Source organism: Microbacterium sp. RD1 (genome assembly GCF_052220165.1).
In the GTDB taxonomy this organism is placed as follows: domain Bacteria; phylum Actinomycetota; class Actinomycetes; order Actinomycetales; family Microbacteriaceae; genus Microbacterium.
Window position 1 is genome coordinate 1,234,274 of sequence record NZ_JBQPOL010000001.1, and the last position, 55,932, is coordinate 1,290,205.

Annotated in this window: 57 protein-coding genes (2 of these 57 only partly in view); 48 read left to right on the top strand and 9 right to left on the bottom strand. The window is 70.1% G+C overall.

Annotated features, from left to right (window positions below; translation table 11 throughout):
- The 12 genes from ACTU3I_RS05940 to ACTU3I_RS05995 form a co-directional block, all read left to right on the top strand.
- Positions 1–983, top strand: the 3' portion of a protein-coding gene (locus ACTU3I_RS05940; RefSeq protein ID WP_442924735.1) for a thiolase family protein. 208 nt of this gene lie to the left of the window's left edge; the window shows 983 of its 1,191 coding nt (coding positions 209–1,191); the start codon falls outside the window, past its left edge; it ends in the stop codon at positions 981–983.
- The gene (locus ACTU3I_RS05945; RefSeq protein WP_442924736.1) at positions 976–1,716 is read left to right on the top strand and encodes an enoyl-CoA hydratase/isomerase family protein; all 741 of its coding nucleotides are present in this window, start codon (positions 976–978) and stop codon (positions 1,714–1,716) included. The genes ACTU3I_RS05940 and ACTU3I_RS05945 overlap by 8 nt, the downstream gene beginning before the upstream one ends.
- Before the next feature lie 44 nt (positions 1,717–1,760).
- The gene (locus tag ACTU3I_RS05950; protein WP_442925305.1) at positions 1,761–2,573 is read left to right on the top strand and encodes a 3-hydroxyacyl-CoA dehydrogenase family protein; all 813 of its coding nucleotides are present in this window, start codon (positions 1,761–1,763) and stop codon (positions 2,571–2,573) included.
- Positions 2,570–4,663, top strand: coding sequence for a phenylacetic acid degradation bifunctional protein PaaZ (paaZ, locus tag ACTU3I_RS05955; protein ID WP_442924737.1), 2,094 nt, complete (start codon positions 2,570–2,572; stop codon positions 4,661–4,663). Before ACTU3I_RS05950 ends, paaZ begins: the two co-directional genes overlap by 4 nt.
- Positions 4,660–5,061, top strand: a complete 402-nt coding sequence (gene paaI / locus ACTU3I_RS05960) for a hydroxyphenylacetyl-CoA thioesterase PaaI (RefSeq protein WP_442924738.1) — start codon at positions 4,660–4,662, stop codon at positions 5,059–5,061. Before paaZ ends, paaI begins: the two co-directional genes overlap by 4 nt.
- A gap of 23 nt (positions 5,062–5,084) precedes the next feature.
- Positions 5,085–6,392 carry a phenylacetate--CoA ligase PaaK gene (gene paaK / locus ACTU3I_RS05965; protein WP_442924739.1) on the top strand — a complete coding sequence of 436 codons (1,308 nt, stop codon included), beginning with the start codon at positions 5,085–5,087 and terminating at the stop codon, positions 6,390–6,392.
- Between the two features lie 288 nt (positions 6,393–6,680).
- Positions 6,681–7,682 (top strand): 1,2-phenylacetyl-CoA epoxidase subunit PaaA, encoded by a 1,002-nt coding sequence (gene paaA, locus ACTU3I_RS05970; RefSeq protein ID WP_442924740.1) that lies wholly within the window; start codon positions 6,681–6,683, stop codon positions 7,680–7,682.
- Positions 7,682–7,987 (top strand): 1,2-phenylacetyl-CoA epoxidase subunit PaaB, encoded by a 306-nt coding sequence (gene paaB, locus ACTU3I_RS05975; protein ID WP_442924741.1) that lies wholly within the window; start codon positions 7,682–7,684, stop codon positions 7,985–7,987. The genes paaA and paaB overlap by 1 nt, the downstream gene beginning before the upstream one ends.
- Positions 7,984–8,817, top strand: a complete 834-nt coding sequence (gene paaC, locus ACTU3I_RS05980) for a 1,2-phenylacetyl-CoA epoxidase subunit PaaC (protein WP_442924742.1) — start codon at positions 7,984–7,986, stop codon at positions 8,815–8,817. Before paaB ends, paaC begins: the two co-directional genes overlap by 4 nt.
- Positions 8,811–9,302 carry a 1,2-phenylacetyl-CoA epoxidase subunit PaaD gene (gene paaD / locus ACTU3I_RS05985; RefSeq protein WP_442924743.1) on the top strand — a complete coding sequence of 164 codons (492 nt, stop codon included), beginning with the start codon at positions 8,811–8,813 and terminating at the stop codon, positions 9,300–9,302. Before paaC ends, paaD begins: the two co-directional genes overlap by 7 nt.
- Positions 9,302–10,477, top strand: a complete 1,176-nt coding sequence (gene paaE, locus ACTU3I_RS05990; RefSeq protein ID WP_442924744.1) for a 1,2-phenylacetyl-CoA epoxidase subunit PaaE — start codon at positions 9,302–9,304, stop codon at positions 10,475–10,477. The genes paaD and paaE overlap by 1 nt, the downstream gene beginning before the upstream one ends.
- A 6-nt stretch (positions 10,478–10,483) precedes the next feature.
- Entirely contained in the window at positions 10,484–11,254 is a 771-nt protein-coding gene (locus ACTU3I_RS05995; protein ID WP_442924745.1) for an enoyl-CoA hydratase/isomerase family protein, read from the top strand.
- A gap of 31 nt (positions 11,255–11,285) precedes the next feature.
- Here ACTU3I_RS05995 and treS read toward each other — a convergent pair whose 3' ends face one another.
- From treS to ACTU3I_RS06015, 4 genes are all read right to left on the bottom strand, one after another.
- On the bottom strand, positions 11,286–13,571 hold the full coding sequence (gene treS / locus ACTU3I_RS06000; RefSeq protein WP_442924746.1) for a maltose alpha-D-glucosyltransferase: 2,286 nt from the start codon (positions 13,569–13,571) through the stop codon (positions 11,286–11,288).
- Between the two features lie 122 nt (positions 13,572–13,693).
- A complete protein-coding gene (locus ACTU3I_RS06005) occupies positions 13,694–14,098 on the bottom strand; it encodes a hypothetical protein (protein WP_442924747.1) in 405 nt (134 codons plus the stop codon).
- Positions 14,095–14,835 (bottom strand): carboxymuconolactone decarboxylase family protein, encoded by a 741-nt coding sequence (locus tag ACTU3I_RS06010; protein ID WP_442924748.1) that lies wholly within the window; start codon positions 14,833–14,835, stop codon positions 14,095–14,097. The genes ACTU3I_RS06005 and ACTU3I_RS06010 overlap by 4 nt, the downstream gene beginning before the upstream one ends.
- 8 nt (positions 14,836–14,843) lie before the next feature.
- On the bottom strand, positions 14,844–15,629 hold the full coding sequence (locus tag ACTU3I_RS06015; protein ID WP_442924749.1) for an N-acyl homoserine lactonase family protein: 786 nt from the start codon (positions 15,627–15,629) through the stop codon (positions 14,844–14,846).
- Positions 15,630–15,884: 255 nt separating this feature from the next.
- Between ACTU3I_RS06015 and ACTU3I_RS06020 the strand changes: the two genes are divergently transcribed.
- The 34 genes from ACTU3I_RS06020 (at position 15,885) to ACTU3I_RS06185 (ending at position 48,009) form a co-directional block, all read left to right on the top strand.
- Positions 15,885–16,865, top strand: coding sequence for a sugar ABC transporter substrate-binding protein (locus ACTU3I_RS06020; RefSeq protein WP_442924750.1), 981 nt, complete (start codon positions 15,885–15,887; stop codon positions 16,863–16,865).
- 37 nt (positions 16,866–16,902) lie between these two features.
- Positions 16,903–18,444, top strand: coding sequence for a sugar ABC transporter ATP-binding protein (locus ACTU3I_RS06025; protein ID WP_442924751.1), 1,542 nt, complete (start codon positions 16,903–16,905; stop codon positions 18,442–18,444).
- Positions 18,441–19,466, top strand: a complete 1,026-nt coding sequence (locus ACTU3I_RS06030; RefSeq protein ID WP_442924752.1) for an ABC transporter permease — start codon at positions 18,441–18,443, stop codon at positions 19,464–19,466. The genes ACTU3I_RS06025 and ACTU3I_RS06030 overlap by 4 nt, the downstream gene beginning before the upstream one ends.
- Before the next feature lie 68 nt (positions 19,467–19,534).
- A complete protein-coding gene (locus tag ACTU3I_RS06035; RefSeq protein ID WP_442924753.1) occupies positions 19,535–20,263 on the top strand; it encodes an SDR family NAD(P)-dependent oxidoreductase in 729 nt (242 codons plus the stop codon).
- A gap of 36 nt (positions 20,264–20,299) precedes the next feature.
- Positions 20,300–21,496, top strand: coding sequence for an ABC transporter substrate-binding protein (locus ACTU3I_RS06040; protein ID WP_442924754.1), 1,197 nt, complete (start codon positions 20,300–20,302; stop codon positions 21,494–21,496).
- A gap of 73 nt (positions 21,497–21,569) precedes the next feature.
- The gene (locus ACTU3I_RS06045; protein ID WP_442924755.1) at positions 21,570–22,478 is read left to right on the top strand and encodes a branched-chain amino acid ABC transporter permease; all 909 of its coding nucleotides are present in this window, start codon (positions 21,570–21,572) and stop codon (positions 22,476–22,478) included.
- Positions 22,475–24,298, top strand: coding sequence for a branched-chain amino acid ABC transporter ATP-binding protein/permease (locus ACTU3I_RS06050; protein ID WP_442924756.1), 1,824 nt, complete (start codon positions 22,475–22,477; stop codon positions 24,296–24,298). The genes ACTU3I_RS06045 and ACTU3I_RS06050 overlap by 4 nt, the downstream gene beginning before the upstream one ends.
- Positions 24,295–25,032, top strand: coding sequence for an ABC transporter ATP-binding protein (locus ACTU3I_RS06055; protein WP_442924757.1), 738 nt, complete (start codon positions 24,295–24,297; stop codon positions 25,030–25,032). The genes ACTU3I_RS06050 and ACTU3I_RS06055 overlap by 4 nt, the downstream gene beginning before the upstream one ends.
- 9 nt (positions 25,033–25,041) lie before the next feature.
- Positions 25,042–25,866, top strand: a complete 825-nt coding sequence (locus ACTU3I_RS06060; protein WP_442924758.1) for an N-acyl homoserine lactonase family protein — start codon at positions 25,042–25,044, stop codon at positions 25,864–25,866.
- Positions 25,863–26,720 (top strand): SDR family NAD(P)-dependent oxidoreductase, encoded by an 858-nt coding sequence (locus tag ACTU3I_RS06065; protein WP_442924759.1) that lies wholly within the window; start codon positions 25,863–25,865, stop codon positions 26,718–26,720. The genes ACTU3I_RS06060 and ACTU3I_RS06065 overlap by 4 nt, the downstream gene beginning before the upstream one ends.
- Positions 26,717–27,631, top strand: a complete 915-nt coding sequence (locus ACTU3I_RS06070) for an NAD(P)-dependent oxidoreductase (protein ID WP_442924760.1) — start codon at positions 26,717–26,719, stop codon at positions 27,629–27,631. Before ACTU3I_RS06065 ends, ACTU3I_RS06070 begins: the two co-directional genes overlap by 4 nt.
- Positions 27,628–28,032: a cupin domain-containing protein gene (locus tag ACTU3I_RS06075; RefSeq protein WP_442924761.1), complete on the top strand. Its 405-nt coding sequence runs from the start codon at positions 27,628–27,630 to the stop codon at positions 28,030–28,032. Before ACTU3I_RS06070 ends, ACTU3I_RS06075 begins: the two co-directional genes overlap by 4 nt.
- Positions 28,029–28,424 carry a 4-carboxymuconolactone decarboxylase gene (gene pcaC / locus ACTU3I_RS06080; RefSeq protein ID WP_442924762.1) on the top strand — a complete coding sequence of 132 codons (396 nt, stop codon included), beginning with the start codon at positions 28,029–28,031 and terminating at the stop codon, positions 28,422–28,424. Before ACTU3I_RS06075 ends, pcaC begins: the two co-directional genes overlap by 4 nt.
- A complete protein-coding gene (locus tag ACTU3I_RS06085; RefSeq protein ID WP_442924763.1) occupies positions 28,421–29,308 on the top strand; it encodes an NAD(P)-dependent oxidoreductase in 888 nt (295 codons plus the stop codon). Before pcaC ends, ACTU3I_RS06085 begins: the two co-directional genes overlap by 4 nt.
- Positions 29,309–29,350: 42 nt before the next feature.
- Positions 29,351–30,052, top strand: a complete 702-nt coding sequence (locus tag ACTU3I_RS06090; RefSeq protein ID WP_442924764.1) for a GntR family transcriptional regulator — start codon at positions 29,351–29,353, stop codon at positions 30,050–30,052.
- A 17-nt stretch (positions 30,053–30,069) separates the two neighbouring features.
- On the top strand, positions 30,070–30,837 hold the full coding sequence (locus ACTU3I_RS06095; protein WP_442924765.1) for a carboxymuconolactone decarboxylase family protein: 768 nt from the start codon (positions 30,070–30,072) through the stop codon (positions 30,835–30,837).
- A 174-nt stretch (positions 30,838–31,011) separates the two neighbouring features.
- A complete protein-coding gene (locus ACTU3I_RS06100) occupies positions 31,012–31,806 on the top strand; it encodes an alpha/beta fold hydrolase (RefSeq protein WP_442924766.1) in 795 nt (264 codons plus the stop codon).
- Entirely contained in the window at positions 31,803–32,471 is a 669-nt protein-coding gene (locus ACTU3I_RS06105; protein ID WP_442924767.1) for an esterase/lipase family protein, read from the top strand. Before ACTU3I_RS06100 ends, ACTU3I_RS06105 begins: the two co-directional genes overlap by 4 nt.
- Positions 32,472–32,592: 121 nt before the next feature.
- Entirely contained in the window at positions 32,593–34,092 is a 1,500-nt protein-coding gene (locus ACTU3I_RS06110) for an MFS transporter (RefSeq protein WP_442924768.1), read from the top strand.
- 9 nt (positions 34,093–34,101) lie between these two features.
- A complete protein-coding gene (locus ACTU3I_RS06115) occupies positions 34,102–34,617 on the top strand; it encodes a gluconokinase (protein ID WP_442924769.1) in 516 nt (171 codons plus the stop codon).
- Positions 34,614–35,108, top strand: coding sequence for a metallophosphoesterase family protein (locus ACTU3I_RS06120; RefSeq protein ID WP_442924770.1), 495 nt, complete (start codon positions 34,614–34,616; stop codon positions 35,106–35,108). Before ACTU3I_RS06115 ends, ACTU3I_RS06120 begins: the two co-directional genes overlap by 4 nt.
- Positions 35,109–35,283: 175 nt before the next feature.
- Entirely contained in the window at positions 35,284–36,177 is an 894-nt protein-coding gene (locus ACTU3I_RS06125) for a cupin domain-containing protein (RefSeq protein ID WP_442924771.1), read from the top strand.
- Positions 36,178–36,262: 85 nt separating this feature from the next.
- A complete protein-coding gene (locus ACTU3I_RS06130; protein ID WP_442924772.1) occupies positions 36,263–37,378 on the top strand; it encodes an MFS transporter in 1,116 nt (371 codons plus the stop codon).
- Between the two features lie 122 nt (positions 37,379–37,500).
- Complete coding sequence (locus tag ACTU3I_RS06135; protein ID WP_442924773.1) at positions 37,501–38,367, top strand: branched-chain amino acid ABC transporter permease; 867 nt, start codon at positions 37,501–37,503, stop codon at positions 38,365–38,367.
- Positions 38,367–39,434, top strand: coding sequence for a branched-chain amino acid ABC transporter permease (locus ACTU3I_RS06140; protein ID WP_442924774.1), 1,068 nt, complete (start codon positions 38,367–38,369; stop codon positions 39,432–39,434). Before ACTU3I_RS06135 ends, ACTU3I_RS06140 begins: the two co-directional genes overlap by 1 nt.
- 17 nt (positions 39,435–39,451) lie before the next feature.
- On the top strand, positions 39,452–40,753 hold the full coding sequence (locus ACTU3I_RS06145; RefSeq protein WP_442924775.1) for an ABC transporter substrate-binding protein: 1,302 nt from the start codon (positions 39,452–39,454) through the stop codon (positions 40,751–40,753).
- On the top strand, positions 40,753–41,556 hold the full coding sequence (locus ACTU3I_RS06150) for an ABC transporter ATP-binding protein (RefSeq protein ID WP_442924776.1): 804 nt from the start codon (positions 40,753–40,755) through the stop codon (positions 41,554–41,556). The genes ACTU3I_RS06145 and ACTU3I_RS06150 overlap by 1 nt, the downstream gene beginning before the upstream one ends.
- Positions 41,553–42,266, top strand: coding sequence for an ABC transporter ATP-binding protein (locus ACTU3I_RS06155; protein WP_442924777.1), 714 nt, complete (start codon positions 41,553–41,555; stop codon positions 42,264–42,266). Before ACTU3I_RS06150 ends, ACTU3I_RS06155 begins: the two co-directional genes overlap by 4 nt.
- A gap of 10 nt (positions 42,267–42,276) precedes the next feature.
- The gene (locus ACTU3I_RS06160; protein ID WP_442924778.1) at positions 42,277–43,908 is read left to right on the top strand and encodes an amidohydrolase; all 1,632 of its coding nucleotides are present in this window, start codon (positions 42,277–42,279) and stop codon (positions 43,906–43,908) included.
- Positions 43,905–44,363: a RidA family protein gene (locus ACTU3I_RS06165; protein WP_442924779.1), complete on the top strand. Its 459-nt coding sequence runs from the start codon at positions 43,905–43,907 to the stop codon at positions 44,361–44,363. Before ACTU3I_RS06160 ends, ACTU3I_RS06165 begins: the two co-directional genes overlap by 4 nt.
- Before the next feature lie 47 nt (positions 44,364–44,410).
- Positions 44,411–45,346 carry an NAD(P)-dependent oxidoreductase gene (locus ACTU3I_RS06170; RefSeq protein ID WP_442924780.1) on the top strand — a complete coding sequence of 312 codons (936 nt, stop codon included), beginning with the start codon at positions 44,411–44,413 and terminating at the stop codon, positions 45,344–45,346.
- Positions 45,346–46,650 carry a M24 family metallopeptidase gene (locus ACTU3I_RS06175; protein ID WP_442924781.1) on the top strand — a complete coding sequence of 435 codons (1,305 nt, stop codon included), beginning with the start codon at positions 45,346–45,348 and terminating at the stop codon, positions 46,648–46,650. The genes ACTU3I_RS06170 and ACTU3I_RS06175 overlap by 1 nt, the downstream gene beginning before the upstream one ends.
- A 63-nt stretch (positions 46,651–46,713) precedes the next feature.
- The gene (locus ACTU3I_RS06180) at positions 46,714–47,376 is read left to right on the top strand and encodes a cupin domain-containing protein (RefSeq protein ID WP_442924782.1); all 663 of its coding nucleotides are present in this window, start codon (positions 46,714–46,716) and stop codon (positions 47,374–47,376) included.
- 6 nt (positions 47,377–47,382) lie between these two features.
- On the top strand, positions 47,383–48,009 hold the full coding sequence (locus ACTU3I_RS06185; RefSeq protein ID WP_442924783.1) for a helix-turn-helix domain-containing protein: 627 nt from the start codon (positions 47,383–47,385) through the stop codon (positions 48,007–48,009).
- Positions 48,010–48,078: 69 nt separating this feature from the next.
- On the opposite strand, the gene ACTU3I_RS06190 is transcribed toward ACTU3I_RS06185, so the two are convergent.
- The 4 genes from ACTU3I_RS06190 to ACTU3I_RS06205 form a co-directional block, all read right to left on the bottom strand.
- Positions 48,079–48,954, bottom strand: a complete 876-nt coding sequence (locus tag ACTU3I_RS06190) for an endonuclease domain-containing protein (protein WP_442924784.1) — start codon at positions 48,952–48,954, stop codon at positions 48,079–48,081.
- Positions 48,955–49,125: 171 nt separating this feature from the next.
- Positions 49,126–50,505: an aldehyde dehydrogenase family protein gene (locus tag ACTU3I_RS06195; protein WP_442924785.1), complete on the bottom strand. Its 1,380-nt coding sequence runs from the start codon at positions 50,503–50,505 to the stop codon at positions 49,126–49,128.
- Between the two features lie 82 nt (positions 50,506–50,587).
- The gene (locus ACTU3I_RS06200; RefSeq protein WP_442924786.1) at positions 50,588–51,988 is read right to left on the bottom strand and encodes a dihydrolipoamide acetyltransferase family protein; all 1,401 of its coding nucleotides are present in this window, start codon (positions 51,986–51,988) and stop codon (positions 50,588–50,590) included.
- A 2-nt stretch (positions 51,989–51,990) separates the two neighbouring features.
- The gene (locus ACTU3I_RS06205; RefSeq protein ID WP_442924787.1) at positions 51,991–54,168 is read right to left on the bottom strand and encodes an alpha-ketoacid dehydrogenase subunit alpha/beta; all 2,178 of its coding nucleotides are present in this window, start codon (positions 54,166–54,168) and stop codon (positions 51,991–51,993) included.
- A gap of 159 nt (positions 54,169–54,327) precedes the next feature.
- On the opposite strand from ACTU3I_RS06205, the gene ACTU3I_RS06210 reads away from it, so the two are divergent.
- Together ACTU3I_RS06210 and ACTU3I_RS06215 are read left to right on the top strand one after the other, a co-directional pair.
- Positions 54,328–54,870 carry a VOC family protein gene (locus ACTU3I_RS06210; RefSeq protein ID WP_442924788.1) on the top strand — a complete coding sequence of 181 codons (543 nt, stop codon included), beginning with the start codon at positions 54,328–54,330 and terminating at the stop codon, positions 54,868–54,870.
- A gap of 19 nt (positions 54,871–54,889) precedes the next feature.
- A complete protein-coding gene (locus ACTU3I_RS06215) occupies positions 54,890–55,624 on the top strand; it encodes a GntR family transcriptional regulator (protein WP_442924789.1) in 735 nt (244 codons plus the stop codon).
- Between the two features lie 8 nt (positions 55,625–55,632).
- Here the strand turns inward: ACTU3I_RS06215 and ACTU3I_RS06220 are convergent, their stop codons facing one another.
- On the bottom strand, positions 55,633–55,932 hold the 3' end of the coding sequence (locus ACTU3I_RS06220) for an acetyl-CoA C-acetyltransferase (RefSeq protein ID WP_442924790.1). The gene runs 885 nt beyond the window's last position; the window shows 300 of its 1,185 coding nt (coding positions 886–1,185); its start codon lies off the right edge, out of view; it ends in the stop codon at positions 55,633–55,635.

Consider the following 55,932-nt stretch of genomic DNA (forward strand, 5'->3'; position numbering starts at 1 on the left):
CTGCGCTCCTGGCGGGGCTGCCCGACACCGTCCCCGGCATCACGGTGAACCGCCTGTGCGCCTCGGGTATGTCGGCCATCTCGATGGCGGCCCAGGCGATCCGAGCCGGCGATGCCGACCTCTTCATCGCCGGCGGCGTCGAGTCGATGACGCGGGCCCCGTGGGTGCAGGCCAAGCCCGAGCGCCCCTGGGCGAAACCGGGCGACGCCTACGACACCTCGATCGGCTGGCGCTTCCCCAACCCGCAGCTGCTCGCGCGCGACAAGGCCACCTTCTCGATGCCCGAGACCGCCGAGGAGGTCGCCCGCCTGGACGGCGTCACGCGGGAAGACGCGGATGCGTTCGCCCTCCGCAGCCACGAGCGCGCGCTCGCCGCGATCGAGGCGGGCCGCTTCGCGCCGGAGATCGTCGCCGTGCCCACGCGCCGCGGCGACGTCGACACCGACGAGGGCCCCCGCCGCGACACCTCCCTCGAGGTGCTCGCGGGCCTGCGACCGGTCGTCCCGGGAGGAAGCGTCGTGACCGCGGGCAACTCCAGTTCGCTCAACGACGGCGCCTCGGCGATCCTCGTCGCCAGCGCCGCGGCGGTGGAGCGATACGGCCTCACGCCCCGCGCGCGGATCATCGCATCGGCATCCGCGGCGCTGGCCCCCGAGATCATGGGCCTCGGCCCCGTGCCGGCCACCGAGAAGGCGCTCGCGAAGGCGGGCCTCACCGTCGCCGACCTCGACGCCGTCGAACTCAACGAGGCCTTCGCCAGCCAGTCGCTCGCCTCGATGCGCCGCCTCGGACTCGATCCCGACATCGTCAACCCCGACGGCGGTGCGATCGCGCTCGGCCACCCCCTCGGCTCCAGCGGATGCCGCATCGTCGTGACGCTTCTCGGACGCCTCGAGCGCGAGGGTGGCCGGCGGGGCCTGGCGACCATGTGCGTCGGGGTGGGCCAGGGAACGGCCCTGATCGTGGAGCGCGTGGATGGCTGATCCCCTCCGCATCGATCGATACGACGACCGCGTCGTCGCGACCCTGGACCGCCCCGCCGTGCGGAACGCGATCGATCAGGCCACGATCGACGCCCTCCACGCGCTGTGCGCGGAGCTCGAGGAGACCCCCCGCACCCTCATCCTCACCGGTGCCGGCGGAGTGTTCGCCTCGGGTGCCGATATCGCGCAGCTGCGGGAGCGCCGCGCCGCCGACGCACGCGCCGGCATCAACACGCACGCCTTCCGCCGCGTGCGCGAGCTGCCGATGCCCGTGATCGCCGCGATCGACGGGTACGCCCTCGGCGGCGGCGCCGAGCTCGCCTACGCCGCCGACATCCGCATCGCCACCTCGTCGATCCAGATCGGCAATCCGGAGACCGGGCTCGGCATTCTGGCCGCCGCCGGCGCGACGTGGCGTCTGCCCCAGATCGTGGGCGAGGCCCGAGCGGCCGAACTGCTGCTGACCGGCCGCATCCTCGGCGCCGAGGAGGCCCTGGAATGGGGACTTGTCAGCGCCGTGCACCCGGCCGACGAGCTGCTCGCTGCCGCCGGGGCGATCGCCGATCGCATCGCCGCCAACGACCCGCTCGCGACCCGCTCCACCAAGCGAGCACTGCTCGCTCCGCCCGATGCGCATCCCCGGATCGAGCTCGAGCTGCAGGCCGAGCTGTTCGAGAGCCCCGAGAAGGTCCGCCGGATGACGGCGTTCCTGGAGCGGAGGAAGAAGAAGTGACCTCTACCACCCCTCTCTCCGTGGGCGTCCTCGGCGGCGGGCGCATGGGCGCGGGGATCGCGCACGCGTTCCTGCTCGCCGGATCCCGCGTGGCGATCGTCGAGCGCGACGGCGCCGCGGCGGATGCCGCGATCGAACGCGTGCGCGAGAGCCTCCGCCGTTCGGTCGAGCGCGGGGCGACCGAACGCCCCCTCGACTCCCTCGACGCATCACTGTCGGCCGGTACCGACATCGCCGTGTTCGCCGAGGCGGGCCTGGCCGTGGAGGCGGTGCCCGAGGATCGCGGGCTCAAGGTCGATGCGCTTCGCCGCGCCGAGGCCGCGCTTCCCGCGGGCGCGGTGCTCGCCTCCAACACCTCGTCGATCTCGATCGACGACCTCGCCGCCTCCCTCGAGCGTCCGGAACGATTCCTCGGGCTGCACTTCTTCAACCCCGTCCCGGCGTCGGCGCTGGTCGAGGTCGTGATCGGGTCGGCCACCGACCCGGCGGTCCAGGCGGATGCGGCGGCGTGGGTCGACGCCCTGGGGAAACGCGCCGTGGTGGTCCGCGACTCGCCCGGCTTCGCCTCGAGCCGCCTCGGCGTCGCGCTCGCCCTCGAGGCGATCCGGATGCTCGAGGAGGGCGTCGCATCGGCGGCCGACATCGACGCGGCGATGGAGCTGGGCTACCGGCATCCCGTGGGCCCGCTCCGCACCACCGATCTCGTCGGGCTCGACGTTCGCCTCGGAATCGCCGAGGAGCTCTCCGCCACGCTCGGCGAACGATTCTCCCCGCCCCGGATGCTCCGCGACCTCGTGGCCGAGGGGCATCTCGGCCGCAAGAGCGGCCGCGGCTTCTACGAATGGAATGAGCAATGACCTCTCTTCTTCCCAGCTACCTGCAGGGCTCGTGGTGGACGCCGACGGACGACACCGACGCCGCCCTGGTGCGTGACGCCTCGACGGGTGAACCCGTCACGCTGGTCAGCACGCGCGGCATCGACCTCGCCGGTGCTCTGGACTACGCGCGCACGGCGGGTCAGCGGAGCCTCGGTGCGCTGACCTTCCACCAGCGTGCGGTGCTGCTGAAGCAGTTCGCGGTGGCTCTCGCCGCGCACAAGGAGGAGCTATACGAGCTCTCCAAGCGCAGCGGCTCGACCGTGCGCGACTCGCTCAGCGATGTCGACGGAGGGATCGGCGTGCTCTTCACGTACTCGTCGAAGGGGCGACGTGAGCTGCCCAACTCGCAGGTCTTCCTCGACGGACCCGTCGAGCCGCTGTCGAAGGACGGATCCTTCCTCGGCCGCCACGTCTACACGCGCCTCCCCGGCGTCGCGGTGCAGATCAACGCCTTCAACTTCCCGATGTGGGGGGCACTGGAGAAGTTCGCCCCCGCCTTCCTCGCGGGCGTGCCCTCGATCGTGAAGCCCGCCACACCCACGGCCTACATCGCCGAGGCGTGGGTGCGCATCCTCGTGGATTCGGGCCTCCTGCCGGACGGCTCGCTGCAGCTGGTCAGCGGCAGCGTGCCGGGCCTGTTCGACGAACTGCGCCTGGGCGATCTCGTCGGCTTCACCGGAAGCGCCTCCACCGCCGACCGCCTCCGCCGCCACGACAGCGTGCAGTCCGGCGCCGTGCGCTTCACGAGCGAGACCGACTCCATCAACGCCTCGATTCTCGGTCCCGACGCGACCGCGGGCACGGCGGAGTTCGATGCGTACGTCAAGCAGCTCCTCGTGGAGCTCACCACCAAGGCCGGGCAGAAGTGCACCGCCATCCGCCGCGCGATCGTGCCGGCGGCATCCGTCGACGACGTGGTGTCGGCCTTGCAAGCCAAGCTCGACGAGCGCGTCGTCGTCGGCGACCCGCACGCCGAGGGCGTGACGATGGGCCCCGTGGTCTCGCGCGAGCAGCGCGACGAAGTGCTGCGGCAGGTCGAGCGCCTTCTCGACGCGGGCGGGCAGCTGCGCATCGGCTCGACGGATGCTCCGGCGGTCGTCCGCGCGGACGGTACCGTCGGTGCGGCGCCCGAGGGTGCGTTCCTCGCCCCTCTGGTGATCGGCTTCGCCGACTCCTCCGCTCCCGCCGTCCACGAGATCGAGGCGTTCGGCCCGGTCGCCAGCATCCTGGCGTACGACTCCGTCGCCGAGGCCGCCGACCTGGTGGCGCGTGGCGGCGGATCGCTCGTCACGAGCGTCGCGACCAACGACCCCGGCGTCGCCGTCGATCTGATGTCGCGCATCGGCGCGTACAACGGACGCGTCCTCTTCCTCAACCGCGACAACGCGCGAACCTCGACCGGGCACGGCTCACCCGTGCCGCACCTCGTGCACGGCGGGCCGGGTCGTGCGGGCGGCAGTGAGGAGCTCGGCGGCATCCGTGCCGTGCTGCACCACATGCAGCGCACGGCCGTACAGGGGTCGCCGGAGTTCCTCACCGCGCTCACCGGCGTGTGGCACGAGGGCGCTCCGGCCGCGGCCGAGGGACGTCACCCGTTCCGCAAGTCGCTCGAAGAGCTGCACGTCGGCGACCAGATCGCCTCGGCGTCGAGAACTGTCACGCTCGAGGACATCGAGACGTTCGCGCACTTCACCGGCGACACCTTCTACGCCCACATGGACGAGGAGTCCGCCGCGGCCAACCCGTTCTTCCCGGGCCGGGTGGCCCACGGCTACCTTCTCGTCTCGTGGGCGGCCGGGCTCTTCGTCGACCCCGAGCCGGGTCCGGTCCTCGCGAACTACGGCCTCGAGAACCTCCGGTTCGTCACACCCGTCTCGCCCGGCGATGAGATCCGCGTCACCCTCACCGCGAAGCAGATCACCCCGCGCGAGACGGACGAGTACGGCGAGGTGCGCTGGGACGCGGTCATCCGCAACCAGCGCGACGAACTGGTCGCCTCGTACGATGTGCTCACGCTCGTGGCCAAGGATGCCGCGACCGAGACGCGCGAGGAGGTGGCGACGCGATGACCGACACCACTGTCCGGCCCATGATGCAGAAGGACCGCGCCTCCGCCGCGCTGGGCCTGTCGGTCCAGCGTGACGAGCCCGGGCACGCCGTCGTGTCGATGGTCGTCCGCGAGGACATGACGAACGGGTTCGAGATCACGCACGGCGGCTTCGTGTTCGCCCTCGCCGATACGGCGTTCGCCATCGCCTGCAATGAGGACGAGCGCGTCACCGTCGCGGCGGGGGCGGACATCACGTTCCTGAAATCGACGCGGGCCGGCCAGACGCTCACCGCCACGGCCGCCCGCCGCACTGTGAGCGGCCGCAGTGGCATCTACGACGTCACCGTGACCGACGAGAGCGGCGACGTCGTCGCCGAGTTCCGCGGTCGATCCTTCACCACGAACCGCCCCGCCTGATTCCCCACTCCCAGGGAGCCCCCATGTCGAAGACGACGACCGCGACCCGACCGGCCGACGAGGCCAGCCCCGACGCGCTCACCCGCGATGAACTCCAGCGCCTCCAGCTGGAGCGTCTGCAATGGACCGTGCGCCACGCGTACGACAACGTCGAACTGTACCGGCGCAAGTTCGATGAGGCCGCCGTGGCACCCGGCGACATCCACACGCTCGCCGACATCCAGCGGCTGCCGTTCACGACGAAGGCCGACCTGCGCGAGACCTATCCGTTCGGCATGTTCGCGGTGCCGATGGCGGATGTCCGCCGCATCCACGCGTCGTCGGGGACGACGGGGCGGCCCACCGTCGTCGGATACACCGACGGCGACCTCGACCGCTGGGCCACGCTCATCGCGCGCTCGCTGTCGGCAGCGGGCGTCCGTGCGGGGTGGAAGGTGCACAACGCGTACGGATACGGCCTGTTCACCGGCGGCCTCGGCGCGCACGGCGGAATCGAGCGGCTCGGGGCGACGGTCATCCCGATGTCGGGCGGGCAGACAGCACGGCAGGTGCAGCTCATCCGCGATTTCGAACCCGACGCCATCATGTGCACGCCGAGCTACCTGCTGACCATCGCCGATGCGATGGAGGAGGCCGGCATCGACCCGACGTCGACGTCGCTCAAGGTGGGAATCCTCGGCGCCGAGCCGTGGACGAACGAGATGCGCGCCGAGATCCAGCGGCGCCTCCACATCGACGCCGTCGACATCTACGGGCTCAGCGAGGTCATGGGTCCGGGGGTGGCGAGCGAGAGCGTCCTGACGAAGGATGGGCCGCACATCTGGGAGGACCACTTCTTCCCCGAGACGATCGACGGAGAGACCGGTGCGCAGCTCCCCGACGGCGAGCTCGGCGAGCTCGTCTTCACGTCGCTGACGAAGGAGGCCTTCCCCGTCATCCGCTACCGCACGCGCGACCTCACCCGCCTCCTCCCCGGGACGGCGTATCCCGCGATGCGCCGGATGGAGAAGATCACCGGCCGCAACGACGACATGATCATCCTCCGCGGCGTGAACCTCTTCCCCACCCAGATCGAGGAGCTCGTGATGGGGATCGAGACGCTCACGCCCCACTTCATCCTCGAGCTGCGCAGGGAGGGTCGCATGGACAGCATGGCGGTGCGCATCGAGCGCTCGCCCCACCTCGACCGCGAGACATGCGAGGCCGCGGTGGCGGTGCTGCAGGAGCGCATCAAGGTGCACATCGGCACGTCGGTGGACGTCGTCGTGGAGGAGCCGAACACGCTCCCGCGCAGCGAAGGCAAGTACAAGCGCGTCTACGACTACCGCTGATCCCGTCCGTCACTGGTCGGCGCCCCAGAGCACGGTCCGACCCATCGCGCCATCTCCGACGAGCGAGCGGATGCGGCGGGCGCGACGCGCGGGACTCGCCAGGAGGGGAGGACATTTGGCGAGCGGAGGGCCGAATGCGGTGCATCGGACCTCCGCCCGCGAAATGCCCTCCCCTCGCGACCGGATGACTCGGGTGCCGACCGTAACGACATCCGCTGACGTCGTGGTTGTGCACTCCGCTGCGCGCAGCTAGACTTACTGAACGATCGGTCTGTAAAGGAGTCGAGGATGACCACAGCGTCCGTACTGACCGCCGACGAGGCGGACGAACAGGCGAGGTTCGACGATCTCATCGCCGCAGACTCCCGGGTCGAGCCCCGCGACTGGATGCCCGAGGCCTACCGCAAGACGCTCATCCGGCAGATCTCCCAGCACGCGCACTCCGAGATCATCGGGATGCAGCCGGAGGGCAACTGGATCACGCGCGCGCCGAGCCTCAAGCGCAAGGCGATCCTGCTCGCGAAGGTGCAGGACGAGGCCGGTCATGGGCTGTACCTCTACTCCGCCGCGCAGACCCTCGGCATCACGCGCGACGAGATGACCGAGCAGCTCATCGAGGGTCGGGCGAAATACTCGTCGATCTTCAACTACCCCACCCCGACCTGGGCCGACATGGGGGCCATCGGATGGCTCGTCGACGGCGCCGCGATCTGCAACCAGGTGCCGCTGTGCCGAGCCTCGTATGGCCCCTACGGCCGTGCGATGGTGCGCATCTGCAAGGAGGAGTCCTTCCACCAGCGGCAGGGCTTCGAGATCCTCCTCACCCTGATGCAGGGCACCGACGCACAGCGCGAGATGGCCCAGGACGCGGTCAACCGCTGGTACTGGCCGAGCCTGATGATGTTCGGACCCCCCGACGACGAGTCGCCGAACTCGGCGCAGTCGATGGCATGGAAGATCAAGCGCTTCTCCAACGACGAGCTGCGTCAGCGCTTTCTCGGGATGCTCGTGCCGCAGGCCGAGGCGCTCGGCGTGATCCTTCCCGACCCCGAGCTGCGCTGGGACGACGAGGCGCAGCGCTGGCACACGAGCGAGATCGACTGGACCGAGTTCTCCGAGGTGCTCGCCGGGCGCGGACCCATGAACGCGGTGCGCTTGCAGAACCGCCGCGACGCTCATGAGGACGGCGCGTGGGTCCGCGACGCTGCCGCCGAGTACGCCCGCAAGCAGGCCGAGCGCGCCAACCGGACGCTGAGCGAGCGCAGCGAGACGAAGCGGCAGGTGGCCTGATGCCGACCCCCGGTGCCTCCCCGACCGAGCAGTGGCCGCTGTGGGAGGTGTTCGTCCGCGCGAAGCGGGGTCTGTCGCACGTGCATGTCGGCTCCCTCCACGCCCCCGATGCCGAGCTCGCACTGCGCAACGCCCGCGACCTCTACACGCGCCGCAATGAGGGCGTGTCGCTGTGGGTCGTCCCCGCCGACGCGATCACGACGAGCGACCCCGACTCCAAGGGCGCGTTCTTCGAGAGCCCGGCCGGCAAGAACTACCGCCACGCGGTGTACTACACCGCGTCCGAGGGGGTGCCGCACCTGTGACCGCCCCCGATCTGGACGACCTGCACGGCGACGTCACGGTCGACGAGCTGCAGCTCTCCACCGAGCTGATGGGCGAGGGCGGTCGCGCCGCATCCGCAGAGCTCGCCGAGTACGCGCTGTGGCTCGGCGATGACGCCCTCATCCTCTCTCAGCAGCTGGGCGGATGGGTCGCCCGGGCGCCCGAGCTGGAGGAGGACGTCGCCCTGGCGAACATCGCCCTCGATCTGCTCGGTCACGCTCGATCGCTGCTGCGCTACGCCGGCACCTTCGACGGGCGGAGCGAGGACGACCTCGCCTACTTCCGCGATGAGCCGCAGTTTCGAAGCGCATGGATCTTCGAGCAGCCCAATGGCGATTTCGCGCACACGATCGCCCGCCAGCTCGTCGCTTCGGTATACCTGTTCGAGCTGTACACGGCGCTGTCGGACTCGACGGACACGACCCTCGCCGCCATCGCCGCCAAGTCGGTGAAAGAGGTGGAGTACCACCGCGATCACGCTGTGCAGTGGACGCTGCGCCTGGCAGGAGGCACGGAGGAGTCGCGCCGCCGGATGGTGCGCGGCCTGCGAGATGTCTGGCCGTACGTCGACGAGCTGTTCCGCGACGAGCCGCTGATCGATCACCTCGACGGCGTCGCCGTGCGGCCGTCGAGCCTGCGGACGGGCTTCGAGGCAGTCATCGGCGCGGTCTTCGCCGAGGCCGAGCTCGAGATCCCCGCCGTCCGGCCTTCCTCCGCCGGCGGACGCAGCGGCGACCACTTCGCTCAGCTCGGGTACATCCTCGCCGAGATGCAGGTGCTCGCCCGCCAGCACCCGGGGGCGACGTGGTAGCCGCGACGCGGACACGGGCGTGGGAGGTCGCGGCGACCGTGTACGACCCCGAGGTCCCCGTCCTCACGATCGAAGACCTCGGAATCCTGCGCGACGTCGAGGAGGCGGAGGGCGGCCGCGTCGTGGTCACGATCACGCCGACGTACTCCGGATGCCCCGCCATGGACACCATCCGACAGGACCTGGAGCTCGCCTACGAGGCGGCCGGGTACGGCGACGTCGAGGTGCGTCTCGTGCTGGCGCCGGCGTGGACGACCGACTGGATGAGCGACGAGGGCAAGCGCAAGCTGTCCGAGTACGGCATCGCTCCGCCGAGCGGGCGCGCCGCCGCCGCTGGTCCGATCCGCGTGCAGCTGGGCGTGAAGTGCCCACGCTGCGGATCACTGAACACCCGCGAAGTGACCCGCTTCGGCTCCACGTCGTGCAAGGCGCTGTACGAGTGCCGCGCGTGCCTGGAGCCCTTCGACTTCTTCAAGGTGCACTGATGTCAGACACTCCCACGCGGGAGCGCGCCGAGTCCGTCGCCGATGCGCTGCTGCACAGCGCCGTCGGCGGCTCCGCCGCATCCGGCCCGCGCAAGCGCGCGCGCTTCCACGCCCTGAGCGTTGCCGAGGTGCGCCCGCTCACCGCCGACGCCATCGAGGTGACCTTCGCCGTCCCCGAGAACCTCGCCGAGGAGTACGACTTCCTGCCGGGGCAGTACGTCGCGCTCCGCACACACCTGGACGGGCACGAGGTGCGCCGCTCCTATTCGCTGTGCCGGCCGCCTGCGCGGGGGTCGGTGAGCGTCGCGATCAAGCGCAACCGCGGCGGACGGTTCTCGGAATGGGCGCAGGAGCATCTCGCCGCCGGCGACGAGATCGACGTCATGAGCCCGCAGGGGACCTTCACCTCCAGCCTGGCCGACCTCGATGGCGCCCACGTCGCGGGAATCGCGGCGGGCTCGGGGATCACGCCGCTCATGGCGCTGGCCGCCGCCGTGCTGGCGCGGTCGGAGACGTCGAGCTTCACGCTCGTGTACACCAACCGGTCGACGCTGGATGTGATGTTCCTCGAGGAGCTCGCCGACCTGAAAGACCGCTACCCGACGCGTCTCGCCCTTCACCACGTGCTCTCGCGCGAGCAGCGCGCCGCGCCCGTGCTGTCCGGCCGTATCGACGAGGAGCGCCTCCGCCGCATCCTCGACGACCTCGTGCTTCCCGCCACGATCGACGAATGGTTCCTCTGCGGACCGTTCGAGCTCGTGCAATTGTGCCGCGACACGCTCGAGGACATCGGGGTCGACCGTGCCCACGTGCGGTACGAGCTCTTCACGACGGGCGAGAACGAGGGCCCGCAGGCGCCGCGCCCCCCGGTGACGGTGCGCGAGGACGAGCCCGTCCACACGATCGAGTTCACTCTCGACGGGCACTCCTCGACGGTGCAGTCCCCTGTCAGTGCGCGGGAGTCGGTGCTGGATGCGGCGCTGCGGGTGCGCCCTGACGTGCCGTTCGCGTGCGCGGGCGGTGTCTGCGGCACATGCCGTGCGCGCGTCCTCACCGGATCGGTCGCCATGACAGAGAACTACGCGCTGGAGCCCGACGAGATCGAGCGCGGTTACGTGCTCACCTGTCAATCGCATCCCACCTCCGACCGGGTCACAGTCGACTACGACAACTGAGGAAGCATGATCGAGCTGCAGATCGACGACGGCGTCGCCACTGTCGTGCTGGCCGCGCCCGAGCGCGTGAACGCGCTCGGGGAGCGCGACCTCCGAGACCTCGACGCGGCGTACGGCGAGGCGGAATCGGCGGGCGTGCGCGCCCTGGTGCTGCGGGGCGAAGGGCGGGCGTTCTGCGCGGGCCGGGACATCTCCGGCGTCGACCCCGCCACGGACGATGTGAGCGGCTATCTCGACGCCCTGCTGACGCCGCTGCTGAAGCGGATGGCGGCGTTCCCCGCGCCCACGTTCGCCGCCGCCCACGGTGCGTGCCTGGGCGTCGGCCTCGGTCTGCTCATCGCGACCGACGTCGTCTACGTCGCGGACAACGCGAAGATCGGGTCGCCCTTCGCCGGGCTCGGCGCCGTGCTCGACTCCGGCGGACACGCCCTCTTCTTCGAGCGGCTCGGCGCCCATCGCACCCTCGACCTCATCTACATCGGCGACCTGATGTCGGGGGAGGAGGCGGTGCGCCTCGGTCTGTTCTCGCGGGCGCTCCCGGCCGACGAGGTGCTCCCCGCCGTCGAACGTGCGGCGCGGGCCGCGGCATCCGGCCCCACGCAGGCCTTCCTCGCGAGCAAGCGCATCGTGGCGGGGCTGCGCGACGAGCGCGCGGGACTCTGGGACGCGATGGCGGCGGAGAACGCCGCGCAGACGGCGCTCCGCGACACCGTCGACTACCGCGAGGGGTTCGCCGCCTTCCAGTCCAAGCGCCGCCCCGGGTTCACCGGCCGCTGACCCCCGTCCCGAACCGGATGCGGCGCCGCGGCTACGCCTCCGCCGCGGGGCGGATGATCGGGATCGTCCGCGTCACGGGGTGGGCCTCGGACTCCGGGTCGGGCGGGGTCAGCAGCAGAAAGCGGCCCTCGTAGGGTCCGAGCCGGAGCGGGAAGCTCTGCAGATCGTCCACGCGCCCCACCGACTCGCTCGTCTCGGCATCGGTGACGTCGCTGCGCGGGAGCAGATACTCCGAGCGCACGGTGCCGTCGATCGTCTCGGGCGAGAAGTTGAGCACGGTGATCTGGATGACCGCGTCGTCGCGGCGCCGGTCGCCCCCGTCGAGCCTGTGCACCATCACGAGCATGCTCGGGTGCGCCACCGGCGGGATGTCGACCTGGGACGCCACGGCGATGTCGTGCTCGCGCCGCACATCCAGGAGCGATCGCAGCCGCCGGGCGAACGAGTCCGGGTCGCCCAACTGCGTCGGAAGCGATCCGTAGAGCGAGCGGGCACGCGGCATCCCCGCAGCCGATCGCGTCGCATCCGGCGCGACGTCGAGGAGGTCGTGCGCGCCGCGCTCGATCCATCGGGTGTCGCCCGACGTGATGAGCGAGCGCACTTCCTCCGCCGGCAGCGTCAGCGTGCCGGTGAGGTCCCAGCCCGACAGCGCGAACACCCCCGGCTGCCACGCGTTGTACTTCGCCAGCAGCAGGTGCGCGTCACGGATGCTGGGGACGTCGCGCTCCGCGATGTCCCCGAGCGTCGGACGGCCCTGCGCCGCGGCGATGAGGGAGGCGGTCGTGCAGGCGATGCCGTTCTGCGTGAACGTGAGGTTGTAGTCGGCGTCCACCGTGAGCACCTGGGTGAGCTCGGCGCGGATGAGGCGGGCGAGGTCCATCCCGGTGATCTCTTCACGGCGGAAGGGGAAGACGTCGTCGCGGTGGGTCGTCGCCCAGTGCACGAGCTCGTAGGTGAGCTCGTCGTGGTTCTGCAGGCCGTGGACGAGCTGCACCGGCTCGACACCGAGCTCGAGCGAGGTCGTGAGAGCGAGCCGGAGGAACTCGGTGTCGCCGGTCGCGAGCGCGTGGTGGTAGGCCGGGCGCGTGACGAAGTCGTACGAGAGATCGGCGCCGACGGCACCGGTGTCGCGGATGTCCTCCATCGTCAGGTTGAGCTCCTGGAAGGTGAAGCCTCCGACCTTCCGCACCATCCCGGCGATGATGTGGTTGGCCGCCTGCGAGAGCGGATGCCCCTCCGACCACGCCGGCAGGCCCTCGGCGCTCTTCTCCACGCCGAGGAAACCGTTGGCATCCAGCCGGAGCGCGCTCGTGCCGAGGTCTCCCAGGGAGTGCAGCGCGTCGCCGATCACGAGCTTCATGCCCGAGAACGTCGGATCCAGCCAGTTGATCGAGGGCTGACCCTCCTTGAAGTAGTGCAGATACACCCACCGGCGGTCCACCCCGTCGGTACCGGTGACGGGCGCCGTCACGCTCCAGTTCGTCTCCTTCACGCCCGGCGTGTAGAAGATGACGCGCTGCAGCTCGCCGATGATGTAGCCGCGCTCGCTCAGCTCGCGCTCGCGCTCGGCGTCGAGGTTGACGGAGTCGCGTCCCTCCGGCACATCGGGGAGCAGGCTCCAGTCCTCCCGCGGGATCTCGATCATGTGGTAGATCCCGGGGTAGTCCTTGTAGGCCATCTCGGCGAGGCGGAAGTCCGCGCCCTTGCCCGTGTGTCCGGGGACGATGTCGTCGATCACGCTGCCGCCGTGCGCGTCGGCGACATCGGCGAGGCGACGGAACGCCGCCTCGTCGCCGAACTCCGGATCGATCTGGGTGCTGATGCGGTCGAAGTGCCCGTCGACGCTGGGAGTCTGCGTCCATCCGGTGATGCCGCCGGCGCGTTTGACAGGGCCGGTGTGGATGCCGGTGATGCCGATGCGCTCGAAGGCCGTCCACAGCTGCTCGTCGCCGAGGGCGTCGAGGAACGCCTCACCGGGTCGCGTGATGAACGAGATCGGGTAGGCCGTGAACCACACATCGCTCGTCTCGATCGCGCGTCGCGCGTCGGGACGGGCATAGGGGTTGCGCCACATCGACGGCTGCCCCGACAGCTGGCGGCCGAGCACGTCGGCGTCCTTCAGCATCGACTGGCGCACCAGCCACTCGACGTACGCCGGGTTCGTGCCGTTGGCACTGCGCGGATCGGTCGCGAAGCGACGCAGCGTGCCGCTGCGCAGCTGATCGCGCGGACGAAGCCGGCGCGGGCGCGCGGGGTACCGCTGCTCGTCGTAGCTGATCTCCCCTTCGCCCGGATCGTGCTCGATGGGCTCCTCCACGACGGTTCTCCCCGTTCTCGTCCGATGCGGTGTCGCCGACGATACCCGTGCGAGGGGGAGGGCGGGCGCACCTTGACCGCGCCCCCCTCATCCGCCTATGCGCGTCGCGGGGCGAGAGGTGTTCAGGGTCGGCGCTCGAGTCGCCCGCAGGAGTAGTCCGGAGCGTAGCCGTACGTCACCAGGCAGTAGTCCAGCGTGGTCGGATCGGTGATGTGCAGCTCGATGGACGCCTCGTCGCCGATCCCCGCGACGAGGTGCCCGTGCGGCGTCATCGCGGCGTGGACGGGCACGGACGCGGAACCGGCGCGGCTGAGCGCACCGACGAAGGTCGACCCGTCATCGGCCGCGGACGTCACCTCCAGACGCACGTCTCCGCCGCCGTCGGCACCGGCCCACTCGCCGACGAGGGCGATCTCGCCGTGCCCGATCGGAGCCCCGCGCTCCGACGCCGTCGCCGCCGACGTCGCACACGCGGTCAGGAGGAGCGCTGCCGCCGCAAGGCCGGCCGCACCCGCCGCGCGTTTCATGAGGTGAGCTCGCGGAGGATCGTCGCCCCCGTGGTCACCGACTGCATGCCGATGACGCTCGCGATCTCCATGATCTCCAGGATCTCGTGGGGCGTTGCTCCGTAGCCGAGGGCGTTCTCGATGTGCAGCTTCAGCCCCACGCGGTACAGATGCGTGGCCGAGGTGTCGAACGCGATGTAGATGAACTCGCGCATCTTGGGGGACAGTGTGCCCTGGCGCCACGGATGCGACGAGAAGCCGGTGTAGGCCTCGAACAGCGCAGGGTCGAGTTCCAGCAGTTCATCCCAGGTCGAGTTCCAGTACCCGCGATCGCGCGTGAAGTCGGCCTTGATGCGTTCCTGGTCGTCGTCCAGCGGCGCGGGCTCGGTACGGATGCCCTGCTCGGCGAGCACCTCGACGAGCACCGGGACCCCGACGTTCATGGCGTGGATGGCCAGCGTCGCGGTGCATTCGAGCACCTCCATCACCTCGTCGCGCGTGGCGCCGGCGGCCAGGGCCGCGGCGATGTGGCGGCGGATACCCGGCGGATGCAGATGGGTCACGGCCGCGTCGACGGCGAGGGCGACGAACGCCTGCGCCTTGGGGTCGAGGTGCCGCTGACGCCGCGCGACGCCGGCGAAGCCGGTGAAGGTCGCGAGGAATTCGGGGTCGAGCTCGAGAACGCTCTGCCACCCCTCGTCCCACGTCCCCTGCTCGCGCTCGAACGCGGCACGGATCTCCTCGTCGCGCGCGGACATCGCGCCGCTCAGGCGAGGACCGTCGCGACGCGGCCCGCGGCGCCGGGAGCCGCGGGGTAGCGCTGACGCGTGCGGCCGTCATGGCCGGGGACGATCGTGGCGCCGGTCTCGGCGGCCAGGCGATTGATGAAGCTCAGCCCCGCCTTCATCTCCTCGAGATCGGTGAACGCGAAGAAGGGCCACTCGTGCTCGATCTGCTCGTAGAAGTGCGCCGCGTCCACGGTGAGGATGAGGCCGCCGTTGTCGGTGTCGATGCGCGTGAGGAGCTCGCCGGGGCAGTGCCCGCCGATGGGATACACGTGGATCCCCGGGTACACCTCGGTCTCGGCGTCGATGAGGACCAGCCGGCCCTCCTCCTCTGCACGGTGGACGGGCGCGAGGTCGTCGACGGTCGAGAACTCGCCTTCCAGCCCGCCCGCCGCCTCCTTGCCGAACCAGTAGTCGCGCTCCCGGCGGGCGGATACGACCCGCGCGTTCGGGAACAGTCCGAGATACCCGATGTGGTCGTAGTGGTAGTGGCTGGTGATCACCATCGACACATCGGCGGGGTCGATCTCGAGGATCTCGAGGGCGTCGGGGGTCGGTGTGACGGAGATCTCCCCGAGCCAGTCCTTCTTGGGGATGTCGTAGCCGGTGTCGACCAGGATGATGCGCTCGCCGTCGCGGACCACCCAGAAGTTGTAGTCCATGTCGAGGTCGCCGTCCGGCAGACCGTACTGGGCGTAGTCGTGGAAGACGTCGTTCTTGCGCACGACGCGCTCGCCGTATTTGACCGACCAGACAGATAGGGACATGAGAACTCCTTCGTTCGCGGATCGTCGGGTGAGACTCCCTGGGCCGACTATACGATTGTCGTACAATCTCGTCAATTCTCGAGGGCCGCGGCGTTTGTTCCGCGGCGGGCCGGGAAATCGCCGGTTCCGGGGGACTTGACAAGATCGCGCCGAGGGTTGTCTTATATTGAATGATTGTCCGACAATCAGTCCGTCGCTCAATCACAGATGCTCGCAGCGACGCGAGCGTCCTCCTCCGACAGCAAGGAATGCGCAATGAAGCGAATGTTCGCGGCCGTGGCCGCGGTGGGGCTCGCCCTCACGATCAGCGCCTGCTCAGCCCCGTCCGGCGGTTCGGATGCCGCGACCTCGGGAGATGACGGCACGAAGACGATCGGCGTGGTGGCGCTGGTGGCGACCGACGCGCTGAACGCGGCAGTCATCAAGGGCGTCACCGCCGTGGCCGAGGAGAACGGCTGGGAGGTGCACGTCACCGACACCAACGGCAGCGTGGAGGCTGCCAACGCCGCCATGATCACCTACTCGACGACGCAGAAGATGGATGCCATCGCCGTCATGGCGTTCCAGACCCCCGCACTGCAGGCGGGCCTCCAATCCGCTCAGGCCGCCGACATCCCGGTCGTCAGCTGGGGCGGCGAGCTCGGCGCCGGCGTCGTCGCCACCACCAGCGCGCGACAGGTCGGGCAGGACTCCATCGATGCCCTCCTGGAGGACTTCGGCGAGGAGGGGTCGATCATGGCCCTCACCTACCACACCGGCGTGCTGTGCTTGTATCGCGGTTACGCCTTCGACGACACCGTCGCCCCGTTGACGAGCCTCGACATCACCCGCAACGAGGTGGCCATTCCCGGCCAGGTCGAAGACGGCACGCGGTACACCTCCGCGTGGTTGGCGAGCAACCCGGAGGGCAGCGGTCCGCTGGCCGTCTGGGGCGCGTGGGATGAGCCGGCCATCGGCGCCGTCGCCGCCCTCCAGCAGGCGGGACGCGACGACGTCTGGGTGTACTCCATCAACGGCGGGCCGCAGGCGCTGCAGGCAGTGAAGGACGGCACCATCCGGCAGGTCGTCTGGCAGGACGGTGAGCAGGAGGGCGAGCTGATGATGCAGGCCGCCATCGACTACCTCGCCGACCCGACGGGCTGGGACCAGCAGAGCTTCGACGTCCCCGGCGTGGTCGTGACCGCCGAGAACATCGACGAGTTCCTCGCTGAGCACCCCGACGCGCTGAACCCGTGACCCGTCCGCCTCTCGAACTGACCGCCCGGAGCCTGTCATGACCCCGAATCAGAGCACGCCGCTCCTGCAGGTGCGCGCGCTGAGCAAGCAGTTCGGAGGCGCGCACGCCCTCTCCGCGGTGGACCTCGACATCCACCGCGGAGAGGTCCACGGACTGGTCGGCGCCAACGGCGCCGGCAAGTCCACCCTCATCCGGTGCCTCGCCGGCGTCACGCGCCCGGACTCGGGGGAGATCCTCCTCGACGGCGAGCCGGTCGAGATCACGGCGCCGCGCGACGCGGAGAAGGCCGGGTTCGCGTTCATCCATCAGGAGCTGAATCTCGTCCCGCACTTCACGGCGATACAGAACATCCTCCTGGGAGTTCCCAAGCCCACGCGGTTCGGAATGGTGCGCTGGCGGCAGGCGGAGGCCGTCGCGCGCGCGGCTGCCGCGCGCGTGCAGGCGGACTTCCCGCTGGAGCGTCGAGTGGACGAGCTCAGCGTCGGGAACCGCTGGCTGGTGATGATCGCGCGGGCCCTCGTGCAGAACGCCACCATGATCGCGATGGACGAGCCGACCGCGTCGCTCTCGGATGTGGAGAGCGCCGCGCTGTTCCGCATCGTGCGCGAGCTGGCAGCCTCCGGCGTGTCCATCCTGTACGTCTCGCATCGCCTCGACGAGGTGCTCGACCTCTCCGACCGCATCACGGTGTTCCGTGACGGCCGCGTCACCGACCGCGCCGTGCGCGGCGATCTCGACAAGCGCGGTCTCATCCGGGCGATCGTCGGCCAGGAGATCGTGACATCGCGACGTGCGGCGCGTCAGGAGATCTCGCGCACCCAGCCGCTGTTCGAGGCGCGATCGGTGAAAGACCTGCCCATGGTGCGCGACGTGTCGTTCGAGGTGTACCGCGGCGAAGTCCTGGGGATCGGGGGACTCGTCGGAGCCGGGCGCAGCGAGGTCGCGCGCCTGGCCTTCGGTGCTGCGAAGCTCGACGGAGGTTTCTTCCTGCTCGAGGGGAAGCCGTATCGCCCCCGCGACGTCGCCGGTGCCGTGGCCCAGGGGATGGCGCTCATCCCGGAGGAGCGCCGATCGGAGGCGCTCGTCCTCGACAAGTCCGTCACCTTCAACGCCAGCCTCGCCGCCCTCTCGCAGCTGCGATCGATCCCGGGACTCCCCTTCGTCAGCGATCGGAAGGCCCGGCAACGCACGCTGGAGGTGATCCGCTCCCTCGCCATCAAGACCTCCGGGCCCTCGCAGGAGGTCGGGCGGCTGTCCGGCGGCAATCAGCAGAAGACCGTCATCGCGCGGTGGCTGCTGCCGGGCATCAAGGTGATCTTCTTCGACGAGCCCTCGCGCGGCGTCGACGTCGGCGCGCGCGAGGAGATCCACGCCGCCATCCGCACACTCGCCGACGACGGTGTCGGCACCGTCGTCATCTCGTCCGACGTGGAGGAGCTCGCGATGCTGTGCGACCGCGTCGTCGTCCTCCACGAGGGCCTGGTGACCGGAGAGCTCGCCGGCGACGACGTCACCGAGCGACGCATCGTCGAACTCAGTTACGCACACGCGCACGAACCCTCAGAGGAGCTGACATGACCACCACCGTGACGGCGCAGCCGGGCAATGCCGCCCCGGCTCCCGGTACGCCCTCCCGCTCCCGAGCGGGCCGGATCGCCCTGGTGATCCTGTCCCGCTACGGAACCCTCATCGGCCTGGCGCTGATGCTGATCCTGTTCACGGTGCGCGCGCCCACCGTCTTCCCCACGCTGCAGAACTTCACGAACATCCTCGCGCAGGGCTCTCTCACCGCGATCATCGCCGCGGGCCTGACGATGGCCCTCGTCGTCGGCGAGTTCGACCTCAGCATCGGCTACGCCGCCAGTTTCGCGGGCCTGCTCGTGGTCGGGTTCATGGCGTTGCAGGGGATGCCCATCTGGGTCGCCGTCCCGCTGATGCTCGTGATCGGTGGGGTCATCGGGGCCGTCAACGGCATCCTCGTGACGAAAGCGAGGATAAACGCCGTCATCGCCACTCTCGGCGTCGGGACGATCCTCACCGGGCTCGGGTTCGCGTACAGCCCCTTCCCGATCGTGACGAACATCCCGGTGGAATTCTCCGTGATCTCCCTCGGACGCTTCATTCCCGGGATCCCGAACTCGATCCCTCTCATGATCATCGTCCTCGCCATCCTCTGGGTCATCCTCAACAAGACCGACCTCGGCCAGAAGATGCAGGCGGTCGGCGGGAACAAAGAGGCGGCGCGCCTGTCGGGGATCCGCGTCGATCGGGTGAAGATCTTCGCCTTCGTCACCGCCGGCGTCTGCGCCGCGCTCACCGGCATCATGCTGTCGTCGCTGCTCGGCAGCGGCACGCTGGCCGCGGCCGACGGATATCTGCTCGACGCCTTCGCGGCGGTGTTCCTCGGGTCGGCCACCCTGCGCGACGGCGAGTTCCACATCGTGGGCACGCTCGTGGGCGTGCTGGTGATCGCCGTCGGGTTCAACGGGCTCAGCATCTTCGGCGCACCGTCCTGGGCGCAGCAGGTGTTCAGCGGCGGCATCCTCATCGTCGCCGTCGGTCTCGCGACCCTCTCCCGGCGCATCCTCAAGGCCGGATGACGGCATCTCGCCAGACCCACCCAGACCAGACCCACCCAGACCAGACCCACCCAGAAAGGACACGACACATGGTCGATCGCATGAAGGGCAAGGTGGCCCTGATCACCGGAGCATCCCGCGGCCAAGGCCGCGCCATGGCGGAGCTCTTCCTCGAGGAAGGAGCGGAGGCCGTCGTCTCGGGCGACGTGCTCGACGCCCGAGAGCCCGAGGGCAGCCGCGTCGACTTCCAGAAGATGGATGTCACCGACCCCGCCGACTGGAAGCGCGTCGTCGACGGCGTGATCGAGCGCTACGGCAAGATCGACGTGCTCATCAACAACGCCGCCATCTGCGAGTACGAACCGATCCTCGAGACCACGATCGAGCAGTACGACCGCATCCTCAACATCGATCTGAAGAGCATCTTCCTCGGCATGAAGGAGGTGCTGCCTCACATGATCGAGCGCAAGGCCGGGTCGATCATCAACGTCTCGTCGATCTGGGGCCTGGCCGGTGTGCCGAACTCCTACGCCTACCAGGCTGCCAAGGGCGCGATCCTCAATGTGAGCAAGAACGTCGCCGCCACCCACGGCGAGGACGGCATCCGCTGCAACTCGCTGCATCCGGGCTACATCCTCTCGCCGATGAACGAGAACCAGGCGCCGGAGATCAACGAGGCCCTCATCAACGGGACAGTGCTGAAGCGCCCCGGGCTCCCGATCGAAACCGCCTATGCGGCCTTGTTCCTCGCCAGTGACGAGTCCAGTTACATCACCGGCATCCCCCTCGTCGTCGACGGCGGCTACCTCGCACCCTGACCCGAACCCGACACACACAAGAGAAGAGGTTCTGCAATGAAGCGAATCATCCCGGGCGTCGTCGCGCTGACCGCGGCGACGGCCCTCACGCTCGCCGGGTGCTCCGGCGGAGGCGGCGGCGGTGAGACCGGCGGCACCGACGATCCCATCATCATCGGCGGGATCGCCGGGACGACAGGCGCTTACGGCGCCGTCGGCATCGCGGTGATCAACGGCACCCAGATGGCCGTGGACGAGATCAACGAGGCCGGCGGCGTCGACGGCCGTCAGATCGAGTTCATGTGGGACGACGACGCCGCCGATGCGACGAAGTCGTCCCAGCTGTTCCAGCAGTTCGTCAGCGACGGCGCCGTGGCGATCTTCGGGTCGCCCGACACCGGGCCGACCACGGCCGCCCTCGGTGAGCAGATGGAGATCCCCGTCCTCGGCGCCGTCGACGACGGAGGGCTCACCGTGTACCCCAACGGTCCCGGCGAGCCTCCCTACGCGTGGGTGTTCAGCACGTCTCTGAACACGTTCGCCTGGGGCGCGAAGCTCGCCGAGTGGAGCATCGACAACTGCCCCGGGGGGCTGGCGATGCTCCACGACCCCACCGCCTACGGCCTCGGTGGCGTCGCCGGCTTCCAGACGGTCTTCGAGGAGACCGGCCACGACTTCGCGTACCTCGAGCCGATCACCGAGAACTGGGGGAGCGGTGCGACGGTGAGCCTGGACGCCGAGATCCAGAAGATCGTCGACTCCGGCGCCGACTGCGTCGAGGTGTGGCTGACCCCCGCCGACGAGGCAGCCTTCATGCAGGAGCTCGAATCGCTCGGCATCGACGACCTGACGGTCCTCGGCACCGACGTGACGAACGCGGATGCGACGTTCACCGACCTCGCCGGCGCGCAGGGCGACGGGCTCGTCTCGGCCATGATGACCGCTGATGCCTTCCCGAGCGACCGGCTCCTGGAGTGGCGCGAGAAGTACAGCGACCTGTTCGACGGCCTGCAGCCGGGGCCGTTCGCGGAGATCAGCTACGACGCGGTCTACATCCTCAAGCAGGTCATCGAAGACGCCGACGGCGCCACCGACCCCGAGTCCATCCGCGAGGGCCTCAACGCCCTGACGGACTTCCCGGGCCTCACCGGAGACCTGTCCTTCAGCGAAGACGTCCACACCACCATCAACAAGGACGACCTCACGATGGTGCGCTGGAACTACGCCGAGAAGACCTGGGACCCGATCGAGTAGCCGTCGCGCCCTCCCCGGTCGCGCCCGCGCGCCGGGGAGGGTTCCTCCCCGAATCCCAACCCGAAGAGGATCGATGCTTCAAGTGCTCATCTCCGGCCTCGCCGTCGGAACCATCTACGGCCTCGTGGCCATGGCGTTCGCCGTCGTGTTCTACGTCACCAAGGTCATCAACTTCGCCACCGGCCAGCTGCTCATGGCTTCCATCCTCATCGCCGCGGGACTCATCAAGGGCGGCGCCCCGGACTGGCTCGGCATCACCGTCGCGCTGCTGGCCGCGACCGTGATGGGCGTTCTCATCTACCTCGTCGCGGTGCGACCGGTGCTGCGGTTCGACCGCTTCAGCTTCTCCTGGCTCGTGAGCACGCTCGGCGTCGCCATCGTCATCCAGGCGGTCTTCGCCATCATCTACGGGCCCGCGTCCGTCCCGTTCCCCCGTGGATGGCACGGCATACCGGTGCGCCTGGGCATCGCCACCGTGACCGTGCAGGAGATCGTGATCATCGTCACCGGGATCCTCGCCATCGTCGTCTGGGAGCTGGTCCGCCGTCGCACGCTCCTTGGGAAGCTCGGGATGGCGATCTCCACCGACCCGGAGATGGCTTCGGCCGTCGGCGCCAACACCACCGCCTATGCGGTCGGCGCCTTCGCGGTCGGCGGCTTCCTCGCCGGTCTCGCCGGCATCCTCGTCGGCCCCATCACCTACGGCAACCCGTACCTCGGCGACACCTACGGCATCTATGGCTTCATCGCACTCATGATCGGCGGCATCGCGCGACCCGCGGCGGCGATGGGCGGCGGCCTCGTCCTCGGCGTGCTGTCCCTCCTCGCGAACGCCTACATCGGCTCGCAGGCCTCGGACTGGTTCCCCTTCGTGCTCGTCCTCCTCGTGCTGCTGATCACCCCGAACGGCGTCTTCGCCTCGGGGGGCGCGCTGCGCTCGCTGGTGCGCTCGCGCCGCTCGTTCGCGGGAGGCCGGGCATGATCGCCGCGCTGCGCGAGCGCCGCTGGATCGGCACGCTCCTCCTTCTCGCCCTCTTCCTCGCAGGGACCTGGTTCACCGCCACCGGCGACTTCGGACTGCAGAGCATCGTCACGGTCACGGCAGTGTTCGTGGTGCTCGCCGTGAGCCTGGATCTCGTCGCCGGCATGGTGGGCCTGTACTCGCTGGGCCACGCGGGTCTCTTCGCGATCGGCGCCTACGGCACCACGCTCCTGGCGCGCGAGGCCGATCTCGACGTCTTCCTGCTCCTTCCCGTCGTCATCCTCGCCGCGGGAGCGGTCGGCGCCCTTCTCGGAGCACTGTCGTTGCGGGTCAGCGGGCTCTATTTCGCCATCACCACGTTCATCTTCACGATCATCGTCTACGTCACGCTGAGCAACTCGGCGTGGACGGGCGGTCTGCAGGGCCTTTCCGGTCCGCTGTTCCCCTCGTTCCCCGACCCCGTCGAGGACGTCCTCGGACGCTCCGTGGTGTGGGCGGTGGCCGCTGTCGTGCTCGTCGCGGTGGGGGTGTCGTGGAGCATCCGCTCCTCGCCGTTCTACCCGGTGCTGCTGGCCGTGCGCGACGCGGAGCCGTACGCCCGGGCGAACGGCGTGCACACGTCCCTCGTCAAGGTGGGAATGTTCGCCCTCTCCGCGGGGCTCGCCGGAATGGGCGGGTGGGCGTTCTCGTTCCTCGTGTACCAGTCGCCCGGCCAGTTCGGCTGGGTGCAGTCGGTGATGATCCTCGTGATGGTCATCGTCGGCGGGATCAACACGCGCTTCGGTCCGATCCTCGGCGCGGTGCTGATCGGCATCTTCCCCTTCGTCGTGAAGATCGACCCCTTCCTGCAGGACGTCGTCTTCGGTCTCGTCTTCGTCGTCGTGATCGTCTTCTTCCCGCGCGGTCTCGTCGGCCTCGGCCACCTCGTCGTACGGCGGATACGGGACCGCCGGCGGGCGGCGGGCGCTCCCGCGAAGGTCGATGCCGGCCCCCGCGAGATCCCGCCGGTCACGGTGCCGGTGGCACCGCCCGCCGATGCCGCCGCGCACGACGGCATCGCCCTGACCGCCCGCGGCATCCACTTCAGCTATGTTCCGGGTGTCCCCGTCCTCCGCGACGTCGACATGGTGGTGCGCCGCGGCACCATCCACGGGCTCATCGGACCCAATGGATCGGGGAAGTCGACCCTCGTGAACCTCATCGCAGGGGAGCTGCGTCCGCTCGCGGGGACGATCGAGATCGACGGGGCGCGGGTGGAGCGGCTCGGCGCCCCCGCCCGTCCGGCGCACGGACTGCGCCGCACCTTCCAGAGCGCCGTCATGGTGCGAGAGCTCTCGCTCGTCGAGAACACCACCGTCGGCCTGTACAGCACCGTCCGGCGCATCGCCGCGCGCTCGGTGATCTGGCCGTTGCTCCCCGGCGCGCGCCGCGACGCCCGCGGGATGCGGGGGGCCGCCGCCGCGGCGCTGGACTCCGTCGGCCTCCAGCGCTCGTGGCATCCGGCCGCCGTCCGCGACGTGCCGCACGGCGTGGAGCAGCTGACCCAGCTGGCCTCGTCGATCGTCGCCGAGCCGTCGGTGCTCGTGCTCGATGAGCCGCTGGCCGGCCTGTCGGGAGCGGAGATGACGCATGTGGCGGAGATCCTGCATCGCCTCCGCGAGCGGGGCGTGACGGTCATCGTCATCGAGCACCAGACGCGGTTCATCTTCGATCACTGCGACGAGGTCACCGTCATCGCCGCGGGCGAGCTCGTCGCGAGCGGCCCGGCAGCCGAGGTCCGTCAGAACGAACGAGTCCGAGAGGTCTACCTGGGGCAATGAGCGAACACATCGGCGCCGCATCCGACACCCTCACGATCGAGGGCCTCAGCGGCGGGTACGACCGCTTCGATGTCATCCACGACATCGCCTTCCGCGTCGGCGCGGGCGAGGCGGTGGCGCTCCTCGGCCCGAACGGTGCAGGAAAGACGACAGTGCTGCGCGCCATCATGGGGTTGCTGCCTCGGCGGCGCGGGCGCATCGAGATCGAGGGCTCCGACATCGCGGGTCTTCCCACGCGCCGGATCGCCCGGGGACTCGTCGGCCTCGTCCCCGAGGGGCGACGCCTGTTCACCGGCCAGTCCGTCGAGGACAACCTGCGGCTGGGCGGCATGCACGTGCGGCGCGACACGGCGCGCACGCAGGAGCTGTTGCAGTCGGTCTTCGACCTCTTCCCGGTCGTCGAGCGCTACCGTGCGCGGGAGGCGACGGCCCTCAGCGGCGGAGAGCAGCAGATGGTCGCGATCGGCCGCATGATGATGAGCGACCCGGCGCTGATGCTCCTCGACGAGCCGTCGCTGGGCCTGGCTCCCCTCGCCATCCAGGATCTGACGAAGGCGCTCCAACGTCTCCGCGGCCAGAACCGATCCATCCTGCTCGTGGAGCAGCGCGTGGACATGGCTCTGGAGGTGTGCGATCGGGTTTACGTTCTCAGCGAAGGCCGAATCGTCGATGAGGGCCGAGCCGCCGACATCGGAGCAGAAGGACGCGCCCTCATCGACGCGTACCTGGGATGAGGTGCCCGCATGAGTGAATCCGCCGACGACCGCTACGAGGTCGTGATCGTCCGCTACGGGACGCGCTCGACCGTGCGCAGCGAGGTGTATTTGAACTACCCGCTGTACGGCGAGGACGACGCGCCCATCGAGATGGACTACTTCATCTGGGTGGTGCGCAACGCCGTCCGCACCATCCTCGTCGACACCGGCTTCTCCCCACGCGGGGGTGAACGCCGGGGCCGCGCCACGCTCATCGCCCCACCCGACGCGTGGCGCGCCCTCGGGGTCACGCCGGAGCAGGCACCGCTCATCGTGCTCACCCACGCGCACTACGACCACGTCGGAAACATCACCCATTTCCCGGACTCGACCATCGTCACAGCCGCGAGGGAGCTCGACTTCTGGTCGGGTCCCCACGCGCACCACCCGCTGTTCTCCCACTCGGTCGAGGACGACGAGCTCGACGCGCTGCGCGCAGCCGTCGGGGACGGTCGGGTCGAGACCTTCACGGGGTCTCGAACCGTCGCCCCGGGCGTCGAGGTGATCGAGATCGGCGGGCACACGCCCGGCCAGAGCGTCGTGCGGGTGCAGACGACCGAGGGGCCGGTCCTGCTGGCCTCGGATGCCGTGCACTACTACGAGGAGCTCGACCGCGCGATGCCCTTCACCTCCGTGGCCGATCTCGTCGCGATGTACGAGGGGTTCGATCGCATCCGCGCCCTCGTGGCCGCCGGCGACGTGCGACACGTCGTCGCCGGGCACGACCCGGCGACCCTCGAGCGCTTCGCGGCGCTGGGGGAGCCGCTCCCGCGGCTTGCGGCCGTCATCGGCCGGATCGGCTCCGCATCATGAGCGGCCGCTTCGCGGGGCGGGTCGCGCTCGTCACCGGCGCCGCCGGCGGGCTCGGACGTGCGTCCGCCGAGCGGCTCTCCGCCGAGGGCGCCGCCGTGGCGCTGCTCGACATCGACGGCGATCGCGCGGCCGAGGTCGCGCGCGAGCTACCCGGAGAGGCGTTCGCGGCGTCCGTCGACGTCTCCGACGAGGCTGCCTACGCGGCCGCCGTGGACGCCGTGGTGGACCGGTTCGGCCGCATCGACCACCACCACCTCAACGCGGGGATCTTCGGGGCGTTCGTCGCCCTCCCCGACCTCACCGTCGCGGAGTTCGAGCGGGTGCTCGCGGTGAACGTGCGCGGCCAGTTCCTGGGACTTCGCGCCGCCTTCCGGCAGTACGAGGTGCAGGCCAGCCCCGGGTCGATCGTCGTCACCGCCTCGATCGCGAGCCTCACCGGTGCGGCGGACCTGCTGCCGTACCACACGTCCAAGCACGCCGTGGTGGGACTGGTCCACGGGGCGGCGGTCTACGGAGGGCCGCTCGGGATACGTGTCAACGGCGTCGCACCGGGCATCGTCCCCACCGATCTGTTCGCCGCGGCGGCGACGGCGACCGGCGGCAAGAACGACATGGAGCGCCGGGCGTCCACCACGCCGCTGCGCCGTGCCGGGACGACGGCGGAGATCGCGGGCGTGACCGCCTTCCTCCTCAGCCGCGACGCCGCCTACGTCACCGGCCAGATCGTCAGCGCCGACGGCGGCGCGACGATCGTCAACACCGTGCGCCCGTCCGGCGGGGCGGGCGCGTGGGATACGACCGCGGTGGACGAGCCGCTTTACCGAGGAAACCCGAACTGGAGAACGAACGCATGAGCACCCCCACCGGATTCATCGGCCTGGGCAACATGGGCGGCCGGATGACGCGGCGCCTCGTCGACGCCGGCGTCGACGTGCTGGGCTACGACGCGCGCGCGGAGTCGATCACCGCCGCGGGCGCACGGCCGGCCGCCGACACCGCACAGGTGGCGGCCGAGGCCGACGTCATCTTCCTCTCACTCCCCGACAGCCGCGTCGTGGAAGCCGTCCTCGGCGGGAACCGGGGCCTCGCGGCGACGGTGCGAGATGGCTCGGTCGTGGTCGACCTCAGCACCGCGGCGCCGGCGTCGACCCGCCGCATCCACGGCGAGCTCGCCGCGCGAGGGGTCGCCTACGTCGACGCCGGGATCTCCGGCGGCGCGGCCGCGGCCGAGGCGGGAACGCTCACCCTCATGGTCGGCGGGGAGGCCGAGGCGCTCGATCGCGTGCGGCCGCTGCTGGGCGCTTTCGCCAGCAACGTCTTCCACGTCGGGGATTCCGGCGCCGGTCATGTCACCAAGCTCCTCAACAACTTCCTCAACGCCATCGCGCTGTCCGCGACGGCGGAGGTCATGGTCGCCGCGAAGAAGGCCGACCTCGATCTGGCGGTGGTCCTCGAGGTGCTCAACAAGAGCTCGGGTGTCAACTTCGCGACCCTCAACCGGTTCCCCAAGATCATCACGGGCGACTACCTCAAGGGCGGCCTGACCAACACCCTCATGCTCAAGGACGTGATGCTCTACACCGAGCTCATCGCCGAGCTCGGCGTGGCCGGCCTCAATGCGACCGGCCCGCTCGCCGCGTTCGGCCTGGCGCGCCAGCTGGGATACGCCGACGAGATCAGCAACACCGTCGTCGACGCCATCGGAGACCTCTCCGGCGGCGTGCGCCTTTCCTCCGCCGACGCCTCAGAAGGAGACCGCCCGTGAAGATCGCCCACCCCCACCCCGTCCGCAACGCCCCCGGGAAGGCGTCGCAGTTCACCGGCTCGGCGCTCGGCGACAGCATCCTGCCCGCCGCCGACGGCGTCATCATCAACCAGGTCACCTTCGAGCCGGGCGCGCGCACGCACTGGCACACGCACGAGCACGGTCAGATCCTGTTCGTCGTCGCCGGCTACGGACTCATCTGCCCCGACGGCGAGGCGCCCTCGCGTCTGGCCCCGGGGGATTGGGTGTGGATACCGGCGGGGGAACGACATTGGCACGGCGCCGCACCCGACAGCTTCCTCACCCACACCGCCATCTCCCTCGGCACGACCTCCTGGTCCGACGAGGTCACCGCCGAGGAGTACTCCTCGCAACCGCACCCAGAAGGGGAACCCTCATGACCAGCGATGCGAACCACCGCGAAACCCGCGAGCTCGGCGAGCGCGTCCGCCGGGAGGTGCTCGGCGACGCGCACGTGGACCGCTCGCTCGCGCAGGTCACCGACTTCTCGCGACCCATCCAGGAGCTCGTGACGGAGTACTGCTGGGGGGAGATCTGGTCGCGGGACGGGCTGCCGCGCGAGGTTCGCAGCATGATCAACATCGCGATGCTGACCGCGCTCAACCGCTCGCACGAGCTCGCCGTCCATGTGCGCGGCGCGGTCAACAACGGCGTGACGGAGGCTGAGATCCAGGAGGTGCTCCTCCAGACCGCGATCTACGTCGGGGTTCCGGCGGCGCTGGAGTCCTTCCGCGTGGCGGAGAAGGTGCTGAAGGAGCTGAGGGAGCAATGAACGACATCACCTCGATCGGCATCATCGGCCTCGGCAACATGGGGCTTCCCATCGCGACGCGGCTCGCGGCGGCCGGCTACACGGTGACCGGGTTCGACGTGGCCGAGGCCGCGCGGGCCCGGCTGGTGGAGCACGGCGGTCGCGCCGCCGACACCCCCGCGGATGCGGCGGCGGGGGCCGATGCCCTCATCCTCATGCTCCCCGACTCCACGATCGTCTCCCAGGTGATGTCCGACGCCGCCCTGCGGGCGACGCTCAGCCGGAACCAGCTGGTGGTCGACATGGGCTCGTCCGAACCCGTCCGCACGCGGTCGCTCGCCGCCGAGCTCGACGCCGACGGCGTCGCCCTCGTCGACGCGCCCGTGTCGGGCGGCGTCTCGGGCGCGACGGCCGGAACCCTGACGATCATGGTCGGCGGCGCCGCCCGTAACGTCGAGCGGCTCACCCCGGCGCTGTCGGCTCTGGGGCGCGTTCGGCATGCCGGGCCGGTGGGATCGGGGCACGCGATCAAGGCGCTGAACAACCTCATCTCCGCCACCCACCTGTGGGTGACCTCCGAGGCGATCCTGACCGGAGAGAAGTTCGGCCTGCGGCCCGAGGTCATGCTCGAGATCATCAACGGGTCGAGCGGTCGGAGCGGCTCCAGCGAGAACAAGTGGCCCAACTTCATCCTCCCCGGCACGTTCGACTCCGGCTTCGCGCTCCGGCTCATGCTCAAGGACATGAAGACCGCGACGGCGCTCGCCGAGCAGTTGGGGATGCCGATCGAGTTGGGTGAGGCCGCGGTCGCCGAATGGACGAGAGCCGCGGAGGCCATGGCGCCCGCCGCCGACCACACCGAGGTGGCGCGGTATCTGGCCCAGGAGAGCGCGGTTAGGATGTGATCCACATCGTATGACGAGATGACAAGCCTGGAACGAGTGCACATGCCACGAGCGAACTCCCTGGCCGAGTCCTGGACCGCCGAACCCGTGGGCCGGATCGCCGCACCTCTGCGCGAGCAGGTGATCTCCGCACTGCGCCAGGCCATCCTCGACTTCCACCTGAAGCCGGGGCAGCGCCTGGTCGAGCGCGAACTCGTCGAGCAGCTCGGGGTGTCGCGCACGACGGTCCGCGAGGCTCTGCGCGAGCTGACCAGTGAGGGCCTCGTGACGGTGGTGCCGCAGAAGGGCGCGATCGTGGCAACGCCGACGCTCGAGGACGCGGTGGATCTGTACGAGGTCCGGGCCGCCCTGGAATCGCTCGTCGTGACCCGCTTCGTCGAGCGCGCGAGCGACCAGCAGGTCGCACGACTCCAGGCGGCGGTCGAGCGCTTCCACGACGCGACGATCCGCACCGCCGACATCCGGCAGATCCTGCAGGCCAAAGACCTCTTCTACGCCGTGCTGATCGAGGGCGCCGCCAGCTCCGCGCTGCAGCAGCTCCTCGAGGGCATCCAGGCGAGGGTCCAGATCCTGCGAGCCACCTCGCTCTCGGAGGAGGGCCGCACCTTCGCGGCCGTCCGGGAGCTGCGAGCCGTCGTCGACGCCGTCGCCCAGCGCGACGCGCCGCTTGCCGCGCGGCTCACCGCCGAACACATCCGTGCGGCCGCCGAGACGGCGCTGCTGCACATGCGCGCGGGGGAGTGATCCCCCGGAAGGACACCATGGATCTCACTCCGAAGCAGCAGGAGATCAAAGACGCCTTCGTCGCCGCCCGCGGCGCCTGGGGGGAGCCCTGGGAGACGGTGTTGCGGATCGACCCCGACTTCGTCGCGGCCTCCCTCGCGATGCAGCAGGTGCCGTACCGCAAGGGGCATCTCAGCGACAAGTTCAAAGAGCTCTGCCTGATCTCCGTCAACGCCGCGGCGACGCACCTGCACGTCCCCGGCATCCGACCCCACATCCGGAGGGCGCTGGAACTCGGCGCCACGGCTCGCGAGATCCTGGAGGTGCTGGAGCTGGCCGCGACAGTCGGCATCCACGCGATGAACATCGGCGTGCCCCTGCTCGTCGAGGTGCTGGTGGAACGCGGCCGCACGGGGCCGGCGCCGTTGTCGGCCGACCAGAAGCGCCTGAAAGCCGAGTTCACCCAGACGCGCGGATACTGGCACGACTTCTGGAACGAGATGCTCGAGCTGGATCCGGAGATGTTCGCGGCGTACACCGAGTTCTCCTCCGTGCCGTGGCGGACCGGGGTGCTCACCCCCGCGGAGAAGGAGCTCATCTACATCTCCTACGACATCGCCGCGACGCACCTGTACGTCCCCGGCACGAAGCTCCACATCCGCAACGCCCTCGACCACGGGGCGACCCCCGAGCAGATCCTCGAGGTGATGGAACTGTCGAGCCTGCTCGGCCTGCACGGGCTCACGACCGCGGTCCCGATCCTCGCCGAGGAGCTCGCCGCCGCATCCGGCTCGATCGAGCCCTGAGTCGCCGCGCCTCGTTCGGGGCGCCGGCGTGGCTCGTTCGGGGCGCCGGATGTGCTTTGGGGCGACCGTTGTGCGCCCCGAAGCACATCGAGCGCCCCAATCCGCGGATCCGCACCCGCGGGGCCAGGCCGCAAGCCCCCGGCGCGGCGCGGGGCGGGCGCCTACGGTGGGCGGATGAGCTCGGACTACTCGCGCCGCGCGCGCCGCCCCGCCGAGCGTGCGGTGCGGATCGACGGCTCCGCCTTCCGGATCTTCTCCTCGGGCCCGGAGCGTGCCGCCGGCCCGCCGTTCGTCCTCGTGCACGGCATCGGGATGTCTCACCGCTATTTCGCGCGGCTGCACGACGAGCTCGTGGAGCGGGGAGAACGCGTGCACTCGGTCGACCTGCCCGGCTTCGGCGGCGTGCCGAAGCCGCCGCGCGACCTCGACATCGCGGCGATGGCGCGGGGCCTCGGCGCGGCGCTGGACGCGTTCGGCGTCCCGCGGGCGATCTTCGTCGGGCAGTCGATGGGGACGCAGTGGGTGACCGAGCTGGCCGTCCAACGCCCCGATCTCACCGCCTCGCTCGCCCTCATCGGACCTGTCGCCGACGATCGGCATCGCACGGTCCCCCGTCAGAGCATCGCCCTCGGCCTCGACATGCTGCGCGAAACGCCGGGCGCGAACCTCCTCGTCCTCGCCGACTACATCCGCTGCGGCCCGCCGTGGTACCTCGCGCAGCTGCGGCACATGCTGGCCTACCCGACGCAGGAGCGCGTGCGCGCGCTCGCCGCTCCGGTGCTCGTGCTCCGCGGGGGCCGCGACCCGATCGCGGGGAGCCAGTGGGCTCGCCGAGTGACGGATGCCGCGGACTCGGCGACCCTGGCGATCGTGCCGGGGCACGCGCACAACGTGCAGCACTCCGCACCCCGCGCCGTCGCATCCGCGCTCGTCGCCTTCGCGGGGACGGGCCGCCGGGGCGCACGGTGAGTCCGCTCTCGCGGGACCTCGCGTGGTGGGTACGGGATTACGCCTACGCGCTGGCGTGGCAGACCCGTGCGGCGTTCTCCCGCACCGATCCGCGCGTCTTCGCTTCCGGCGACGGCACGCCGATCGTGGTCCTTCCCGGCGTCTACGAGACCTGGCGGTTCCTGCAGCCGCTTCTCACGACGCTGCATGACCGGGGTCACCCGGTGCATGTCATCGATCTCCTGCGCCGGAACCGACGCCCCGTCCCCGAGATGGCCGAGCGCGTGCGCGAGTACCTCGTCGACCACGACCTGTCCGGTGTCGTCCTCGTCGCCCACAGCAAGGGCGGCCTGATCGGAAAGCTCGTGCTGGCATCGCCGGAGGGACACCGCATCCGCGGCATGGTGGCCGTCGCCACCCCGTTCGGCGGATCCAGCTACGCCAGGCTCGTGCCGCTGGCCCCGACGCTGCGGATCTTCTCGCCGCGGGATGCGACGATCCTCGCCCTGGCACGGGAGACGACGGTGAACGGCCGCATCGTGTCGATCTACGGGCAGTTCGATCCGCACATCCCCCAGCGCAGCGCCCTCGACGGCGCCAAGAACGTCGAACTCGACACCGGAGGCCACTTCCGGATCCTCGCGCACCCCCGCGTGATCGCCGAGGTCGTCGCGCTCGCCGAGTGACGGCTCAGCGCCGTGTACCGTGCCGCGGCGGCGAGGTCAATCCGCAGACCCGGGCGTGGGGGGCGGAGTACAAATATCGTCGCGGGTGCGAGGCGGCGCTCGCCGGAAAGGAAGGCCCGACATGTCGTCGTCCGGGGTGCAGATGAAAGAGGTCCGCTCGCTCGTCCCCGCGAGGATGGATCGATTGCCGTGGGCGAGGTTCCACTGGATGATCGTCGTCGGCCTCGGGTTCTCGTGGATCCTCGACGGCCTCGAGGTGCAGATCGTCGCCGCCAACGGTTACGCCGAGACGCTGGGCATGGGCTCGTTCGAGGTCGGACTGGCGGGCACGTTCTATCTGCTCGGCCAGGTCACCGGTGCGCTCGTGTTCGGCCGGCTCGCCGACCGGCTCGGGCGCAAGCGCCTCTTCATCCTCTCCCTGCTCGTGTACCTCGCCGGCAGCGCGATCGCGGGCCTGGCGTTCGCGCCCTGGTTCTTCTACATCTGGCGCTTCGTCGCCGGCGCCGGGATCGGCGGCGAGTACGCCGCCATCAACTCCGCGATCGATGAGATCATCCCCTCCAAGTACCGCGGGCGCGTGGACATCGCCATCAACGGCACCTACTGGGGCGGAGCGGCTCTGGGTGCGGTCGCCAACATCTTCTTCCTGAACACCGACCTCCTGCCGCAGGACCTCGGGTGGCGCCTCAGCTTCTTCCTCGGGCCGGTCCTCGGAATCCTCATCATCTGGCTTCGCCGCCACATCCCCGAGAGCCCGCGCTGGCAGATGACCCATGGCCGCGAGGACGAGGCGGAGAAGAACGTCAGCGAGATCGAGGAACGCATCCGCAAGGAGGGGAAGACGTTCGACGACGTCGACGAGTCCAAGGCCATCACCGTCAAGGAGTACGGGCAGGTCCCGTTCCTCGTGATCGCCAAGGTCCTCTTCCGGAGGTACCCGCGCCGCACCCTCGTGGGCGTGACGATGATGGTCACGCAGTCGTTCCTCTACAACGCGATCTTCTTCACCTACGCCCTGGTGCTGGAGAACTTCTACGACACCCCGCCGGCGTCAGCGGGGCAGTACTTCATCATCTTCGCCATCGGGAACCTCGCCGGGGCGCTCATCCTGGGGCACTTCTTCGACACGTGGGGGCGTCGGCGGATGCTGTTCGGCACGTATGTGCTCGCCGGGCTCATCCTCCTCGCGAGCGCGTTCCTCTTCCAGGCGGGTGTCCTCAACGCCGCTACGCACACGGCTTTCTGGTGCGCGTCGTTCTTCTTCGCCTCGGCGGGAGCGTCGGCGGCCTACCTCACCGTGAGCGAGATCTTCCCGCTGGAACTTCGCAGTCAGGTGATCTCCTACGTGTTCTCCGTCGGGCAGCTCGTCGGGGCGATCGCCCCCGCACTCTACGGCGCCCTCATCGGCGACGGCACCGACCGCACGCCGCTGTTCTGGGGCTACGTGCTCGGCTCGGCGATCATGATGGTCGGCGGCGTCGTCTCGGGGGTGTTCGGCGTGAGTGCCGCGGGCAAGTCGCTCGAGGACATCGCCGATCCGCTCTCGCTCGTGGAAGGCCCGAAGACGGCCGTCACGCCCGACGCGGGAGGGACGGGAAGCGCGAAGAGCGGGGATCGCTAAGCTCGAACGATGCCGGAGAACCCACCCCTCCTCGTCGTGATGGGGGTGTCGGCCGCCGGCAAGTCGAGCGTGGCCGCCGCCCTCGCCGAGCAGCTCGGAGTGCCGTGGGTCGACGCGGATGCGCTCCACCCGGCCGCGAACATCGCGAAGATGGCGTCGGGGCATCCCCTCGACGACTCCGACCGCGGGCCGTGGCTCGACGAGGTCGGGCGGGTGCTGGCCGCGGGGGTGGGCACCGGCGGCATCGTCGTGGCGTGCTCGGCGCTGCGTCGGGCGTATCGCGACCGCATCCGGGTCGCGGCGCCGGAGGCGTCCTTCGTCCACCTCACCGGGTCGGCGGCGCTTCTGGCCGCGCGTGCGGCGGCCCGCGTGGGGCATTTCATGCCGGCGACCCTGCTGGCATCGCAGCTGGCCATCCTCGAGCCGCTCGCGGCGGATGAGCGGGGCATCACGCTCGACGTCGCGCCTCCCGCGGCGGAGCTGGCCGAGTCGGCGGCGCGATGGGCGAGGGAAGAGATGCCGTGACCACGCGCCTGCTCGTCGTCGCCGACACCCACGTGCCAAAGCGCGCCCGGGAACTTCCCCAGGCGGTGCTGCGGGCGGCGGATGCGGCCGACCTGATCGTGCACGCCGGCGACTGGGTCACCGCATCCGTCCTGGACGAGCTCGAGCGGCACGGCGAGGTGCTCGGAGTATGGGGCAACAACGACGGCGCCGACCTCCGGGCGCGGCTTCCGGAGGTCGCACGTCGCGAGATCGAGGGCGTCCGGGTCGCGGTGGTGCACGAGACCGGCGCGGCCTCGGGGCGGGAGCGACGGATGGACGCTGCCTTCCCCGACACCGACCTGCTGATCTTCGGGCACAGCCACATCCCGTGGGACACCACGACGCCGCGTGGCCTTCGGCTCCTCAACCCGGGCTCGCCCACCGACCGGCGCCGCCAGCCGCGCCACACGTATCTGACGGCGGCACTCGACGCCGGCACCCTCCGCGACGTGACGCTCGTCACCCTCTGACGAGCGCCCGGCACGCCGACGGCCGCAGCGGCTCAGCCCCGAGAGTCCTGCTTGACAAGTCGGTGTGTAGCCGGGTTCCATGGAGTTTGGTCACACTGAACAGTCGTTGCGGACCGTCCGAGCGTGGCCCCGGCACCCCTCGGGCGCGTCGCCGGCTGAGAGCGAGGAGTCCCGCATGGCTCGATACGTCGTCCGCCGCGCGGCGGATGCCTCCTACGCCGATCCCGGCGCCCTCGCCCCGGGATCGGTCGGCCTCCGCCGCTGGCGGGCCGTCGGGGAGGAGGACGGAGCGGTGCACACCGACTTCGGGATCTCGCGGCTCGAACCCGGCGGAACGATCCCCGCGCACGTGCACTCGTTCGAGGAGAGCTTCCACGTGCTGGAGGGCGAGGTGACGCTGGCGACGCCCGAAGCGACAGTGCGCCTGACAGCCGGAGATTACGGGGTGGTGCCCATCGGCGTCCCCCACGCGTGGCGCTCCGGGGAGACCGGCGCGGCGTGGTCGGACCTGTTCACCCCGGTTCCGCGCGCGCGGCACGCGTTCGACACCTATCGCGTCCCGGACCTGCCCGAGCGCGCGCCCGTGCCGGTGGACCCGCGCGATCCGCGCACGCGCTCGTTCGGGAACATCCGCGTCGAGCACATGAACGCTGCTCGCCAGTCGCAGGAGCTGCTCGCGGTCTCCGCCAGCATGCGCACCGCGCTGCTGGTGTACAGCGGGATCACTCTGAAGATGATGGTCGACTCCGACCTCGGCGCCACGCTGGGAACGCTCTTCATGGTGCAGTACGACCCCGACGGCGCCGCCGGCAGGCACGACCATCCGCTCGAAGAGGCGTACCTCATCCTCGACGGCGAGGTGGCTGCGACCTTCGACGGGGACGAGTTCGTGCTCGGACGCGGCGACATCGCGTGGGCCGGCGTGGGCTGCGTCCACTCCTTCGCCGCCACCGGCGCCGAGGTGCGGTGGCTGGAGTCGCAGTCGCCGCAGATGCCGCCGCGACACGCGTACCGCTTCGCGCGCGACTGGGAGTACCTCCAAGAGCGCCTCGAGGAGGAGCACCGATGAGCGGACGCGGCACCTGATCCGGGCGGGTCACGCGGGCGCGCGCCGGACGCCGCCCCGCCCGTCCGCCGGACTGATCCTCCCGTTCGTGATCTTCTGGTCGACGCTCGATCGCTCTCTGATCCTTCCCCTCGTGCCGGCGATCGCCGACGACCTCGACACCACCGTCGCGGCTGCGGCCGGTGCCATCACCGCGCACGCCCTCGCGTACGCGGCGCTGCAGCTGCTGTGGGGGCCCCTGTCGACCAGATGGGGGAGGGTGCGCGTGCTCGTGCTGTCGACGGCGCTCGCGGCGGCGGCCAACCTCGTCAGCGCGCTGGCCCCCGACATGACCACCTTCCTGCTCGCACGCACGGCCTCCGGGGGCGCCTTCGCCGCCACCTTCGCCGCGGTGCTGACCTACTTCGGCGACATGCTCCCGATGCGCCGGCGCCCGGCAGCGATGGCCAACCTCGCCACCGCGACCGCTCTCGGTCTGGCGGTCGGCACCGTCGCGGCCGGAGCCATCGGCTCGGTCCTGGAATGGCGCTGGATCTTCGGCGGTTTCGCGCTGGTCACCGCGCTCCTCGTGCCGCTCCTGGCGGCACTGCCGGATTCGGCCGATCGCGGGACGGAGCGGATCCTCGCCCAGGTGACACGGCTGGCGCGAAACCCCTGGGCCCTCGGGGTCTGCGCCCTCGTGGCGCTGGAGGGCGTCCTCCTCATCGGGATCTTCAACCTGCTCCCCGTGGCGTTGCAGCAGTCGGGCGAGGACGTGTTCGTCGCGGGCCTCGTGACCGCGTCCTTCGGCGTCACCGTCGTCGTGGTCAGCCAGCTCATGAAGCTCGTGGTCGGTCGCGTGCGGCCGTGGCAGTTCCTCGTCGCCGGCGGTGCCAGCGCGACGGCGGCCTTCGTCGCGCTGGCGATCCACGTCTCGGCGCTGAGCGTGCTGGTCGGTGCCGCGCTCATGGGTGTCGCGTGGGCTCTGGCGCACACGACGTTCCAGACGTGGATGACCGACGCCGCGGCGGACTCGCGCGCACTCGGCATGACGCTGTTCTCGATCAGCCTGATGGCGGGCGGCGCCCTGGGGGCGGCGCTGGGGGCAGCGGCCATCGACTCCCGGGCATTCGGCGTGCTCTTCGCCGGGGCGGTGGGCGGCGCCGCCGTGCTGGGCGTCGTCAGCGCCGTCGCGCGCGCCCGGTACCGCAACCGCGATATCTGACCGTCCTGAGTGAACGTTTCACTGAACGAGTGTGCAGTGACAATTGACAGACTCGGGCGATCTTGGTTCACTGTTCCCAACGCCCGACAATTCCCCGACGACGTGGAAGGTCCTCAATCTCGGTGTTCGAACCTGTCTTCCTTGCCCAGCAAGCCCTCAACGGCTTGAGCTTCGGCGCACTCCTGTTCCTCCTCGCGAGCGGCCTGACCCTCGTGTTCGGCCTCATGCGCATCGTCAACATGGCGCACGGGGCGTTCTACATGCTCGGCGGCTACATCGGCGTCGTGATCGCGACGCTCACCGGCAACCTGCTGATCGCGGTGCTCGTGGCCGTCCTCGTCGTGGGAGCCACCGCCTTCGTCGTCGAGGTCGGTCTCCTGCGCTTCGTCCGCGGGCAGGAGATGCCCGAGGTGCTCCTGACGATCGGGGTCTCCTTCGTCATCGCCGACGTATGCCTGGCGATCTTCGGCGGAGATCCGCAGAACCTTCCGAACACGGTGAAGATCCCCGGGTCCCTCATGATCGGCGGCTTCGGCTACCCCTGGTACCGGATCTTCGTGATCGGGGTGGCGCTGGTCATCGGCATCGCCCTCGCCCTCGTGCAGTACAAGACCCGAGTGGGGGCCATCGTGCGCGCGGGGGTCGACGACCGCGAGATCATCACCGCGATGGGCGTCAACATCAAGTGGGTGTTCACCGGCATGTTCATCGTCGGCGCGGCACTGGCGGCCATCGGCGGCACGATCGGGGCGGGGATGCAGAGCATCCTCCCCGGCGTGCAGAACGAAGTGCTGCTCTACGCGCTCGTGGTCATCATCATCGGCGGACTCGGCAGCATCCCCGGCGCCGCGGTGGGGAGCATCCTGATCGGCCTCATCGACGCCTTCGCGAAGGCGTGGATCCCCGAGCTCGCCTACTTCACCATCTTCCTGCCCATGGCGCTGGTGCTCGTGCTGCGCCCCACCGGCCTGTTCGGAAAGGCGGCGTGATGAGCAACCGCCTCGTCGAGACCCGCACCGTGCGCACAGCGGGGGCGCCGCGCCCTCGCCGCACCCTGCTGATCAACCTCGCCCTGCTGGGGGTCGTGCTGGCCGTCGGGATCGCCCTGCCCTACCTCGGCGCATCGAGCTTCGCCATCTCGCTGACGTCCACGATCCTGATCGCGGGAACGCTGGCCTCCAGCGTGAACTTCCTCGCGGGGCAGGGCGGGATGGTCTCGCTCGGGCATGCCGGCATCGCGGCGGCGTCGGCGTACGGAGCCGCGTGGGCGTCGCGGCAGGGCATGGACACGGGCATGCAGGTGCTGGTCGCTCTCGCGGTGACGCTCGTGGTGTCCTTCGTGTACGGGCTGCTCTCGATGCGCACCAGCGGCATCTACTTCCTCATGGTGACGCTCGCCGTCGGCATGCTGGTCTACGGGCTGGCCTTCCGCCTGTCGTCGGTCACCGGCGGGGAGAACGGCATCTCCGGTGTCGAGCGTCCCGCGTGGATGGAGTCCTACTGGGTCTTCTACTACTTCGTGCTCGCCGTCTTCGTGGTCCTGACCGCCGCGCTGTGGATCGTCGGCAACTCACCGTTCGGCGCCAGCCTGCGCGGCGTGCGCGACAGCGAGAGCCGGATGCGCAGCCTCGGCTACAGCGTGGCCTCGTACAAGCTGGGCGCGTTCATGATCTCCGGCAGCGTCGCGGGCCTGGCCGGACTCCTCGCGGTGTGGCACACGCATTTCGTCAGCCCGTCGTCGGCGGGGGTGGACCGGTCGGTGCATCTCATCGTCATGGTGATCCTGGGCGGTGTCGGAACGCTCCTCGGCCCCATCATCGGCGCCGCCGTCGTGGTGCTCGTCGAGAACGTCCTCTCCAGCTACGTCGATCGCTGGCCGACCGTGCTCGGGCTGATCTTCATCCTCGTGATCCTGTTCGCGAGGGCCGGCATCGCCGGGAGCGCACGCAAGCTGATCAACCGCATCCGGCGACGGCGCTCGCGCTCCGAAGCCGGCGACGGGGGATCGCCCCCGGGGCACCCGAGCGTGTCCGAACGCAGCACAACCAACGAGTGAAAGAGGAAGGACCTGCAATGACCTCAATGCTGATGTCGAAGCGCGGCCGCCGTGGGACGGTGATGGCGGGACTGGGCATCGTGGCAGCGCTGGCGCTGGCCGCGTGCGCCCCTCCCGGGGCCGCCGAGCCGAGCGCGGAGCCCAGCGAGGCGACCGCCACGGGCGACCTGAAGGTGGGCTTCATCTCACCGACGACGGGCAACTTCGCCGTCGCCGGTCAGGAGATGGTCGACGGCTGGAACCTCTACTGGGAGACGCAGGGGAACGAGGTGAACGGCGTCACGGTGGAGACCATCGTGGAAGACGACGCCGGCAACCCCGAGACGTCGCTGACCAAGGCGCACAAGCTCGTCGAGCAGGACCAGGTGGACGTCATCGTCGGTCCGCTCATCGCCAACACGGCCCTGGCGGTCGCCGAGTACACCGCCAGCGTCGGTATTCCGAACCTGCATCCCGTCGCGGCATCCGACGACCTCACCCAGCGCGCCGCCAATGACCTGACCGTCCGCACCGGTTCGATGGGCGGATCGCAGGCCAACTACGCCGGTGGCGAGTGGGCGGCCACCGAGGGGGAGGCCGACACGGTCGTCACCCTGTGCGCCGACTACGCGTTCGGCTGGGAGTCGTGCGCCGGGTTCGTGCAGGGCTTCGTCGCCAACGGCGGTGAGGTCGTGCAGCAGATCTGGTTCCCCAACTCCACGACGGACTTCTCCACGTACGTCTCGCAGATCCAGGCCGCGGGTGCCGACATGGTGTACGTCGCCACGGCCGGTGGCGCGCCGGGTCCGAACTTCCTCAACGCCTACCTGGGCCTGGGGCTGGACATGGACAAGCTGCTGCTGAACTGCTGCGCGGCCGACCAGGGGACGCTGCGCACCATGGGCGACCAGATCGAGGGCCTGAAGTCGGTCAGCTACTGGGCCGAGGGCCGCGACAGCGAGGTCGTTACCGAGTTCGTCGACGCCTACAAGGAGTTCTCCGGCGGCAAGGTTCCCGGCGCGTACGTCGCGGGCGGATACATCACCGCGTCGCTCGTGGCATCCGTTCTCGAGGAGAAGGGCCTCGTGACGGGGGAGGACCTCGTCTCGGCCATCACGGAGTACACGTTCGAGGACAGCATCTTCGGCCGCGTGTCGTGGGACGAGTACAACAACACGATCGGCCCGGTGTACATCCGCGAGGTGCAGAAGCTCGACGACGGTCAGCTGTACAACGTTCCCATCGCGGAGATCGAGGACGTCGACCAGTGGCTCGGGCGCACGCCGGAGGAGGCGCTGGCGCTGCCGACCTACTCGCAGACCTTCCAGGGACTCGAGTAGTGACCGAGGCGACCACGGCGAAGGCTCCGGACCCGCGAGGGTCCGGGGCCTCCGCCCCCGCGCTGGTGGTGAGCGGGCTGGGCAAGCGCTACGGCGGCGTTCACGCGGTCGACGACATCTCGCTGCACCTGGCCTCGGGCGAGCGCATGGGCGTCATCGGTCCGAACGGAGCGGGCAAGACCACCCTGTTCAAGATGATCGCGGGCGACGTCGCGCCCACCGCCGGCACGATCGACCTGTTCGGCCGGGACGTGACCCGTCTCAGCACCGCCCGCCGGGCACGGCTGGGTGTCGGGCGCACGTTCCAGGTGTCGAACCTGTTCCGCGAGATGAGCGTGCTGGACAACGTCCGCGTCGCCGCCCGCGGCGGATCAGGACGGGCGAGGGTCTTCTGGCGTACGCAGGGCCTCAAGGACGACATCAGCCGCGCCTCGATCGAGATGCTGGACTCCGTCGGCCTGTACGGCCGGCGCGACGACACCGTGGCGGACCTCTCGCACGGCGAGCAGCGGCAGCTGGAGATCGCCATGGCACTGGTCACCGAACCGCGACTGCTGCTCCTGGACGAACCGGCGGCGGGTCTGTCCGCCGTGGAGCGGACGACCCTGCGCCGTCTGATCGAAGAGCTTCCCCGCACCTTGCCGATCCTCCTGATCGAGCACGACATGTCCCTCGCCCTCGGTCTCACCGATCGGGTGATGTGCATGGAGAACGGCCGGCACATCGTCACGGGGACGCCGGAGGAAGTGCGCGAGCACCCCACGGTCAAAGAGATCTACCTGGGAAGGCGTGACAAGAAGTGACACTCTCGGTCTCGGGCCTGCATGCCGGCTATGCCACGGCGAGCGTCCTCAACGGCGTCGACTTCACCGTCGCGGACGGCCAGAGCGTCGCGCTCCTCGGGCGCAACGGCATGGGGAAGACGACTCTCGTCCGCACGATCTGCGGTCTGCGTCCGCCCGCCGTCACCAGCGGCACCATCGTCTACGACGATGTCGACATCACCCGGCGACCCAGTCACCTGATCTCCCGGGCAGGGATCGCGCTGGTCCCCCAGGGGCGCCGGGTCTTCGGATCCCTCACGACCCTGGAGAACCTGAAGGTCGTGCCGCGGCGCCGTGGGGGACGCGGCGAGATCTGGACGGTCGAGCGTGTCTTCGACTTCTTCCCTCGCCTGGCCGAGCGCTCGGGCTCCATGGCGCGCTCCCTCTCCGGCGGCGAACAACAGATGCTCGCCATCGGCCGGGCCCTCATGACGAGCCCGAGCCTGCTGATCATGGACGAGCCGAGCGAGGGTCTGGCCCCCAGCATCCTCGATGTCATCCAGGACCGCCTGGAGGGCCTGCGCGCCTCGGGTCTGTCGATCCTCATCGCGGAGCAGAACGTCGACCTCGCCCTCGACATCGCCGAGCACGTGCTCCTGATCGACGACTCCGGCACGATCGCCTGGTCGGGTCTGCCCGAGGCCCTGCGCGCCGACGACCAGCTCCTCGAGCGTCACCTCAGCATCTGAGCACCCTGCCATGACCTCTCCGCACCCCCCTGCCCTCCCGCTGGTCGACCTCGTCCTGCGCGGTGGTCGCATCTCGACGTTCGCCGCCCCCGACGAGGGGCCCGAGGAGGTGGAGGCCCTCGCGATCGCGGGAGGCCGTGTCGTCGCCATCGGCACCGATGCACAGCTCGCCCCGTACGCCGAGATCGCCGCGCGCGTGGTCGACCTCGACGGCCGACGGGCGCTGCCCGGGCTCAACGACTCGCACATCCACGCCGTCCGCGGCGGGGTGTCGTGGGACCTGACCATGCACTGGGAGGATGTGCGCTCGATCCCGGAGGCGCTCGAGCGCGTCCGCGCCGAGGCGCAGCGTCGCGGACCGGGCAGGTGGGTCAGCGCGATCGGCGGATGGCACTCCACGCAGCTGGCCGAGGGGCGCGCTCCCACCCGCGCGGAGCTGGACGAGGCGGCGCCCGACAACCCGGTGTACGTGCAGGAGCTGTATGACCGGGGAATCCTGAACACCGCCGGGCTGCGAGCAGCCGGGTTCCCCGACGGCACCGGCGAACTGCACGGCGTCCGCGAGTTCGCCGTGCCCACCGCCCTCGCCCTCGCCGGCGGGGAGACGGATGCGACCGACGGCGTGCGTGCCATGAATGCGGTGTTCGCCGGCCACGGCCTCACCGGCGTCGTCGACGGCGGAGGCCTCTTCGTGAGTCCGCGCGACTACGACCCTCTCTACGCGGTGTGGCGACGCGGCGAGCTCGACGTGCGCACGCGTCTGTACGTCTCGGCGTGGACGCGCGGTGGCGAGGTGGCCGACATCGATCGGCTGACCACCCTCGTCCAGCCCGGATCCGGCGACGCGATGCTGAAGGTCGTCGGAGTCGGGGAGATCCCGCACCTCGGCTGCCACGACATGGAGGGCTTCGATCCCTTCGAGATCGACGACACGTCCTACGCCGAGCTCGTCGAGATCGTGCGGATGTGCGTCGCACGCGGGTGGCGCATGAGCGTGCATGCGGTGCTGGATTCCAGCCTCACGCGCATCCTGGACGCGTGGGAGGAGGTGCAGGCCGAGACCGGCCGCGTCGGCGGAGCGGGATTCTCGATCGTCCACGCGGACGGCGCATCCCGCGCCAACCTCGAACGCCTCGCGCGCCTGAACGCGGGCGTGCTGGTGCAGAGCCGGCTCGTCCTCAAGGGCGGCGACTACGCGTCGGCGTGGGGCTCGGAGGTCACCGCCTCCGCGCCCCCGATCGGGCAGATGCAAGAGCTGGGCATCGTCATCGGTGCGGGAACCGACGCGACGCGGGCGAACTGGTTCTCGCCGTGGGCGTCGATCTGGTGGCTCGTGACCGGTGGCACTCTCGACGGGCGCGGGGCACGCGCGCCGCGGCACCGCATGGCGCGGACCGAGGCGCTCGTGGCCTACACGCGCGACGCCGCCTGGTTCACCGGTGAGCAGGCGCACCGCGGACAGCTCCTCCCCGGCTTCGACGGCGACGTGTGCGTCCCGACGCTCGATCCCCTCGCCTGCACCGACGACGAGCTGCGCGACATCCGCAGTGATCTCACCGTGCTCGGCGGACGCATCACCTTCGACTCCGGTGCTCTCGAACGCGAGGCGCCGGCCGAACCCGGAAAGGACGCATCCCGATGAGCATCCCCGAACCCCGTCGGGTCGGCAACGCCGACGTCATCCATCACGAGGGATACGACGCCCGCATCGTCAGTCCGTTCGTGCCCGCCATCCGCACCGTCTCGAACGCCCGCCTGGTGTTCATCAGCGGTGTGACCGGCGCTCCGGTCTATCACGATCACCCGCACGTCGCGGAGGTGTTCGACGCGATGCCGATGGATGCGGCCGGTCAGGTGCGCAACGCCTTCGACCACCTCGAGCTGGCCCTTGCCGCTGCCGGATGCCGGCGGCACGACGTGGTGAACATGATCCGGTTCTTCACCGACGTGGATTCCGACCAGGATGTCGTGAACGCCCACCAGGCGAGCTGGTTCGGCGGCCACATCCCCACGAGCACCACCGTGCAGGTCACGCGGCTGGCCACGGATCCGCGACTGCGGTTCGAGTTCCACGTCGTCGCCGCCGCGCCGGCGTGACCGCAACCCTCTACACCCCGATGACAGACAGCGACACAAGGAGAACCATGACGGACACCACCCCCACGGTCGGTTGGATCGGCGCCGGACGAATGGGCACGCAACTGGCCACTCGTCTGCTGAATGCCGGCTACGACGTCGCCGTCTACAACCGCACGCGCGCGAAGGTCCAGCCGCTGGTCGACCTCGGCGCGACCGCGGTCGACGCCCCCGTGGAGCTCGCCGGTCGCGACGTCGTCTTCAGCATGGTCTCGGCGTCGCACGATCTGGAACAGGTGATGACGGGCGACGGGGGTCTTCTCACGGATCCCGACCGGGCTCCCTCCTTCATCGGCGACGCCTCGACCGTTTCCCTGGAGATGAGCGCCGCGATCCGTGCCGCCGCCGCCGCGCGCGGCGTCGGGTTCCTCGCAACCCCGGTCTCGGGCAACCCGAAGGTGATCGCTGCCGGCAAACTCACCGTCGCCGCATCCGGACCCCGCGAGGTGTACGACGCGCTGGAGCCGCTGCTGCAGACGTGGGGCCGCGGGGTGACGTACGTGGGGGACGCCGAGCAGGCGCGCATCGTGAAGATCGCCCACAACGTCTACCTCGGCATCGTCGCGCAGTCCCTCGCCGAGATCACGATCCTCGCCCAGGCGCACGGTGTCACCCGCGCGGACTTCCTCTCGTTCCTCAACGACTCGGTGATGGGCTCGGACTTCAGCCGGTACAAGAGCCCGGCGCTGGTGAACCTCGATTTCGCCGCCACCTTCACTCCCGTGCTGCTGCAGAAGGACCTCGACCTCGGCCTGGCGGCGGCAGCATCCGTGGGGGCGGTGCTTCCGGTCACGAGCGTCACCCGCAACCTGGTCGCGCAGGAGGTGGGTGCGGGCAACACCGAGCAGGACTTCGCGACCCTCATCCTCACGGTGGCGCGCGGCTCGGGCATGGCGCTGACGCCGGAGAACGTGCCGGTGGACGACGGGCTCGGGGCGGTCTGATGGACGCGTCCCCCTCCTCCGGCGACGCCAGGCGCTTCGAGCGTCCTGTCGCCCGCCCGCCGGGAGTGCGACCGATCGGCGCCCCCGGGCAGAACGGCGTCGACTATGAACGGCGGGTCGATTTCGACCGGCTGCGCTCGTACCGCCTGGACCGTGCCAAGGCGGCGCTGGAGGCGAGCGACTGCGGAGCGTTCCTGCTGTTCGACTTCTACAACATCCGCTACACGACGCAGACATGGATCGGCGGCGCGCTCGGGGACAAGATGATCCGGTACGCGCTCCTGATGCGCGGCAGGGACCCCATCCTGTGGGACTTCGGCTCGGCCGTCCGACACCATCAGCTGTACTCGGACTGGGTGCCGGAGGAGAACTATCGTGCCGGATTCCTCGGATTCCGCGGCGCCGTGGACCCGGAGGGCGGCGGTCTCATGCGCGACGCCGTGGCGGAGATCGTGTCGCTGCTGAGGGAGGAGGGGCTCGCGGATGCCCCCGTGGGCCTGGATATCGTCGAACCGCCCTTCCTGTTCGAGCTGCAGCGACAGGGGCTGCGGGTCGCCGACGCGCAGCAGTGGATGCTCGACGCGCGCGTGATCAAGAGCCCCGACGAGATCCTGCTGCTGAATCAGGCCGCGGCGATGGTGGACGGCGTGTATCAGGACATCGCGGAGGCGCTGAAACCGGGGGTCCGGGAGAACGAGATCGTCGCGCTGGCGAACAAGCGGCTCTACGAGTACGGCAGCGATCAGGTCGAAGCGGTCAACGCGATCTCGGGGGAGCGGTGCAATCCGCATCCGCACAACTTCACCGACCGGATCATCCGCCCGGGCGACCAGGCGTTCTTCGACATCATCCACTCCTTCAACGGCTACCGGACCTGCTACTACCGCACGTTCGGGGTGGGGTGGGCGACCGAGAGCCAGCGCGATGCGTACAAGCAGGCGCGCGAGTGGATGGACACCGCGCTGGACGCGATCCGTCCCGGAGTCGGGAGCGATCAGGTCGCCGCGGTCCTGCCGAAGGCGGAGGACTTCGGCTTCGCCAACGAGCTCGCGGCCTTCGGTCTGCAGTTCGCGCATGGGCTCGGCCTGGGCCTTCACGAGCGTCCGATCATCTCGCGGCTGAACTCTCTCCGCGACCCCGTCGAGCTGCGCGCGGGGATGGTCTTCGCGATGGAGACGTACTGCCCCGCGTCGGACGGCGTCTCGGCGGCCCGTATCGAGGAGGAGGTGGTCGTGACCGACTACGGCATCGAGGTGCTCACGAAGTTCCCCGCCCAGGAACTGTTCGTGGCCAACGCTTACTAGCAGACGGGCGTCGGCGTCCGCGGCATCCGTCAATCGGTAAGGTCGATCAGCGAGAGGACAGACATGACGGCAGGACTCGGGGCGCGCATCCGCGAGGCGCGGCAGGCGCGCGGCCTCTCGCTGCGCGCGACCGCCGCGATCGCGTCGATCTCGCCCAGTCTGCTGTCCCAGGTCGAGACGGGGAAGGTACAGCCGTCGGTGTCCACGCTGTGGGCGATCGTGTCGGGGCTGGGTCTGTCGGTCGACGACGTGCTGCACGACGCTCCGACCCGAACCGCACCTTCGGTGCCCGAGCGGGAGGGCCCGGTGCAGCGGCGCGAAGACGCCCCCGAGATCCGGATGGAGAACGGGGTTTCGTGGCGGGGTCTGGCCGTCACCGCCACCGCGCCCGGCGTCGACGCTGTCCACGTGACGTACCAGCCGGGCGGCGCGAGCTCGCTGGATGACTCCCACATGCGCCACGAGGGCGTCGAGTACGGCTACCTCATCCGCGGCGAGCTGACCTTGAAGCTCGACTTCGACAGCTACGTGCTGCGCGCCGGCGACTCGTTCAGCTTCGACTCGATGAGGCCGCACCTGTACCTCAACGCGTCCGACGGCGTCGCCGAAGGCATCTGGTTCGTCACCGGCGCGACCCACCGGCCGTCGGAGCCGGACGAGTCTGCCGTCCTGCGTGATGCGGTGGCGGTGCTGGGGGCCATGAGCCGCCTTCCCGGGAGGGCGTGAGCCGCCGTGGCGGATCTGGAGACCCCGTGGGACCTGGTGGGGGAGCGGGTGCGGGCCGCTCGCGTCGACGCCGGGATCACGGTGCGCGAGCTCGCCCGGCGCATCGGGCTGTCAGCGAGTCACGTGTCGCAGGTCGAGCGCGGTCTCGGAGCCTTCAGCGTCCCCGCGCTGTACGCCGTCGCCAGCGAGCTGGGGGTGTCGATGAGCGACCTGCTGGCCGCCCCCGACGCCGCGCCGGCCGCGCCGGTGCCGGATGGGGTGGCGGATCTGGTCTCGGCGGGCATCGTGCAGCGGGCGGACCACCACCCCACGATCAGACTCAGCTCCGGACCGCGGTGGAGTCGTCTCACGGCTGTCGGTGAGCCGGATGCCGAGTTCCTCGAGGTGATCTACGCTCCGGGGACGGCGGCGCCCGTCGAGCACATCCATCACGAGGGACGCGAGTACGGCATCGTCCTCACCGGTGTCCTCACCGTGGAGGTCGCCGGATCCACCGCGGAGCTTTTCCCGGGCGACTCGATCATGTTCGACTCGCGCCTGCCGCACCGCTTCTGGAACGAATCCGCCGAGCATGTGCGCGCGATCTGGTTCGTCCGCGACCGGGACGCTTCGGGCCCGCTGCCGCACGGCTGATTCCCCGTCGACTCGCCAGCATGTGTCGTGTTCTCGCGGAAAAATCGACGTTTTGTGGCGAGTCGACGGTCAGGCGCCCGCGAGGAGACGCCGGATGCGGGCGACCAGGGCCCGGGGATCGTCGAAGTCGCGTGCTGTCACGACGGTGACGCGATAGCCGAGCGACTCCAGTTCCGCCCGGCGCGAGGCATCCCGGCTCCATTGGTCGCGGTCGCGATGGTAGTCGCCGTCGTACTCGATGATCAGGCGCGCATGCGCGTACATCATGTCCACGCGGGCCACGAATCGGCGACCGTGGAAGACCTCGACGTTGCACTCGGGCATCGGCAGGCCCGCCTGCAGGAGGAGCACCCGCAGCTCCGACTCCCGCGGTGACTCCGAGCGGGACGAGCTCCACTCCAGCGCGAGGGGCCGCTGAGCGGCACCACGGCTGCGCCCCACCCGTCGATGCACCTCCTCGAGCTGCTCGCGCGTCGCGAGGGGATCGAGGCGCGAAAGGATGCGATCGGTCACGGCGACCAGCTGCCCGAGCCCCAGGACGCCCGCGAGCTCGCACCACGTGCGCGCGGGCGACGTGCAGCGGATCCCGCCGACGGTCACGACATCATCCTCGCCGATCGCCAGGGCGCGCCCGCGAACGCCCGGCCGGCGGATGCGGTTGTGCTCGAGGGGCACACCGACCAGCGGCTCGGTGTAGGCCCGCTTCTCCAGCGCCAGAGGCAGCGGAAGGCCGAGCACGACGCCGGCGGTCGCGCCGCACGCGAAGGTGTGCGACGGGAGCGCGCTGAGCAGGAGACGCAGCCGCTCGTCGTCCTCGAGGTCGCGAGCGCTGCGGGTGCCCCAGAACGGCGCGTCGAACGCCCTCGAGCGCATGCGGCCCGGGGACAGGCCGGCGGCGCGCCCTTCCGAGACGGTGAAGGCGGCGGACAGGTCGTCGCGGTCCATCCCGCCATGCTCGCCGCGCGCCCGTCCCGACGAGTGGCCAGGCTCCCCGCTCGTGGACAACCCGTCGGCATCCGCCCCTGTGGAGGAGAGATCCCCCGTCGACTCGCCAGCAAACGTGCGATCTCGCGCCCGAATGCGACGTTTCTTGGCGAGTCGACGGGGAGGAGGGGGCTAGGCGATCCAGACGGTCTTGAGGTTGCAGAACTCGCGGATGCCCTCGGCGGACAGCTCCCGTCCGAAACCGGAGCGCTTGATACCACCGAACGGCAGCTCCGGGTAGGAGATGGTCATGCCGTTGATGAACACGGCGCCCGACTCGATGCCGCTGACCGCGGCGTCGATCTCGTCCGCGTCCCGGCTCCAGAAAGCCGAACCGAGGCCGAAGTCGAGCGCGTTCGCCAGCTGCAACGCCTCGTCGAGGGAGGCCACGCGGTACAACGACGCCACGGGGCCGAACGCCTCCTCGCCGTACAGGCGCATGTCCTCGGTGATTCCGGCGACGACGGTCGGCGGGTAGAAGTATCCCTCGCGCTCGAGCCGCTCTCCGCCCGCGAGGATCTCGGCGCCCTTCTCCCGGGCATCTGTGACGAGGCCCTCGATGTCGCGCAGGCCGGACTCGCTCGCGAGCGGCCCGATCTGCGTCGACTCGTCGGTGGGGTCGCCGATCGCGAGTGCGCGCATCCGCTCGGCGAACGCGCGCGCGAAGTCGTCATAGACCTCCTCGTGCACCACGAAGCGCTTGGCATTGATGCACGCCTGGCCGTTGTTGGAGGTGCGCGCGGTGACCGCGGTCGCCACGGCGGCCTCGAGGTCGGCGGAGGGCATCACGAGGAACGGGTCGGAGCCGCCGAGTTCGAGCACGACCTTCTTCAGCACGTCGCCGGCCGCGCGGGCGACGGCGCGGCCCGCGCCCTCCGAGCCGGTGAGCGTGACAGCGGCCACGCGCGGGTCGCGGACGACCGCGTCCACGCGCGACGACCCGATCAGCAGCGTCGCGAACGACCCGTCGGGAAAGCCCGCGCGAGCGAACAGCTCACCGAGGTACAAGGCGGAGCGCGGCACGATCGCGGCGTGCTTGAGGAGCCCCGCGTTCCCGGCCATGAGGGCGGGGGCGGCGAAGCGGATGACCTGCCAGATCGGGTAGTTCCACGGCATGACCGCGAGCACGACCCCGAGCGGTTCGTAGCGGGCGCCGGCGTATGAGGCGCCCACCGCCGACGGATCGGCCAGGCTCTGGGGTGCGAGGAACTCCTCGGCGTGATCGGCATAGAACCGCATCGCGCGTGCGGACTTCGCCACCTCGGCGCGTGACTGGGCGAGAGGCTTTCCCATCTCGGCGGTGATGACGGCGGCGAGCTCGTCCGTGTCGGCATCCAGAAGCTCGGCGGCGGCGCGCATCCACCCCGCCCGCGCATCCCACCCCGCCTCGGCCAGGAGCGGCACGGCCGCCGATGCCGCGGCGAGCTTCGCCTCGACGGTGGCGTCGTCATCCTCCTCGAAGGTCGCGAGTTCGGCGCCGGTGGCCGGGTTGACACTGCGGATGGTGGGCACGGATGCTCCTCAGTCTCGGTCGAGTCGCCAAGAACGGTCGCGAAACGGACGAAAAGGCGACAGTTCTTGGCGAGTCGACGGGTCAGATCAGGATGGACAGGGGGTTTTCGATGCGCCGCTGGAACGCCGCGAGCCACTGGGCGGCCACCGCGCCGTCGAGCACGCGGTGATCGGCCGAGAGAGTGACGGTCATGACCGTCGCGACGCTCAGCCCGCCGTCGGCGTCGGCCACCGGCAGGGGGCGCGCCGCGCCCACGGCGAGGATTCCCGACTGCGGCGGATTGAGGATGGCACTGAACTGCGTTGTGCCGTACATGCCGAGATTCGACACCGAGAAACTGCCGCCCTCGAGCTCGTGCTGGCGGAGCCGCCCGGCCCGCCCGCGCTCGGCGAGGTCGGCGACGGTCTCGCTGAGCCGGCTGAGCGAGAGCCGATCCACGCCGCGGACGACAGGCGTCGTGAGTCCTCCGTCGATCGCCACCGCCACCGCGAGGTCGACGCCGGTGAAACGGCGGATGCTGTCGCCCAGCCAGATCGCGTTGGCCTCGGGCACCTCGACGAGGGCCGCGGCGACCGCCTTCAACACGAAGTCGTTGACGGAGATCTTGCGCGTCGCGGTCTCGTTGACGGTGCGCCGCAACTCCAGCAGCGCATCGACGCGGCAGTCCGCGACGAGATAGAAGTGCGGCACCGTCGACTTGCTCTCGGTGAGTCGGCGGGCGATGGTGCGCCGCATCCGGTCCACCGGCACGTCCTCGAACGCGGCCGCACCCTCGGCCGCCGGAGAGGCCGTGGGCGACACCGACGCTGCGGAAGGCTCGGCGGAACCGACGGCGGGCTCGGACGCCGGAGCGGCCGATGCCTGCTCGAGGTGACGCTCGAGGTCGCGACGCACGATCCGACCGCGCGGGCCGGTGCCGGAGATATCGACGAGCGCCACGCCCTTCTCCGCGGCGAGACGCCGGACCAGCGGGCTCGCGAACAGGCGTCCGCCGGTTTCGGGCTCCGCCGGCGGAGCCGTCTCGGTATCTGCCGTCGGCGCGGGAGCCGGCGCGGCGGTCGAGGTCGGCGCGCCGGGTGCCGAGGGAAGCGGCGCTGCCGGCTCGGGGGCGGTCTCCGGCTCGGGCGGCCCGGACTGCACCGGCTGAGCGGCGATCTCGGCGGCCGTCCCGGGGTCCGACGCCGCAGCGCCGGCTCCGATCCCCGCGTCGCGCAGGGCGGCGTCGATCGCCTCTGGTCCCTCGCCGTCGGCCAGGAGCACGAGGATCGCATCGCCCACGGCGACGTTGTCCCCTTCGGGAACGAGGAGACGGCCGATGGTCCCGGCCGACTCGGCGGCGAGCTCGACGGAGGCCTTGTCGGTTTCGATCTCGGCCAGGGTCTGTCCGACGGTCACCGTGGCTCCCTCGGCGACGCTCCACGACTGGATGGCGGCCTCGGTGGCGCCCGCCATCACCTCCGGCATGCGGATGATCTCGGCCATGACTACGCTCCGAATCCGTCGCGGAGGACTTCGAGGGCGGCGACGACCTCTTCCGTGCGGGCGATCGCCGCACGCTCGAGGACCTTCGAGATGCTCGGGGATGCTTCGCTGCCCGTGACGCGTGCGACGGGCTGGTCGAGCCAGTCGAAGTACCGCCGCTGGATCTCGTCGGCGAGCCATCCGCCGTACGAGGTGCCCTGGGCGCCCTGCTCGACGATCAGCACCGCGTTCGTCTTGCGGATGCTCTCCCCGATCGTGTCCCAGTCGATCGAGGCGCGATCGAGCCAGCGCAGGTCGATCAGGTCGGCGTCCACGCCGGTCTGCTCGATCGCCTCGGCGGCGTGGCGGACCATCGAGAGGTAGCTGATCACTGTCGCCTCCGACCCCTCAAGCACGAGAGCGGCGCTGCCGGGCGGGATCACGTAGTCGAGATCGCCCTCGGGCACCTCGTCTGCGACGCCGTAGAGATCGACGTGCTCGATGACCAGCACCGGATCCTGGAGCGCGAGGGCGGCATTCATGAGACCGACGTAGTCCCTCGCATTGGACGCGGCGACGATCCGCCACCCGGGGCTCGTGACGAACACGCCGGCAGGGTCCATGAGGTGCTGGGAGCCGTAGCCCGACCCCATGGCGACCTTCGTCCGCAGCACGAGCGGGACCGGGTTCTCCCCGCCGAACATGTGGCGCGCCTTGCCGATCTGGTTGAACACCTGGTCGGCGGCGACCCACAGGAAGTCGGGATACATGAACTCCACGACGGGGCGGAAGCGTCCATCCAGCGCCAATCCGCCGCCGAGGCCCACGAAGGCGTTCTCGCTGATGGGGGTTCCGAGCACGCGGTCGGGGCCGTACTTCTTCGCCAGGCCCTTGGTGGCGCCGTTCGTGCCGCCGTTGAGCTTGTGGACGTCTTCGCCCATCACGACGATGCGCGGGTCAGCCTCCATGCGGCGGTCCATGACGGCGGCCACCGCGTCGACGAACTTCACGGGGCGGTTGGTGCCGGCAGCGGGAGCGGTCGGAAGACCCTCCAGCTCGCTCGCGTCGCCGCGGATGCCGACGTCGACGAACGTGGGTTCGGGCCACAACTCGGGACGGATGCGGCGCTTGCCGGGACGCTCGGGATCGGACTCGACCAGCGCATCGACGGCCGCGGTCATCGCCTCCTGCACGCGGGCGCGGAGCGCGGTGACGCCGGCCTCGTCGATCAGGCCGCGCGCAATCATCCGCTGCGCGGTGAGATCGAGGGGGTCGCGAGCACGCCAGGAGGCCTCTTCTTCTTTAGTGCGATAACCGAAGGCACTGCCGGGGTAGGGACCGTTCTGGTGGAAGAACCGGTAGACCTGCGCTTCGATGACCGCGGGGCCGTTCCCCGAGCGCATCCGCTCGGCAGCCTCCTGCGTGGCGAGGTGGACCGCCAGCGGGTCCATCCCGTCGACACGCCACGACGGGATGCCGAATCCCTGGCCGCGGACGGAGAATCGCGTGTCGGCGGTGATCTCGTCGGCACGCGTGGAGACGCCGTAGCCGTTGTTCTCGACGAAGAACGCGACCGGCAGCTTCCAGGTCGCCGCCAGGTTCATCGACTCCAGGACCGACCCGATCTGCGCGGCGCCGTCGCCGAAGTAGTTGATCGTGAGGTCGGTGGTGCCGCTGTGCTTCTGGGCCCACGCGTTGCCGGTGGCCATCGGCGCGCCACCCCCGACGATCGCGTTCGTGCCGAGCGCGCCCGCCTCGAACCACTGCAGGTGCATGGAGCCGCCGCGTCCGCGGCAGTAACCCTGTGCGAGACCGAGGATCTCGGCGAGCGTGCGCTGCAGGACGGTCTGGATGTCGTCGTCGACGGCGTTCAGCGGATCGATCGTTCCGCCGCTGACGTGGGTGAGCGCCTTCGCGAGGAACTGGTGGTGCCCCCGATGCGAGCCGTTGACGCCGTCGCTGGAGCGCAAGCCCGCGATCGAGCCGACCGCACCACCCTCCTGTCCGATGCTGGAGTGCGCGGGGCCGTGGACGAGTCCTTCGCCGGCGAGCTCGAGCACCGACTCCTCGAACGCGCGGATGAGATGCAGCTCACTGAGCATCGTTCCCAGGAAGGCCGGGTCTGCGGCGGCCCAGTCCTCATCCGTGGTGGTGAGCTCGATCCAGTCGACGCCGGTCTGTAGCTTCGTGCGCTTGGGCATCGTCGCCTTCCTCCCCGCGTACCTGCACCGGTCCGCTTCGGTCAGCGTAGAGCAACATTTGATCCAATACAACCGTCGTGAGGGGCGAAGCGCCGAAGATGCTGGTCATGTGAGCTCTGAATGGATACGATGTGGGGACATCTCGAAGAGGAGGCCGCCATGTCGGAGCACCACGCCGGAGGAATCCCCGGCCTGCGCGGAGGCGATCACGTCGGCATCACGGTGCCCGACCTCGACGAGGCGCACGACTTCCTCGTCCGCATCCTCGGTGCCGAGTACATCTACACGCTCGGTGCCAAGCAGGCCGACGACGATTGGATGCGACGACAGCTGGGGGTGCACCCTCGCGCGGTGATCACCGAGATCCGCTTCTACCGGCTCGCCACCGGCCTCAACATCGAGACCTTCCACTACGAGACTCCCGACGGTCAGAGTCCGCAGCCGCGCAACAGCGACATCGGCGGGTACCATCTGGCTTTGTACGTCGACGACCTCGACGCCGCCGTCGCCTACCTTCGGAAAGAGGGCGTCGAGGTGATGGGGGAGCCGATCGCCAGCAGGCAGAGCGCCGAAGGGCAACGGTGGATCTACTTCCGCGCCCCGTGGGGGCTGCAGTTCGAGCTCGTCAGCTATCCGCGCGGAAAGGCGTACGAGGCAGACGCTCCGCGCCTGCTGTGGAAGCCCACCGACCCGGCGGCGTAGGCCCACGGAAGGAGTCGCGATGACCCCCGAACGCACGGGCATGCACGGCGCGACCGGCGCCCTCATCGCGGCGACGCTGCGCGAGGCCATCCTCGACGGCGATTACGCGCCGGGCGCGCGCATCCATCAGGACGAACTCGCCGAGCGCCACGGCGCCAGCCGCCTGCCGGTACGGGAGGCGCTGCGGATGCTGCAGGCCGAGGGTCTCGTCACCCTCGTCGCCAACACCGGCGCCTGGGTCTCCACGCTCACCTCCGAGGAATGCCAGGAGCTGTACCTCGTCCGCGAGCGGCTGGAGCCGCTCCTTCTCCGCATGAACACGCCGCTCTTCGCCGACGACGAGGTCGAGCGCCTCGCGGAGCTGGCCGACCGGATGGAGACCGCGACCGACGTCGAGCAGTTCCTCGCCCTCGATCGCGAGTTCCATCTCGCCGGGCTCGACCACGCGGACACGAACGTGCTCGCCGACCTCGTGCGGACGCTGTGGAATCGCACCCAGCACTGGCGCCGCGCGGCTTCACGGCTCTTCTGGAGCGAGGGGGACCGCAGCGTCCATCACGATCATCAGCTGATCGTGGCGGCTCTGCAGCGCCGCGACGCCGACGAGGCCGAGCACGTCCTCGCGCGTCACATCCGCCGCAGCCGCCTCGAGCTCGAGCGTCATCCCGAGGTGTTCGAACCCGCCGGTCGACTCGCCACAAATGGTCGGATTTCAGCCCGAAATGCGACGGATCGTGGCGAGTCGACGGGTTAGGCGGGCGCTCAGCGGGTGAGAATGATCGCGTCGCCCTGGCCGCCGCCGCCGCAGAGGGCGACCGCCGCCGTCCCGGTGCCCCGGCGCACGAGCTCGTGCACGGCGTGGACGACGAGCCGGTTGCCGGAGGCGCCGATGGGGTGACCGACGGCGATGCCTCCGCCGTGGATGTTCACGACGTCGTCCGACAGGCCGAGCTCCGCCTGCGAGCGTGCGACGACGGCGCCGAACGCCTCGTTGATCTCGACGAAGTCGAGATCGCCCACGGCGATGCCCTGGCGCTCCGCCGCCTGCACGATGGCCCGCGC

Excerpts from the sequence above, each read along its gene's own strand:
- ACTU3I_RS05945 (WP_442924736.1), top strand. The coding sequence starts at position 976 with ATGGCTGATCCCCTCCGCATCGATCGATACGACGACCGCGTCGTCGCG.
- ACTU3I_RS05950 (WP_442925305.1), top strand. The coding sequence starts at position 1,761 with ATGGGCGCGGGGATCGCGCACGCGTTCCTGCTCGCCGGATCCCGCGTG.
- paaZ (WP_442924737.1), top strand. The coding sequence starts at position 2,570 with ATGACCTCTCTTCTTCCCAGCTACCTGCAGGGCTCGTGGTGGACGCCG.
- paaI (WP_442924738.1), top strand. The coding sequence starts at position 4,660 with ATGACCGACACCACTGTCCGGCCCATGATGCAGAAGGACCGCGCCTCC.
- paaK (WP_442924739.1), top strand. The coding sequence starts at position 5,085 with ATGTCGAAGACGACGACCGCGACCCGACCGGCCGACGAGGCCAGCCCC.
- paaA (WP_442924740.1), top strand. The coding sequence starts at position 6,681 with ATGACCACAGCGTCCGTACTGACCGCCGACGAGGCGGACGAACAGGCG.
- paaB (WP_442924741.1), top strand. The coding sequence starts at position 7,682 with ATGCCGACCCCCGGTGCCTCCCCGACCGAGCAGTGGCCGCTGTGGGAG.
- paaE (WP_442924744.1), top strand. The coding sequence starts at position 9,302 with ATGTCAGACACTCCCACGCGGGAGCGCGCCGAGTCCGTCGCCGATGCG.
- ACTU3I_RS05995 (WP_442924745.1), top strand. The coding sequence starts at position 10,484 with ATGATCGAGCTGCAGATCGACGACGGCGTCGCCACTGTCGTGCTGGCC.
- ACTU3I_RS06005 (WP_442924747.1), bottom strand. The coding sequence starts at position 14,098 with ATGAAACGCGCGGCGGGTGCGGCCGGCCTTGCGGCGGCAGCGCTCCTC.
- ACTU3I_RS06010 (WP_442924748.1), bottom strand. The coding sequence starts at position 14,835 with ATGTCCGCGCGCGACGAGGAGATCCGTGCCGCGTTCGAGCGCGAGCAG.
- ACTU3I_RS06015 (WP_442924749.1), bottom strand. The coding sequence starts at position 15,629 with ATGTCCCTATCTGTCTGGTCGGTCAAATACGGCGAGCGCGTCGTGCGC.
- ACTU3I_RS06020 (WP_442924750.1), top strand. The coding sequence starts at position 15,885 with ATGAAGCGAATGTTCGCGGCCGTGGCCGCGGTGGGGCTCGCCCTCACG.
- ACTU3I_RS06025 (WP_442924751.1), top strand. The coding sequence starts at position 16,903 with ATGACCCCGAATCAGAGCACGCCGCTCCTGCAGGTGCGCGCGCTGAGC.
- ACTU3I_RS06030 (WP_442924752.1), top strand. The coding sequence starts at position 18,441 with ATGACCACCACCGTGACGGCGCAGCCGGGCAATGCCGCCCCGGCTCCC.
- ACTU3I_RS06035 (WP_442924753.1), top strand. The coding sequence starts at position 19,535 with ATGGTCGATCGCATGAAGGGCAAGGTGGCCCTGATCACCGGAGCATCC.
- ACTU3I_RS06040 (WP_442924754.1), top strand. The coding sequence starts at position 20,300 with ATGAAGCGAATCATCCCGGGCGTCGTCGCGCTGACCGCGGCGACGGCC.
- ACTU3I_RS06045 (WP_442924755.1), top strand. The coding sequence starts at position 21,570 with ATGCTTCAAGTGCTCATCTCCGGCCTCGCCGTCGGAACCATCTACGGC.
- ACTU3I_RS06050 (WP_442924756.1), top strand. The coding sequence starts at position 22,475 with ATGATCGCCGCGCTGCGCGAGCGCCGCTGGATCGGCACGCTCCTCCTT.
- ACTU3I_RS06055 (WP_442924757.1), top strand. The coding sequence starts at position 24,295 with ATGAGCGAACACATCGGCGCCGCATCCGACACCCTCACGATCGAGGGC.
- ACTU3I_RS06060 (WP_442924758.1), top strand. The coding sequence starts at position 25,042 with ATGAGTGAATCCGCCGACGACCGCTACGAGGTCGTGATCGTCCGCTAC.
- ACTU3I_RS06065 (WP_442924759.1), top strand. The coding sequence starts at position 25,863 with ATGAGCGGCCGCTTCGCGGGGCGGGTCGCGCTCGTCACCGGCGCCGCC.
- ACTU3I_RS06070 (WP_442924760.1), top strand. The coding sequence starts at position 26,717 with ATGAGCACCCCCACCGGATTCATCGGCCTGGGCAACATGGGCGGCCGG.
- pcaC (WP_442924762.1), top strand. The coding sequence starts at position 28,029 with ATGACCAGCGATGCGAACCACCGCGAAACCCGCGAGCTCGGCGAGCGC.
- ACTU3I_RS06085 (WP_442924763.1), top strand. The coding sequence starts at position 28,421 with ATGAACGACATCACCTCGATCGGCATCATCGGCCTCGGCAACATGGGG.
- ACTU3I_RS06090 (WP_442924764.1), top strand. The coding sequence starts at position 29,351 with ATGCCACGAGCGAACTCCCTGGCCGAGTCCTGGACCGCCGAACCCGTG.
- ACTU3I_RS06095 (WP_442924765.1), top strand. The coding sequence starts at position 30,070 with ATGGATCTCACTCCGAAGCAGCAGGAGATCAAAGACGCCTTCGTCGCC.
- ACTU3I_RS06100 (WP_442924766.1), top strand. The coding sequence starts at position 31,012 with ATGAGCTCGGACTACTCGCGCCGCGCGCGCCGCCCCGCCGAGCGTGCG.
- ACTU3I_RS06110 (WP_442924768.1), top strand. The coding sequence starts at position 32,593 with ATGTCGTCGTCCGGGGTGCAGATGAAAGAGGTCCGCTCGCTCGTCCCC.
- ACTU3I_RS06115 (WP_442924769.1), top strand. The coding sequence starts at position 34,102 with ATGCCGGAGAACCCACCCCTCCTCGTCGTGATGGGGGTGTCGGCCGCC.
- ACTU3I_RS06125 (WP_442924771.1), top strand. The coding sequence starts at position 35,284 with ATGGCTCGATACGTCGTCCGCCGCGCGGCGGATGCCTCCTACGCCGAT.
- ACTU3I_RS06140 (WP_442924774.1), top strand. The coding sequence starts at position 38,367 with ATGAGCAACCGCCTCGTCGAGACCCGCACCGTGCGCACAGCGGGGGCG.
- ACTU3I_RS06145 (WP_442924775.1), top strand. The coding sequence starts at position 39,452 with ATGACCTCAATGCTGATGTCGAAGCGCGGCCGCCGTGGGACGGTGATG.
- ACTU3I_RS06160 (WP_442924778.1), top strand. The coding sequence starts at position 42,277 with ATGACCTCTCCGCACCCCCCTGCCCTCCCGCTGGTCGACCTCGTCCTG.
- ACTU3I_RS06165 (WP_442924779.1), top strand. The coding sequence starts at position 43,905 with ATGAGCATCCCCGAACCCCGTCGGGTCGGCAACGCCGACGTCATCCAT.
- ACTU3I_RS06170 (WP_442924780.1), top strand. The coding sequence starts at position 44,411 with ATGACGGACACCACCCCCACGGTCGGTTGGATCGGCGCCGGACGAATG.
- ACTU3I_RS06175 (WP_442924781.1), top strand. The coding sequence starts at position 45,346 with ATGGACGCGTCCCCCTCCTCCGGCGACGCCAGGCGCTTCGAGCGTCCT.
- ACTU3I_RS06180 (WP_442924782.1), top strand. The coding sequence starts at position 46,714 with ATGACGGCAGGACTCGGGGCGCGCATCCGCGAGGCGCGGCAGGCGCGC.
- ACTU3I_RS06190 (WP_442924784.1), bottom strand. The coding sequence starts at position 48,954 with ATGGACCGCGACGACCTGTCCGCCGCCTTCACCGTCTCGGAAGGGCGC.
- ACTU3I_RS06200 (WP_442924786.1), bottom strand. The coding sequence starts at position 51,988 with ATGGCCGAGATCATCCGCATGCCGGAGGTGATGGCGGGCGCCACCGAG.
- ACTU3I_RS06205 (WP_442924787.1), bottom strand. The coding sequence starts at position 54,168 with ATGCCCAAGCGCACGAAGCTACAGACCGGCGTCGACTGGATCGAGCTC.
- ACTU3I_RS06210 (WP_442924788.1), top strand. The coding sequence starts at position 54,328 with ATGTCGGAGCACCACGCCGGAGGAATCCCCGGCCTGCGCGGAGGCGAT.
- ACTU3I_RS06215 (WP_442924789.1), top strand. The coding sequence starts at position 54,890 with ATGACCCCCGAACGCACGGGCATGCACGGCGCGACCGGCGCCCTCATC.